Here is a 57,671-nt window from a genome sequence, read left to right as displayed (position 1 = left end):
TGATGGGTTAAAGCGTTCTCGACTCCTCGTTTTTGACTGGCATTGCAACCGAACGGATAGAGTATTTGTCTAGGGGCGTTATATGTAGCCAACTTTGTTTTATCTCCGATAAACTGAGCCAAAGGGACATTATCGCGCATTCTATCCACAATGTCGTATTGCATTTTTAGGATATTACCGATGCCTTCCATTTCGAGTCCGGTTTCCGCAGCCAGTTGGTTGAGGTATTTCCAGGTGTCGCCTCCGCATTCGTCGAGTGTCGTGCGGGAGACGTATACGTCTTTCTCGTCGTAATCCAGTTCTGCTCCGTTACTAAATACCGCATGGTAATAATAGTGGGTGTCACCGAAACGATACAGTTCCCGAATATCTTCTATACGCTTGTTTTTCAAGTAGAATCCACGGGTCTCGATGTCGATTCGTTCGACTTTCGTAAAGAATTTAATTCGTTCGTATCGGTAAGTATAGCTAATTGGGGTGGTTTCGAAAGTGATGTGCCACATTCCATCAGCGATTTCGAGATGAGCCACTTGTTTGGTAATAAACATCTTCGGCGTTCCCAGCCTCGATGTGTCGATTACCATATACTTTTTGGGATTCATGGCTCTCCGGGCAGAAATTATTCAATTTATCGCTTGGTGTACAGATAACTGTAAATACAGCCGACAAACAGGGCTCCGCCTACGATGTTGCCGAATGTGGCAGGAATGAGATTTGCCAAGATGAAATCGCTCCAACTTATCGCAGCTCCTTGCAGCATGCCTAATGGGATAAAGAACATATTAGCTATGCTGTGTTCGTAACCTATGGCGACGAAACACATGACCGGAAACCAGAGCCCCATCATTTTTCCAGCGGTGGAGTGTGCACTGAATCCAAGCCAGACAGCGAGGCACACTAACCAATTCGCTCCGATTCCTTTGAGGAAGACAACCCACCCAGACATGTTTACTTTGGCTTGTGCGATTTGGACGATGGCGCTTTTCCACGGGTCGGCATCAACGATGCCCGTACACCATACCATTATATAAACAAAGAAAATCGCTCCTATGAAATTGCCTATATAGACAATCGTCCAGTTTTTCAATATGGGCATGATTCCGTATTTCTTCTTCATAAATCCGGGAATCAGCACGGCATTGTTACCGGTGAAAAGTTCTGCCCCGGCCAAAACGACCAAGATAAGTCCCAAAGGGAACATGCAGCCCGACAACAATTTTTGTAATCCCGGATTTCCTGCTGTCCATTCGGGGAATCCGTATCCGATGAGTAGGGAGAGAAGTCCTCCCATAGCGATGTAAATACCTGCCAGCATTGCGGCGACGAGCGTTCTAGGAAAGGATAACGAGATTTTATTCAGTGCTGCCCGTTCGGCTTGGGCTACTATTTCGGCGGGTGTAGAAAATGACATGATAAATTTGTAATTACAAGGATAGGAGACGGTTCTGCATAGTCAAACCACAAACAAGATTTACCTTTTGTTATCTTTGTTATAGCAACCACAAATATTACTTTGATTGCCACATTTTTTGTTGCTGGAAATTCGTCATCAAAGGTAGACAATTAAAATAATATACGCACTACTTTATTTGTTTTTATTATAAAATATTGTTTGGGAGGTTGGCGAGGGGGATTATCGAGGAAAATACTTTGATGAGTAAAAACGGCTGTCGATTTTCTATCGGCAGCCGTTTGGGTGATTGGGTGTACCGACAAATAAGTAAATCTATTTATCGGCCAGTTAAGCATGAATTTGTTTTATGGCTACTTGACGAGTACTTTGGTAACTCCTTTTTCTGTATGGACAAGGTCGCAGCCTGTGTGCTGCATGGGAATGACTTCGTAATCCGTATGCAAAGAGGCATTCGTTATCGTTTTACCATCGAGCGAGTAAACGGTGACCTGTACTCCTTTCAATCCGGTCAATATGATGTTTCGTCCTTCGCTGTATATCGAGCTGTTGTCTGCTGTGTTATCTGCTATACCGGTACTGCCGGAAGTCAAGGTAATGTTGTCTATGGCTATGCGTGCACCGGCTTTTTCTGTTTTTCCACGGAAGCCTAACTGTATGCGTTTATTACCGGCCAGTTGGTCGAGCGGGAGGCTTACTTTGGTCCATTCGTTAGAACCGTCCGATCGAAGAGCCTCGCTTGCTGCTTCGTAGATTGTGCCGTTTACGGTGGTTTCTACTGTCAGTTCTGCGTTTTCCGTGTGCAGGTAGAATTCAAGTGTGAGTTTGTCTTGCCCGGCAATGTTGATAATAGGGGATTCAAGGCGGCTGTCATCTGCTTCCGCTTTTTTATTTACCAACATGGCGTAGCCGTTATCTTCATCTTGTGCGTCCAGAGAACCGCCGTTCTGATACATACCCCACGCATCATCTCCGCCTACGGTAGCTACCGACCATGTTTCGGTGGAAACGTTTCCTTGGGTAAACGATTCAGCGAAGGGGAATGCGAGAGGCGTACCCAACATAATGCCGAATGGGGTGTAAGCACCCTTACCTCCGGCAGACACGGCGCAGATGTATCCTTGTGTGTAAGTTTGTTTGGTAAGCCCGGCAGTTGTCATGAGATAAGAGGTTTCTTTTATGCCGGTAGCCATATCTATTATACTGCCGAAAAGGTATGTTCCATAGTTGTAAGTCAGTTCTTCGGGATTGATGAACCCTCCGTTGGCTCCTGTTTCCGCCGGGGCATCCCACGTCAATAGGGCGGCTTGGTCGTTTTCATCGTCCCAACTGGCAATGAGGTTTTGTACGTGTTGCGGGATATCCGTGCCGATGAAAACAGACTTTTCGGCATCGCGCCCGCGTCCTTGTTCATCGTACACGATGACGTTATAATGGTTCATACCTTGCACGCCATCGACCGTGAAGGAGTATTCTTTCCCTTTTTCCACTTCATTTTCAGTTAGGATAACGTTCCCTTCCTTGAGAATCTCGATTTTGGAGAGGGTGGTGAGTTCATCGCCATTGATGGCTTTGGTCGGGGCTTTGAATGTCAGAACAGCTTTCAAGACGCCGGTCGGATCGGGAATGGCGGTGAAGTCGGTTACCGAATCGGGAGCGGTGGTCGGTATGAACGGCTCGATAACGATGTCGTCTATGTAAAGCAGATACATACCTTGGCTGGTGTGGTGGAAGCCGAAGTAGTAAGTGCCTGCTTCCTGTACTTCAATGACCGATGACTTTTCGAGGTAAGTGTCACCGCTGACTGTGTAGTCGCCAAGCGCATTAAGCATACCTTCAACCGTGTTTTCGGAACCGAATGCGGTGCTGAAACTTTCTGTGTAGAATTCGCCGTATCCTTTTGTTTTGAATGACAGTTTATACAGATAATCCGTTCCCAATTCGATGGGAGGTGTGATGATCCAGTCGTCGGCGTTCTTGTCTAACTGGTCGCTTCCGGCGGCATTGTTTATCCAAGCCCAAGTCTTGCCGTCTTCGTTGGCATCGATAATGGTGAAGATGTCGAGTGCGCTGGCGTGGTCGAACGTTTCTTTGAATTCACCCTTGAACGCCGAGCCGAAGCGGATGCGGTTCGATTCGGTGGCGACTCCCACTTTTTCAGCTACCGCTGTTACCGTGTAGTAGTAATTGCCCAGCACGTCTGGCAGGTCTTCCGTGAAAACGGTCGCCGTATATTCAGCGTTTATCGTATCATTGCCGGGGTAGCGCACGAGGATATATTTCAGTAGTTCGGCGTCGAAGTGTCCGCCGTTGGCTCCATTGACAGGAGCTTCCCAGCTTACGGTGGCATGGTTGTCTTCTAGTGTGAATTGCAGATTACCTACGGCTGCGGGGCTATCTACGCCGGCGTAGATTTCGATTTTGCTTTTTACACCGTCACCTTCGGCGTTCGATACGAAGGCTTCCACTTTGTGCGTACCTTCCGTAAAGGTGTAAGGCGTGGAGAATTCGGCTCCGGCAACGACTGTTGCGTTTTCGAGTGTGAGCTTTTGGTGGTCGACGTAGATGGATACCTCCAACGAACCTTCCAGTTTGTCTCCTTCGAATGTTTTGTTTGGAGCGGTGAAGGTAATGTTGGCATCTAATCTTTCCGGCGAAGTATAGTTTACGCTCAGCTTATCGACGGCTGCGGGTGCTTGAGGGGCTGCTGCCGGTGGTACAGTGTAAAGTCCGAGCAGGACGACGGTTTCGTCATAATCGCTCACGAGTGAAGCCTTGCCGTTGTCGAGGTTGACTTCATAGAGGGCGGATTGCAATTTGTTGTTGATGGCAGCCCAATACATTTTACCTGTGTTCAGGTCGATAGTTGCGCTTTGACTGTTTGAGGGCATGATCCCAGTGGCGCCGATGGAGGCTGCCGTGCCCGTGGCGGTGTTGATAGTGTAAAGGTTGCCATCGTCGGCTATGCCGTAAAGCGTCCCTTCTTTGTCAAAAGATAGAGTGAAGTACATGCGGTCGCCAGTGCTTGCCACTTGTGTTGGTTGCCCGGTGAGTAGGTCGACCGTGCAGAGCCTCGTCGTACCTGCTTCGGACATGAATTGCCCGTAGATGGTTTTGGTCTTGCTATCGTAAGCGAGGCTGATAGGATAGTTGTCGTACGAGGCTTTGAGTGTCTGCTGTATGTCTCGCGTCCAGCCGTCCGTGTCGAAGAGGTAGTAATTGACGCCATACACGGTAGAGCCGTAGGTCGTGACTCGGTATCCGCAGAATTTCCCGTCGGCATAGACGGCTGCCGACAGATTGAAATCGGTTGCTGTTTTGACTGGCGTGAAAGTGGTTCCTTCCTCTGCGGGGAAGGAATAAATGCCGAATTCCCCATTTTCGGAAGTACTCCACTTGGAAGAGTAGGTCATACAGCCGAACAGTTCTACACTTTCTGCGAAAGCAGCGGTTTTCAGGGAATGACGGATAGCAGCAGTTTGCTTGCGGATTGTTTTCTGCGGGTTGTTTTCTATGGCGGACAGTTTCTCTAACTGTGCCACTTTGTTGTTTGATTGGGCTTTCAAGTCTCCCAAACCGTTTACAGTGCATACAAGCAGCACTGCCAAAAACAAATTTAAAACTCTTTTCATGCGATAACTAAAATTTGATGAATATACGATGGTTTTTAATACCTATTTATTATTAAAGACAAAAATAGTTGATGAAAAGAAAGCAGAAAAATATAAATCTTCTCAATTTGTCAATTTTGATAATTTGCGAAAAGATTGAGGGTATGCCGGGAAATATCGGCTGAGGCATACGACTCTGGTTGGATAAAGAGGATTAGCTGTGTTTAAAAGTGGGTTGAGAGGGATTACGAGTCCAAATGTAGTTTTTTTATTTCTTGGCGGAAACGGGAAGGAGGAACTCCCATTTCTTTTTGGAATGCTCTGTAAAAAGAAGAAAGTGAGTTGTAGCCGAGCGAATCGGAAAGCACTTTCAGAGGAATGTCATTTTCAGGCTCAGATAACAGAGCGAGCGCTTCCCGGATGCGGTATGAATTGATGTATTCGGAGAAAGAGGTGTTTTGCTCCGTAAACATGCGCGACAAGTAGGTGCGGTTGGAGTGAAGCCGTTCTACGAGCATGTCGATGGAGATACTGTTGCTGCGGTATAAGTGTTCGTCGTTCATCAGCTTTTCTACGGCTTCAAAGAGTGCTTTGTTTTTCTGGCCGGTGTTTACCAGATCGGTTTTCTCGTCCCGTTGTTCGAGCAGTTGTCTTTCCCGCTGACGGTGGGTGTCGTATAATATCACCAGTTGCCGGTACATGTGGTTCTTCCGTACATAAAGTACATATAGAGCTATGAGTATGACGGCTATGAGCCCGGTCACGAAGACTGCTAATTGAAGTTTCCGGTTTTTTTCAGACAAGAGCAGTTCTTTTCGGCTAAGTTCTTTTTCAGCTTTTTCTGTCTCGTAGTTTAGTATCATGTGGCTGAATGAACGTTCTTGTTCTATATTAAAAATGCTATCGGCGAGGGATTGATGTCTTTCCTTATGTTGGGATGCCATAGCAATATCTCCTTTTTCTTGAAATAACTCGGCCATACCTTTGTAAAATTGGAGGCGGTAATAGTAATGGTTTTGCTGTTCGGCCAGTATAAGCCCATTTTGGTAAGCTGTATTTGCTTCGTCGTAACGTCTTTCCGCTTTCAGAAAGTTGCCGTAATAAAGGTAGGCTTCGGTGAGTACGTCTATATTGGTGCGTTGTGTGTGGTTTAGTACTTTTCGGAAATATAGTTCGGCTTGTTGAGGTTTTCCAATGGCGGCAAGTATGTTCCCGTGGATAACGTCCGGTTCGTCGGTGTTGGCCATATGTGTCGCAATGGCGGTGGCTTCAGATATATAATGTAGCGCTTCGTCATAATTTTTCGAAAGATAGTACATGGTGGCAACGTTCAATGCGCCGAGAAAGCGTACATAATCATTATGTAGTTTGCTTCCTCCTTCGTATACCTCCAATGCGTATTTCATACCTGAGGGGTCGTTTCGAAGGTAGTAAATCCTCGTCATATTGCTTAAAATGATATAATAATTTGTTTTATCCTCACTTGCGTCGGCATATTGCAGAGCTTCTTGGAAGTAGGCGAGGGAGGCATTGTAATTGAGTGTCGTATTGCGTGCGTTTATTCCTAACCCGTTGGCTATAATGGTCTGTATATAGGTGTCGTGATGTTCTTCTACATAGGGAATAGCTGCATTAAAATACGTGAACATGGAGTCTGCTTGGCCGGAAAGTATATAAGCTTGTCCGATGTATGCGCCTACATAGGCTTGTGTTTTCTTGTCGTGGTTGGCAATGGCTTTACGGTAGTAGGTTTTAGCTGTGTCTATCAGTATTTCGTATTCTCCTTTACGTACGTACTCTCCCCAACTTTTGATAAGTGCGTAGGAATCTGTATGTGTTGCAGGCGTCTGTACGGTTGTGGCGTTCTTCTCCTGTTCCTTACAGCCGGAGAGAAGCAATATTATCAGAAATATGTATGATAAAATGCTGTTCATTCGAATGCTGATTAAGAGCTTAAAGTCGGGTAATCATTACCAGTTTATCACTCTTTTTGTGGTATGTGCAACCGGTAGGCCTTGTTTGTTATTTTTCAATAATGTCGTACCTTTCGACAACAAAGATAGTGCAAAGAAAAAGCACAGGCAAATTTACCGGTTCATAAAAGTGCTGTGTGATAGGGCGGAAGTACCCGCAGTGCGAGGGGAATACATTCTACAATCAAACGTTTTTTTGCAATCCCTCTCCTCTATACTGTTTCGTAAAGCTACGGAACATGGCAGGGGAGAGGCCGATGCTTGACTTTTTCTCCGTTACTGCTGGTATCTTTCGATATATCCATTGAATTAACCCCTCCGTCACTTCGTGCCACCTCCCCTATATTTTGCTATGCAAAACACCCCGCAATGCTGCGGGGCACGGCAGAGGAGGAGTTTTAGCATATCTCCGATAGTGAACGAAACAACTTGTAAAGCTGCGAGGCACGGCAGAGGAGGAGTAGCAGAAATGTGGGAAGCAGGGCTTTTTACTTTTATGGAATATTGTTTTTGATATTTTTGGAGGGAGTATACACCAATAAACTGTGTGTTTGACATTCCACCTGATTGTTTTTGATCGTTTTTTTGTGTGGATATATGCCTCTGCCCCGTATTCCACAAGAAAATGGGATACAGGGGGTTGAGATGTGTATTTGGAGAATGAAATATTTTCTTTTATTCCCGCCTATTGCTGCCGAAAGAGGCGGCATGGAATCCGGGATTCGGTTCACCGACCTGAGTTCTTACGTAGGTTTCGCACCAGATATTGCCGGAAAGAGGCGAATGGGGATTCGGCCGATATTCTGGTGTATCGATGTGATTCGTAAGGTTTTCTTCCCGGTTCCCGAATTCATTTTCTAATGATTCGGGGGTGTCACCGGGTTTTCTTTCGTATGAATCGGATTCTTTTTCTTCTCTGTTTTCGGGGGTTGATGCGGTTTCCGAGGCGGCTTTTTCGTTCTCCTCGTTTTTTCTTTCCTCTTGTTTCCTGAGCGCTTCGCGCCGGCAGGCTTCGAATCGTTCGCGTTCCTCCCGTTCCTCGGGTGTGTCGAATATCTCTTCGTGGTCGACAAGGTACTGTGTGGACTCGATGTCGTATAGCCCGGCTTTCCGAAAGAGTTGGTTTCTCTTTTGGTAGTGCCAAGCGAGTGTTCCATCGGCTTGCATTTTCTTCCGATCGCAGCGGGGACGTTTTCTCTCTTGGGAATGTCTTTCGAGCTTGTCGATACATCGAAGGACGGCGAGCAAGGTCAACCGGTCCTTTTTAGGATCGATTTCGAGGAGCATCTTGTAGTATTTGATCAGAGCTACTTGACGGTAGTTCTCGATTTCTCCTCTTAAATCTATGCTCGTGTCGAATCTTGTATCTATCATCGCTCGTTTGTTTTTTCGACAAAGGTATATTCTTGTTGTCGGCGGTTTATGGCATGATGATACTTTCGACAGAAAAAACGTTTTGTCAATCGTATTGAAAGCCTCTTTTTATCGCAAAGGTTAATCGACAGAGAGTCTTGTATCCCCAGTGTCGTTTTTTGAAAGGCTCTTTCTTGTCTACAACCTGAATACGATGGGTAGCGTATAATAGACCGATACGTTTTCCCCGTTCTGTTTGCCCGGAATCCATTTGGGCATACTTTTCAACAAACGGATCGCTTCTTTATCGCAGGCAGGATCCAAACTGCGTAATACAGTGATGTTTTCTATCGTTCCGGTTTCGGTAACTACAAAGCGAAGGATTACACGTCCTTGAATCCCGTATTCTTTGGCAGAGGCGGGGTATTGGATATTCTCCCGAATGAACTTTATCATTTCAGGTCCGCCACCGGGAAAATAGGGCATTTGCTCTACTGCTTCGTAAATATTGTTATTTTTTTGTATAGAGTCGGCCTCTATTTTGTCGAATGTTATTTCATTTGCTTCTTCATATGAATTTGAAGATAGCGCATAAAATGTGAAGGCAACAGTGAGGGTACATACTGTTAAAGGCTTTAAGAATATAAGTTTCATATCGTTTTTATTTTTGTTATTCCTGTTATGGACTTGTCAAAATTTTTGGAAAATAAATTTATAATGGAACGACTCCAATGCCGGGGCGATCCAGCAGTGTTATTTTTCCTTCGACAATTTTTACTCCATCGAATAGATCGTTGGATATAAGCAGGTTTCCGTCAAGGTCGGCCCAGTGGGCCAACGGCGACAGTTGTGCCGCGGCAGAGATGGCACAGGAGGTCTCGGTCATGCAACCGATCATCACTTTCATATCCAAAGCTCTTGCCAGTATGGCCATTCGGTAGGCTTCGCGCATACCGGTGCTTTTCATTAGTTTTATATTGATACCATCGTAGAGCCCGTATGCCCGTCGTACATCGGGCATACGTTGCAAAAATTCATCGGCGATGATAGGCAGAGGAGCGCGTTCGTGGAGCCAAGCCTGTTCGTCTATCTTTTCTTTGGGCATGGGTTGTTCCACGAACAGGCAGTTTTGTTCACTAAGCCATTGTATCATTTCGAGCGCATACTCCTTATTGTCCCAACCTTGATTGACATCGACACAGATGGGGCGGTCGGTCTCTGAACGAATGATTTTTACCAATTCTTTATCGTTGTCCAATCCCATCTTGATTTTCAATACATTGTAGGGGGATGCTTCCCGCAGTTTCTGACGGACAACTTCTGCGGTATCTATCCCGATAGTAAAGGAGGTATCGGGGCATTTTTCGGGGGAGAGTCCCCATATTTTGTACCACGGTTGTCCCATGATTTTACCGACGAGATCGTGCAAAGCTATATCTACCGATGCTTTTGCCGACCGGTTGTCGGGTGCAACGGAATCTACATAGTCGAGAATTTCTTCCATGCGGAAAGGATCGGTAAACTGCTTCAAGTCGAGTTGCCCAAGAAAGTGGCATACCGATTCTTGGGTTTCGCCCAAATAAGGCGGCATGGAGGCTTCTCCGTATCCTGTCCATTCTCCGAAACGGAGTTGTACTTGTACATCGGGGGTGTGGGTACGAGAACTTTTCGCCAAATTGAAGGCATGTTTCAATTTCAAGTCATACGGTTTGAAAGAAAGTTGCAATCTATCTGAACTTGTTCCTTTGGATGCGGAAGTTCCGCAACTATTAAAAAGAGCGGGGGATAGTGTCAATCCCAATGTGCCTATCGCACTTTTGCGCAAAAAATCTCGTCTGTCCATTTTCGGTTTATTTTTGCTCGAAGTACCACGGGTGTCGTTTTACGGCCGTGATTCCCGGAGTCCCTATCTTGTTCACGATTCTGCTGATACCGAGGAGCGGAATAGCGTAATAGTCGGTATCCCGAGCATCGATACTGTTTATTTTGACTTGTCCCGAAGAGTGTATATATTTCCCATCGTTCAGGTAGAGAGCCACGTGCGAGACTTTGCCGGGGGCGTTGCCGAAGAACAGGAGGTCTCCTGTCTGACATTCGTCCCATTGTTCTGCCGACATGATGTCGCCGGTGAGGGCTTGTTGCGAAGCATCGCGGGAGAGAATGATTCCGGCAGAAAAATAGGCTGTTTTGACAAATCCCGAACAGTCGGCGCTTTTGACCGAAGTGCCGCCCCAGAGGTAAGTCGTTCCCATCATTCCTTTGGCGGTCTGTATGATTTTATTCATGTTTACAGGGGTCGATGCCCACTCGGAGAGTTCGCGACATTCGTCGTGTTTCAAGAATCCGGTTCTTCCATCGGGGAAAGACACGGGTATGAACTTTTTTCCCGCCTTTCCTGCGGCTTGCAGAATACAGCCCGATACGATGTCGGACACGGTCTCGGCATTTTTATTTGCGGAGGCATATACATAGCCTTGCAGTCCGGTATAGACATATCGGGTGGCATTTTTCCATTCGGTCCACTCGGCAGTAGTTTTTATGGAGATCGAATTTGCGATTATCCAACTGATGTAATTATCGGGAGTTTGCACTCTGTACCAACCCTTTTGCTCTTCCAAGATGAGCAGGGGCGTACCGAGAATAGCCTGAGAGACCATCTCGGCCGAATGCCTCGGCTCGCTTCTCAAATGTGCACAGCAGACTGTGACAATACCTCTTGTCTTTTCGCCAAGACGACGGTCGGGCAGTAGCTTTATCGCATTTATATAGGAGATACCGGCCGTGTCGAGCGTTCGGAGCAATGTTTCGACGGCTTGCCGGTTGTCGCACTTTCCTTTCAGAATATGGATAGAATCGTTCAATAGCTCGCTCGATACCGTATAGACGGCTGTGCGGGAATCGGGTGCATATTGCCGCCCGATTTGTTCTATCCAAGTTTGTATATCATTGGACCGGGCATTTGCCATAATCGGGATAATCAACAGAAAACAAAGTATGGTTTTTACAGTCGATGTGTTCATGGGGGTTGTTCGAATAGTAAACAATTATAGCGAACGGTAAGAGCCGAGTAAACGGAAATCGCACTTCCGACTTGGCTATGCCGAACCGCTTCTTATCTTCGTAGCTACAAATATATTGAAAAGCCCCGATAGATCGAACTTTACGACCCGATAAATTTCATCTGTTTTTTACAATCCGGTTATCGGGGTAAAGCAATCTCGGGTAGTGTCCAAAAATGTGCTTGGGGAAAATGTTCGTTCAGATAGGTTTTCAAATATTCCTCGGTGTCTTTGTCTATCCGCTCGTCTGTTTTCGGAAAGGTATTGTAGACCATTCCGTAAAGGGGAATATTCCTATTTACCAGCGCTTCGATAGAGAGCAGCGTGTGGTTGATACTGCCCAAACGTCCGGACGTTACCAAGATAACCGGCAACTGTTGGTCGGCGATGTAATCGACCGTCAGGTATCGGCGAGTAATAGGAACCATCAAACCTCCGGCTCCTTCGAGCAGAACCACGTCGTACCTGCTTTGGAGTATTCGGGTGGACTCTGCTATTTTTTCTATGGGAATAATGCGGTTGTCTATCTCGGCTGCCAAATGCGGAGAAGCGGGGTAGGAATAGACAATGGGGAATGTGATTTGCTCCTTATCCTCCGGGGTGAACGGTATTCCCATAATTTCCCGATGCAGGTCTATGTCTTCGGAGTGGCCTACATTCCCGGTCTGTATCATTTTTTGAGTGATCGTTTTAATCCCTTTTCTGTTCCATTCACGCGCCAGCCACCCCGTGGCGTAACTTTTCCCGATGTTGGTATCTATACCGGTGATAAAAAAAGTTCCTTTCATATCTGTGTTTTTTTATGTGCGACGATGTAGACGGGGCGATAGGTGAGCGTGATCTCTTTTTTCCCGTCGAATGTCTTTCTGTATCGCTTTATAAAATCGAATCCTTTTTGCCGGGAGTGTCCCGAAATACCTGTCACGCCGGTGTTTTTGAGATGCCGGAGTAACTCGACGGGAGTGTCGAAACGAAGGGTGTATTCCTCTTGTTCGAAAAGTTCGACCCGAAAGTGTTTTTCGAACAATCGTTTTAAATCGGCAGACTCCCAATAGGGCATTTCTACGGTCATTAAAGATTGTATTTCGGGCAGATTGCCGGCTGCGAATGTGCTGACGGCGATCGTGCCCGTATCGGACAAATTGCCGGATATGCGTTTCAAGAATCCTTCCAAATCGGTGAACCATTGAATCGTCGAAGCGGAGGTAATCAAATGGTATGTTTCGTCGAAATCGATTTTTTCGGCATCGCCTTCCATGAAATTCAACTGTTTGAACGGTAGTGCGGTTATGTAGTCTTTCATTTCGGGCGACAGGTCGTTTATCGTGAATCGGGCATCGGGGAATCTGTCGATGAGACAGCGAGTCAGTTTCCCTGTTCCGCAACCTATTTCCAGTATATTGTCGATGCATTTGTTCAAACGGCTCGGAATCTTGTCGTTCAGCTGTCGGGCTATCCGGCTTTGAATAAGGCCTTCCTGTTCATAGGTGGAGGCTGCGTTTCCGAAGCTGTTTTTAATGGTCGCTTTGTCGAGCCTATTTTCCAATACAACCGGCCGGAAATGGAAAAAATGGGGTTCGTCCAGCTCTTGAACGACCGTTGTTCCTTCCCATGCTTTCACTTGGTTTCTTGCGGGAAATATGAGGTCTCTTGTCCCAATTATCGCCTTGTCCCAACGAAAACGGGGACGAGGGTGCAGAGTTATGTTCTCGCCTATGGTATGCAATTCGTCGTACAAGCTGTTCATGTCTCTTTCGGGGAAAGCCTCCTTAAAATCGTCGAGGTGTTCGCAACACATGCGCCGGTAGAACTTTTTCAAACTCGCCTCGTTCAAGTGTTCGAGGGTCGCCCGGAATATTTCGGGGGGGATGCCTTTCTCGATGTCGATTCCGTGTTCGGTCCCGTTGATGGCCGTGGCGTGCCTTATGGGTAGTCCTTTATCGGGTAAGACCGTTGCCGCCGCCCAAACGCCAAACGACCATGCATAGACTTCGATGTTTTTATAGTCGAGGAATGGGGTGGTGTCGAAGCTCAGGTCGATGTAGTCGTAGCAGACACAACAGTCGCAGCCTATGTGACTCAGACAGGCAAACGGATGCGTATCCATTCCCCAACCGGCGAAGAGGAGGATTAAGTCGTCGGTGTGTCTGCGAGAAATGAAAGTTTGTATCATAGGCCCGATGAAATCTTGGTTAACGTGTGAATGAGCCGGTCTATCTCCGTGTCGGTATGTCCGGCGCTCAGCGAAATCCTTAACCGGGAGGTTCCTTGCGGTACGGTGGGCGGGCGAACCGGCAACAGATAAAAGCCTTCGTGCTGTAATTTCAAGGCGGTTTGTACGGCGCGTTCCGTTTCGCCCAATACGAAGGGGACGATGTGGCTGCTGCTGACAATCGCTCCGTTCAACGGATTGAGCGCTTGTCTTACTTTGTGGCCGATTGCCTCCAAATGTTCCCGGCGCGATTGCATATCGACGATTTTATCGATGATGAACAGCGTCCATTCGAGATTGACAGGCGGCAATGCGGTCGTAAAAATCAACGTCCGCATTTTGTTGACCAAATACCGTTTCATTTCATCGGAGCAGATAACGAATGCTCCTACCGAGGCGGCCGCTTTTCCGAACGTGCCGACCAAGAAATCTATCTCTTTAATAGCGTCTTGCTCTTCGGCGCAGCCCAATCCGCATTGACCTCTCACGCCGAAAGCATGGGCTTCGTCGACATACAGGTAAATATTGGGGTAGTGTTTCTTCAACGCCACCAAGCGGGGCAAGTCGCTTTCGTCACCGTCCATGCTGAATATGCTTTCGGTCACGATGAATATCGCTTCGTATTGCGAGGCCGACTCGGAAACCAACCGTTCCAACTGTTCGTAATCGTTATGCCGGTAGCGTATGCAGCGGGCTTTGGAGAGTCCTATCCCGTCAACTATGCTCGCATGGACGAGTTTGTCGGCCAAAATCAAAGAGCGGTTGTCGGTCACTGCCGGCAGAATGCCGCTGTTGGCATGGTAGCCGCTGTTGAATACGAGAGAGGCTTCGGCTTTGTACAGTTCGGCGAGCCTTTTTTCCAATCGAGCGTACACGGGGAAATTGCCGGTCAACAGCCGAGAAGATGTCGAGGAAAAACGAACGTCACGGGGATTCAGGTTTTGCAAAAATTCCTTTTTCAGGTTCGTGTCATCGGCCAGTCCCAGATAATCGTTCGAGGAGAAATTCAACATGGTGTTCCCGTCACGGACGATGGACAAGCCTTGTGCATCCACGGCCGGCAAGGATCGCAAATTTCCTTGTCGAGAGAGTTGTTCCAATTGGGAAGAATAGGTATTCATTATCGCAGTGTTTTTACTACCTCCAACAGAGCCGAGGTGAGTGTGGAAAGTTGAGACTGTGTTATGATGAACGGCGGCATGATGTATACCAATTTCCCGAACGGCCTTACCCAAATGCCCCGCTCGACAAATTGTTTCTGTATGGAAGCCATATCGACCGGGTTTTTCATTTCGATGACTCCGATAGCTCCCAGTATTCTTACGTCGGAAACTTGGGGCAGTGTCGCCGCCGGACTTAACTCCCGTTTTAATTGGGCTTCGATAGCGGCGACTTTCTCTTTCCAGCCGGAAGAGAGGAGGAGAGAGACGGACGCACAGGCCACGGCACAGGCCAAAGGGTTACCCATGAAGGTGGGCCCGTGCATGAATACTCCCGGATTTCCGCTGGAAATCGTGTGGGCGACTTCGTGTGTCGTCAAAGTGGCGGCCATAGTCATGTATCCTCCGGTCAGGGCTTTGCCTATGCACATGATGTCGGGGGTGACTCCCGCATGTTCCCAAGCGAACAGTTTCCCGGTGCGGCCGAATCCGGTGGCGATTTCATCGAAAATGAGCAGCAGGTTGTATCGTTCGCATAGCTGCTTGGCTTCCCGAAGGTATTGCGGGTGATAGAACCACATGCCGCCGGCTCCTTGCACGATGGGTTCGAGGATAAGTGCCGCCAATTCTTCGTGATGGGCTTCTATGGCTTCCCGAAGAGGAGCGATACAGGCGGGATCCCATTCGTCGTCGAATCGGCAGGAGGGAGACGGGACAAAATAGCGGGTGGGGAGCGCATCCCCGAAAATGGAGTGCATACCAGTTACCGGGTCGCACACCGACATGGCATTCCAAGTGTCGCCATGATACCCCGACCGTATGGTGATGAGGTTGCATTTAGAGGCCTTTCCGCGGGCGTGCCAATATTGTATAGCCATTTTCATGGCGACTTCGACCGATACGGAACCCGAATCGCAATAAAATATGTGTTGCATGGACGGGGGAACGATTTGCAAAAGCAGTTTCCCGAGGTCGATCGCCGGTTGGTGGGTGAGCCCACCGAACATGACGTGCGACATTTTTTTTAGTTGCTCTTCCGCCGCCTTGTTGAGCGTGGGGTTGTTGTATCCGTGTACGGCCGCCCACCATGACGACATGCCGTCGATGAGCCTTTGTCCGTTTTCCAATTCTATATATACCCCTTCCGCCCTCTTGACGGGATAGCAGGGCAGGGGGGCAATGGTCGAGGTGTAGGGATGCCATAGATGTTGGGCATCAAAATTATCCATAAGCAAGCGTTTTTAGAATATGAAAAATCCGGTATAAAGCGAAACGGCTGCTGTTATCCCGGAATATATAGTTAGTAAATGTCTGTTTATTGTCGCACGAATGACCGGTGGCGCAGCTTGTCACCGGAGTATCTACGGTATTCGCTAAAATTTCGGGGAGAAAAAAACTTCCCGCCGTGTGTCCTTCTTCGGACGGTTTATCCGAACGTTCCATATTTCCCACGATAGTATCGGTGGAAGTTATGGAAAGTCCTTTTTTCAAAGACTTGTCGGCTATTTCCTTACGGACACTTCCTATGTTTACACATTTGCCTATACTGCAAAAGGTAGCATAGTTATGGCGATTCCATCGGCGGAACCATACCCTGTGAACCGATAAGGAGGTCGAAGTTTTCATATCGCAAAAGTACGAAAAAAATTAGAAACGACTTCTCTTTTTTTCTTATTGAGACCGTGCGGATAAAAAAACAGCTGACGGTGTAAGATAGTAGTTCGAGCTATAAATGTTAAATACTGCCCGATTTGCCGAAAAAAGTGCGGTGCACCGTTCGTGGTGTACGTCACTTTTTTTATATTTGTAACTACGAATATAGGATGCGGCTCGGTATAGCCAAGTCGGAAATGGGATTTCCTCTTGTCTTTGCTCTCGCCTTTCGCTATATTTGTAAACACGAATATAGGATTCGGTTCGGCATAGTCAAATCGGAAATATAATTCCCTCTTGTCTCTGCACTCACCTTTCACTATATTTGTTCACAAAGTGATATGTTTGAAAAGAACAACAGTCAAATCGGCTGATAGTATAATTTATCCAACAAATAAAATCATAGAAAATATGGACCTAACATTGAATTTGAACTCACGTTTGCAACCCATGCACAGACATGATTTGGAAGATGCACTTCAAGAAATTCTTGAAAAGGGAAAATTGGGAGAAGTAACGGGTGGAGGAACACTACAAAATCCACAAACCGGAGAAATTGTATCCTGTGATATAGAGATTCACCTAAATGATGATAAACAAGATAGTGTAAACCATTTGGTGGAGCTTATGAATATAATAGGAATCCCCAAAGGCTCAGCTTTATTATGCATAGTACCTGAAATTAAGATAGAAGTAGGGACTTTGGAGGGATTGGCTTTTTATGTCAATGGAACGGATTTACCAGATGAAATTTATGAGAGTTGCGATATCAATCACGTCATTGAGCAGATGGAATCAGCAATGAATGGCATAGGTCGTTTTTATAGTTATTGGGAAGGTAATGAATGGACAGCCTTGTATTTTTACGGGGTTTCATTTGTTGAAATGAAACAAAAAATAGAACCGTTCATTGCTTCTTATCCTTTATGTCAAAAAAGTCGAATAGAACAGATTGCATAGTTGGATAACAGGCGCCTATTCTAATGGTGGCAAACTGTACCCCGTTAGCAATCTCGAAATGACAGAAATACAATGAATAGAATTTAACACTATACATCTCATTTTTATTGTTGTGCGGTATGGTTCTCGCACAATAAATAGTAAAGGAGCGATTTGCAGACTATAATGGATAACTCGACGGTTCTTATTGTGTGGAATCGACACGGGACTGCAAGCCTTATATGTTGCTAAATCGTTGCCTCTACTTCTTAAATAATTAGATAAAAGTTTATTTTTCAATTAGTTAAGCTGATTTAATGAAAATCTAAAATAAATTTGTTTCTCTACATCGCTTCTGCTATCTTTGTAAATACGAAGATAGGATGCGGTTCGGCATAGCCAAGTCGGGAATGTGATTTTCGTTTGTCTCTGCGCTCACCTTTCGCTATCTTTGTAAATACGAAGATAGGATGCGGTTCGGCATAGCCAAATCGGGAATGCGATTTCTGTTTGTCTCTGCACTCGCCTTTCGCTATCTTTGTAAATTATACGTCTATGATTCATATAACATAGATGAATGGAAATCATCGGAATTTAATGAGATATGAGAACTGGTATAGTTTATATGGTGGCAACGGTTTTGTGTATTTTCGTAACCTCTTGTTTTACAGGAGTCGAGAGTACAAAGAAAATAACTATGCCCGATACAGGCGAAATTGCGGCACAGAGTCCCGAAGATCGTTTTATAGAGTCTTATTTCGTTCAACAAGGGTGCGATACGTGGCGCATAGGAAAGCCGTTTTATTATACCGATGAGAAACTTTCGTTCGTTTTCAGACCGGAAAAGCCTACTTTCCCGGATAGTATCTCTTTGAAGGGGAAAATTTTTACGTATGCCGGAAGTATAGAAGAAAGCCCTTTCGGCGGGGACGACAAAGTTGTTTTGTTATTCGATTGCGAAGGTCATAAGTTTCGCTATGAAACAGGGAAGACCCGGGAGGAGATCGGTCGGTTGAAATATACACCATTGATACCTCCGTTCATCGATATCGATGATTTAAATATGGCTCGCTCTCTTTTGAAAGACAGAGTTCTGTATATAAAAACGCCTATGTGGTACAATGAAAAATCGGAAGCGATAGAGGGGCGAAAGTTGATACCTGTCCGAGTTGTGGATATTCGTCCGGGAAATAACGTGTTGCCGGTCGAAGTTTGGTTCGAGGACGATAAAGGAAATCAAGCGGGAGTTTTCATGTCATTGCTTTCTTCTTCCCGCTCCCAATATATCACGTTCGACCGCTTGTTTTCTTTCGAGAATCCGCGTTTGCAATATAAGGAAATACAGGACGATGCTTGGGAGCAAATTACGTTGGGAAAAGTAAAGACGGGTATGACGAAGGCCGAATGTAAACTTTCGTTGGGCAATCCGAACGAGGTGAAGAAGATTCCCACATACAGCGGATTGAGAGAGCAATGGATATACAACTCGGGAGCGTATCTGTTTTTTGTCGATGATTTGTTGGCCGATTATAGGTTGTGATATGATTAAGATAGAGGAGAATTATTTTATAAAGGACAGGCATACATTCCACATGCCCGTTTATACCAAGTGGTTTGTAGAGTATGAAACGGTCGAAGAGTTGGTGACGTTGTTGCAGTCCGATTTATTGCGGGAACATACTTTTTTCCCGATAGGAGGGGGAAGCAATTTGCTTTTTGTAAAAGAAATGTACAATGGAGTATTGTTGCATTCTGCCATACAGGGCATGGCTGTGTCGGAGGAGACCGATACCGAGGTGCTTGTGGAAATAGGAGCGGGTGTCGTGTGGGACGACTTCGTCGCTTGGACGGTCTCTAACGGTTGGGGGGGAGCCGAGAATTTGTCGTATATACCGGGCGAAGTGGGAGCGAGCGCCATTCAAAACATAGGAGCTTACGGCGTGGAGGTGAAAGATATTATCCATGAAGTAAAAGCGGTAGATGTCGAGACTTGCGAATCCCGTACCTTTCGAAATGCAGAGTGTAGGTATGGTTACAGAAGCAGTGTTTTCAAGCACGATTGGAAGGGTAGATATATCGTTACATCGGTAGTGTACAGATTGCAAAAATCGCCCGAGCTACATTTGGATTATGGAAATCTGCGGGCTTCATTGCCCGGCGATGACATTTCTATCGCAGATGTCCGTAAAGCTGTCATAGAAATCAGGCGGTCGAAATTGCCGGAACCCGATGAATATGGCAGTGCCGGTAGTTTTTTCATGAATCCTGTAATTCCTACGGAACAATATGAGAAGCTGAAATCGTCTTATCCCGATATGCCTCATTACGTCGTAGACGATATGCATGTTAAGGTTCCTGCCGGTTGGCTTATCGATCGTTGCGGCTGGAAAGGAAAAAGTTTCGGCGGTGCGGCGGTTTATGAGAAGCAGTGCCTGGTATTGATAAATAAAAACAATGCAAAGCCCAACGATGTGGTTGCTCTCGCGGAAATGATTCGTAAATCGGTATCGGACACTTATGGTATCGTTATCAATCCTGAGGTTAATTATATTGAATGAGTATGATGCAGGTTACTTTCTTAGGGACAGGAACTTCAACCGGAATACCGCAAATCGGTTGTACGTGTCCGGTATGTACTTCTACCGATCCGAGGGATAGTCGGTTGAGAACCTCGGCCATAGTTGAGATAGAGGGTAAGAACATATTGATCGATTGTGGCCCCGATTTTCGTCAGCAAATGTTACGATTCCATATTAAACGAATCGATGCGGTATTGGTTACTCATATACATTATGACCATACCGGAGGGATAGACGATTTGCGTCCTTTCGGGGAAAACGGTACTGTTCCTATTTATTTGGAGCCTTCGGTCGCCGAGGGAATACGAAACAGGTTGCCTTATTGTTTTGCCGATCATCGTTATCCGGGAGTTCCCAATATTTGTTTGCAAGAGATAGGTCTGTCACCGTTTTTAATAGAGGGAATAGAAATTGTTCCCATAAGGGTGATGCATTATAAATTGCCTATCTTGGGGTATCGTATAGGACGGTTTGCTTATATAACGGATGCTCTTACTATTCCTGAATCGGAATATGAGAAGTTAAAAGATATAGATGTATTGGTCGTAAATGCTTTGCGGAAAAAGCCCCATCTTTCGCATCAAACGTTAGCCGATGCGTTGCGAATCATCGATAGAGTGGGGCCGCGGGAAGCCTACTTGGTTCACATGAGTCATCATATGGGATTGACTTCGGAGGTAGAAAAAGAATTGCCTGCCCATGTGCATTTCGCATACGATGGTTTGGTTATCGACAGCTTGTGATTATTTTGAACCATCTTCTTTATAGCTTGTTTTAGCTATAAGAATAAAAAACAATTTGATTATGGCAAAAACAATTCAAACTGCTATCGAAGCCGGTTCTCGTATGGCTCCCGCGAAATTCTATATAAAGATTACGCCGGACGGCCCTTATTTGCTTTATGGTAATCCTCCTATGGATCAAGAGATTATAGTTCTTAATGACGAAGGTTCTTCTTGGACCTATCGTAAGGGTAACCATTTTAGTACGACAGAGGAGCCTACGGCTTTGTGCCGATGCGGTGCATCCAAGAACAAGCCTTATTGCGATGGTTCCCATCATCACACGGACTGGGACCCGAAAGAGACGGCATCTCATAAGCCTTTATTGGAAGATGCCGAAGAATATATAGGGCCAACTATGGTACTTGCTGATAATGAAGAATATTGCGCTTTCGCTCGTTTTTGCGATGCCTACGGTAGAATTTGGAATTTGGTACAAACGGCCGAATCCCAAGAAGAACGTGACTTAGTCATTCATGAAGCCGAGCATTGTCCAGCCGGCCGTTTGGTTGTTTGGGATAAAGAAACAGGCGAGATTTTTGAACCTCCATTTGATCCGGCAATAGGATTGATCGAAGACCCTGTGATTAAAGTCAGCGGCCCCATTTGGGTAAAAGGAGGAATTCGTATAGAAAGTTCGGACGGAAGCAGTTATGAGATAAGAAACAGGGTTACCTTGTGTCGGTGCGGACAATCGCAAAACAAGCCTTTTTGCGACGGGACACATGTGTCGGCTAAATGGCATGACAAATTACCGATGGAGCAGGAAGCAGAAGTAGAATAAGACGATATATGATTTTAGGAGATTTGAGTGACACGAAGCGGGTAGAGGCTTTGCATCCCTTGCTGGGGAAACTTTTCAGTTATATTAAAGAGCATGATTTTCTTTCCGATCCGATTGGGCGTATCGAATTGGACGGTGATCGAGTTTTCATCAACAACGATTATCCGATATTACGTTCTCAATCGGAACAGGTTGTAGAGGTACATCGACGTTACCTCGATGTGCATGTCCCTCTTGATGCTCCTGAAATAGTGGGGTGGAAGCCTCTGTGCGATTTGAAGGAGGTGCAGCAAGCGTATTCCGAGGAGAAAGATTGTGCCTTTTATTCCGATAGGCCGTCGACTTATTTCACTGTGTATCCCGGTCAGTTTCTGATTGTATTTCCAGAGGACGGCCATGCTCCTATTATCGGAGAGGGTAGACTGCGCAAAATTTGTGCTAAAATAAAGTTGTGATCGGGTATCGATTGAGAATCGATAAATATTTTTATTCGTATTATTTACAAAGGCAAATATATATACGACAATACCCTAAATCTCGTGGTAACAAAATTTAGGGTATTGTCGTATATGGTTACTTTTATAAATTATCCTTTATTACTTTGCAAGGATTTCCGACTGCTATGCAATTGGCGGGTATAGATTTGGTGACGACACTTCCCGCTCCGATTATCGTACCGTCTCCTATGGTTACGCCGGGTAGGATTATACTGCCACCTCCAATCCAAACGTTTTTCCCGATGTTCACCGGTTTGGTGAGAGATTTCCAAAAACTGCTGTTTTCGCCCAAACGTTCCTGAGGTGCGGTGTGGTGGAAGACTGTATAGATATGTACACCCGGACCTATTCCCGAATAATCGCCGATAGTGATGGTATTACAATCCAAAAATACGCAGTTCATATTTATTTCCACATTTCGCCCGATATGTATATTCTCACCGTAGTCCACGAAGAAGGGAGCTGAAATCCAAACATTTTCTCCTCTTGATCCAATTAAATCGTCTAATAATGAGGATAGTTTTTCTATATCGTCAGATGGGGTATCGTTATATTCTTTTTGTAATTGCTTTGCTTTATGCCATCTGTTGATTAATTCCGTGTCACCGCAATCATAGGGCTCTCCGGCAAGCATTTTCTCTTTTTCTGTTTTCATAATCTTAAATTATTCTCATGGTCTAACAAATATACGAAAAACGGATTGAAATTTTAATATCTCAATCCGTTTTTATGATTCACATCAAGAAGTTTCTAATCTTGTTTTTTTGCTTTCATGCTCGATATGGTTAAAAAGGCAATGAGCAGCAAATACATAATCAATCCGACAGTTTGCAGAGTCGCTTCACTCAAATCGTGGGTATACTCGAATCCTGCAAACTTCATTCCCGCACTGACGACTCCCATGAGCGCACCGCCGGCAATGAATCCCGAAGCCAATAATGTGCCTTTATCCAAACGGGCTTTGTTCAGAGCGGTATCTTTTGAACGGCTGCCTACATACCAACTGATAAGTCCTCCGATGACCAAAGGTGTATTTAGTTCCAACGGAATGAACATACCCAAAGCGAACGCCAAAGCCGGGACATTCAGCCATGTCAGCAGAACGGCAAGAATAGCACCGATTCCATAGAGCATCCACGGTGCGCCTTGTCCCATCATGAGGGGCTCGATAACTGCCGCCATAGCATTGGCCTGAGGTGCTACCAAAGCGTTTTCCCCGGAGAATCCGTACGATTTGTTCAGAATGAGGATAACACCTCCTACGGTTGCGGCAGAGACGAGTGTACCGAGGAATTTCCAAGTCTCTTGTTTGCGAGGAGTAGAGCCTATCCAGTAACCTATTTTCAAGTCGGTAATGAATCCGCCGGCCATCGAGAGCGCCGTACAGACCACACCGCCGATAACCAACGCGGCAACCATTCCGCTTGTCCCTTTAAGTCCGACCGCCACAAGGATAACCGACGCTAGAATCAGTGTCATCAGTGTCATTCCCGAAACGGGGTTCGTTCCCACGATAGCGATAGCATTTGCCGCTACGGTGGTGAACAGGAATGAAATTCCGGCGACTACCAAGAAAGCGACCGTTGCTTGCATGAAATTATTGATAACTCCCAAATAGAAGAACAGGAATGTGATAATCAAGGCGAATACGGCAGCCGAGATGATGAATTTCATAGAGAGGTCTCGTTGTGTGCGGGGGGCTTGATCCTCTATCGCTCCCTTATTTTTCCCCGAAAATTCTTTTGTAGCCAGTCCTACGGCTCCTTTAATGATACCCCAAGAGCGGATAATACCTATCACTCCCGCCATAGCTATACCGCCGATACCTATGTACCGGCCGTAATCGGTAAATATCTGTTCGGGAGCAGCCGCAGCTAATTCGCTACCGGGTATGCTGCCCAGCAGAGGAATGATGACGAACCAAACGAAAAGAGAGCCGGAACAAATAATCAAGCAGTATTTCAAGCCGACAATGTATCCGAGTCCTAACACGGCTGCGCCTGTATTCACTTTAAATACCATTTTCGCTTGGTTGGCGATTTCTGTTCCCCACGGTAAAATGCGGGTGGTAAGCACTTCGCTCCACCAGCCGAACGTCGAGAGGCAAAAATCGTACAGACCACCCACCAATCCTGCCAGAATCAAAGGCTTGGCTTGATTACCGGCTTTTTCTCCCGAAACAAGTACCTGAGTCGTAGCCGTAGCTTCGGGGAAGGGATATTTCCCGTGCATATCCGAAACGAAATATTTGCGGAACGGAATGAGAAACAAGATACCCAATATACCGCCTAGCAGCGAACTCATGAATACTTCCATAAAGTTCACGGTCAGTTCGGGGTATTTGGCTTGTAAAATGTATAGAGCCGGCAAAGTGAAGATAGCACCGGCGACAATCACTCCTGAACAGGCTCCGATGGACTGGATAATTACATTCTCGCCCAATGCGTTTTTCCGTTTAGCGGCTCCCGATAGTCCTACGGCTATTATGGCGATAGGTATGGCGGCCTCGAATACTTGGCCGACTTTCAAACCTAAAAATGCTGCAGCGGCCGAGAAGATAACAGCCATGACAATACCCCACGAGACTGACCATGCATTGACTTCAGGATAGACTTTTTCGGGCGAAAGAATGGGTTTGTACTCTTCGCCCGGTTTTAATTCCCGAAATGCGTTTTCGGGCAAATCGACAGGTTGTTTTTCGTTTGTTTCCATATTATATTTTTATTTTTTGTGTATTGCTTTTTCTTAAAAACGTGGCAAGTTAATAAAAAATGCAAATATAGCCGATAACTTAGGCGGCGTTTTTGATAATTATATTACAAAATGAAAATTTATGCGAGGAAGAAAGTAAAAAAACTTGTACATTTGTTACGGTATAAACACTGAGAAGATGAAAGAAATATTGGATTATTTGTCCCGATTGAGAGAAAACAACAATAGAGAATGGTTTCAAGCTCATAAGGAAGAGTATGATCGGTTGCGTCCTTTGTTTGTTGAGAAAATCCAAGAACTTATACAGCAAATATCGCAGTTCGACGAAGATATCGTGGGGTTGGAGGCTAAGAACTGTATGTATCGCATTTATCGTGATATTCGTTTCTCGCCGGATAAAACTCCGTATAAATCGTATATGTCCGCTTATATAGCGAAGGGTGGCCGTAAAAGTTTGCGTGCCGGGTATTATTTCCATTTCGAACCGGGGAATTGTCTGTTGAGCGGGGGCATTTGGTGTCCGGAACCCAAATTGTTGAAAGCTCTGCGCCAAGCGGTTTACGATAATTATGACGAGCTGAAAGATATTGTGGAAAACAAAGAGTTTAAATCGTTGTATCGGGACTGGGTGGGGGAAACTTTGAAAATCGTTCCCCGACCGTTTCCACGGGATTGCGAACAAGCCGCATGGCTTAAACGAAAAGATTATGTGGTGGTGAATGTGAAGCCTGATGATTTTTTCGGTTCGCCCGATTGGATCGAAAAAGCGGCTCATGATTTTCACATCATGAAACCGCTGAACGATTTTCTCAATTATACGGTCGATGAAGTTTACGATTTATAGGAAATAGGAAGGGGAGAGGAATTGCCTGACTAAGAAGTTGTTTTAAATTTATTGAGAAATAATATTATCATTGCAAGCAGGTATGTTCCGGCCATATTGCGCCCCTGTCTCGGAATAAATTTAAAACAGCTTCTAAGGTGGCTCGCTCCTCCTTTTTTCAGTTTAGTTCCACGACCGTAATACCGGCTCCTCCCAACTGGACGTGTTCGTCTTGGAAGTGGGAGACTCCCGGTACAGTTTTGAGGTATTGTCTGATGACTTGTCGAAGAACGCCAGTTCCAGTGCCATGCAGAATGCGTACGCGAGTACAACCTACTTGTATGGCATCGTCTATGAAATAGGTAACAGCTTGTAACGCTTCGTCGGCCCGCATGCCTCTCACATCGATTTCTTGCTTGAAATTCAGTTGCTTTTCCCTCATATCGTCGGTTGTTTGCGAACTGATAAAAGTGGCTTTCGAATTTTCTTTTTTGATTTGGTTTTTGCTGACCTTTTCCAAGCGGTCGGCTTTGACGGTCGATTTCAGCAGTCCGAAAGCGACGGTAATTTCATTACCGTTGACGGAAAGGACTTCACCCACAGAATTTTGGCCTTTCAAGCGAACGGAGTCGCCTTTCATTAAAACGGTGTGAGCGGTAGGTTGTAGATTGCTTTCTTCTCTTTTTTGTTGTTTCCGTTTTTTCCGGTCGTTGATCTGTTTGAGTTTTTTGCTGATTTTGTCGTCGACGGTCGGGGTTTCTTCCAATTCGGTTTTGAATTGTTCAAATTTCTGCCGGGCTATGCGGGTTTTTTCTTTCTCTGCTTGCGCCTCTTTAATTTCCCGTATCGTGTTTTCGATACGTGCATTGGCTTCTGCGAGAAGTTGGGCCGCATCTCCTTTCGCTTGTTTCAACAGTTCCTTGCGTTGTTTTTCCAAAGCGATCAAATCGGCTTCATACCGGGCGGTTAGTTCTTCGAGCTTTTTCTCCCGTTGGCGTATGTTCTGCCGTTTACTTTCCCAGTAGCGTTTGTCCCGAACGATGTCTTGCAAATATTTATCCATATTTATGTATGCCGAACCTACTTTTTCTGATGCGGCAGCGATTACTTCTTCGGGAAGTCCTATCTTACGGGCGATTTCAATGGCGAACGAACTCCCCGGATTGCCAATGGATAGTTTGAACAAGGGTTGCATCAGATGGCGGTCATAAAGCATGGCTCCGTTTATGATTCCTTCTGAATCTTCGGCAAAGTGTTTCAAGTTTTGATAGTGGGTCGTGATGATTCCATAGGCATGTTTTTGGTTGAATCGGTCCAATAATGCTTCTGCTATGGCTCCTCCGATTTGCGGTTCGGTTCCCCCGCCGAATTCGTCGATAAGTAAAAGGCTGTTCTCATTCGCATTACGTACGAAATACTTCATGTGTGTGAGGTGCGAACTATATGTACTTAAATCGTCTTCGATGGATTGCTCGTCGCCGATGTCGATAAATATATCCTTGAATATGCCGGTTCGGGAATTGTCGTGCATGGGAACCAACAGTCCGCATTGCAACATATATTGTAAAAGCCCGACGGTTTTGAGACAGACCGATTTTCCCCCGGCATTCGGGCCGGAGATGAGCAGTATTCTGTTCTTTTCGTCTAACGTCAAATCGAGTGGTACGATTGTTTTCCCTTGCCGTTTCAACGATAGGTAAAGCAAGGGGTGTACGGCGTGAAACCATTCGATTTGCCGAGTATTTCCAAAAGTGGGTAAGACTCCGCCTATTTCCTCGGCAAAGAGGGCTTTCGCCCGAATAAAGTCGATTTCGGCGAGGAATTCATAGGAGTAGATGATTTCATCGATAGCCGGACGAAGTTCGTCGGTAAACGATGTTAAAATACGTGTGATTTCTCGACGTTCTTCGTTTTCGAGTTCCCTAACTCGATTGTTCGCTTCCACAACTTCGGCAGGTTCGATGAATATGGTCTTTCCGCTAGCCGATTCGTCGTGTACGATACCCCTGATTTTTCGTTTGTACGAAGGTGCTACCGGTATGACCAAGCGTCCGTCTCGCATAGTGGGGCTGACTTCTTTATCTACGAATCCTTCGCTCTGGGCAGTCCTCAGTATTGCATTCAGACTTCGGGATATACCAGATAACGTGGAGGATATATTACTGCGAATGTGAGCCAGTTGGGGGGAGGCATTGTCTTTGATATGTCCGAACTTATCGAGAATGAGATCGATTCGTTTGATTAAATCGGGAAAAGAACTTATCTCTTTCGACAGTTTATATAGATAAGGGTATTTGATTTCTTCCTCTTCTCCGGGATATAAAAATCGGATAATGCGTTGTATGGTGTCGAGCGACCTCCGCAGGTCGAATAATTCGGCTTCTTCCAAAGAGGTTCCTTCTATACGAACTCGTTTTATCGACGGTCGTACATCGAAAAAGAAATCGGCGGGAAAGTCATCGGCATTTTCAAGAATGCGTACAAATTCCCATGTTTGATTCAGTTGTTCCCGTATAGATTCGTAACCGGTAGAAAACGTCATTCTATCGGTATAATCGATACCCAATGTGCTGAGACATTTTTCTTTAATGAGCGATCGAATTTGGTCGAATCCTATTTTTTGTTCGAAATTTTGTGGATATATCACGCTTTATGATTTATAAAACGTTGCAAATGTAATAAAAAGACAGATGATATACATTATTTATCGTTGAACAATACATGTGATTCGGGTGTATTATGAATAACTAAAATAAAAATTATGGAAGCTGTGAATAGTGTTTATAAAGAAGTGAAGAAAATGTTTCAGACGGCGGTTCCACCGTATGTCGCTACCGTTAATGACGATTATCATTATGAAGTTTGGGCTATAAAGAAGCAGGCAGGGGAATCCCAAGTTTCGGAAGAATTATTGGGGTATGTAGCCAAGCATGAAGACAGTGTCACTGTGGGATTTAACAATAAGCTCGGTGAAAAGATAAGAAAAGAGGCCTTTTCGTCGCTTTTATTGGCTAAAATGAATATTCATGGAAGAATCCGTATTCATTGTATGACGCATCAGTTACACATCGATTTACAGAATGCGATAGATAATTTAATGCGATATTATACAGAGATGAACTGGATTTGATGAAGGACTATGGTTATTTCACTTTTCTTGTATGTTGCCATATCGTTTCCATTTTTTTGAATAGAAGTTTCGTGTATGGGAAAAGTAAAATGGACGGTTGGGTTTGGTATGAAAAATACTCGTTCATTTTGTCCTTCTCTTAGCTTTTCGTATATTTGCGCACTTATAAATAATGCGCATTTATGACACAGATTGAAACTAACAATGAGATAGAAGACAAGAAAAGTCTTAATTTCATAGAACAGATAGTTGAAGCCGATTTGAAAGCCGGAAAGAATGGCGGCCGTTTGAATACGCGTTTCCCGCCAGAGCCTAACGGTTATCTGCATATAGGGCATGCGAAAGCGATCTGTATGGATTTCGGAATTGCCGAAAAGTTCGGAGGTACATGTAATTTGCGGTTTGACGATACCAATCCGGTGAAGGAGGACGTAGAATATGTAGACTCCATAATGGAAGATATTCATTGGTTGGGGTTCGATTGGGGAGACCGGTTGTATTATGCATCCGATTACTTTCCCAAGTTATGGGACTTGGCCATTCGTTTAATCAAGGAGGGTAAAGCCTATGTCGACGAACAATCTTCGGAAGAGATAGCCCGCCAAAAGGGTACTCCTACACAGCCGGGAATAGAAAGCCCTTATCGGAATAGAAGCGTAGAGGAAAATCTCGATTTGTTCGAGCGAATGAATAAGGGCGAATTCGAGGAAGGCCGTTTTGTCTTGCGCGCGAAGATAGACATGGCTTCTCCCAATATGCACTTCCGCGATCCTATCATGTACCGTATCATCAAGCATCCTCATCATCGTACCGGAACGAAATGGAATGTATATCCCATGTATGATTTCGCACATGGGCAATCGGATTATTTCGAAGGGGTGACTCATTCGATTTGTACCTTGGAGTTCGAGGTACATCGTCCTTTATATGAGTATTTTGTAAAGGAATTGGCCGACGATAGTTATTGCCCTCGCCAGATAGAGTTCAACCGTTTGAATTTGACCTATACGGTGATGAGTAAACGGAAACTTTTACAGTTGGTAAAAGAGGGTCTGGTTGCCGGCTGGGACGATCCTCGTATGCCGACGATTTGCGGATTGCGCCGTCGTGGATATACGCCTGAATCCATAAAGAATTTTATACAGAAAATAGGTTATACAAAATACGACGGAATCATCAGTGTTTCTTTACTCGAACATAGTATCCGGGAAGATCTGAATAAAACAGCGATCCGTGTATCGGCAGTTCTTAATCCTGTTAAATTGATTATTACCAATTATCCGGAAAATAAAGTGGAATATTTGGAAACCGAAAATAATCCCGAAGACCCGGAGGCAGGAACCCATCAAATACCTTTCACCCGAGAGCTATACATAGAGAGGGACGATTTTATGGAAAATCCTCCCAAAAAATTCTTCCGTTTAGCTCCCGATCAGGAAGTGAGATTGAAGTCGGCATATATAATCAAGTGCACCGGAATTAAAAAAGATTCCGATGGAAACGTAGAAGAAATTTATTGTGAATACGATCCCGATACACGAAGCGGTATGCCGGGAAGTATGCGCAAAGTGAAAGGTACGTTACATTGGGTATCGGCAGAATATAGTTCGACGGCAGAAGTCAGGTTGTATGACCGGCTATTCAATGTAGAAAATCCGGCAGAGGAGAAAGATATAGATTTCAGAGAATTATTAAATCCCGATTCTCTAAAAATCGTCGATAATTGCCGTATCGAGCCTTACTTGGCCGAGAATGCCAAGCCCGGCAATCGATATCAATTCCAGCGTACAGGATATTTTTGTGTGGATCCGGATTCGACCGATGGACATTTGGTGTTCAATAGGACCGTATCTTTGAAAGACAGCTGGGAAAAATTAAAATCGAAGTAAAGTATAAATTTATTTTCTATACTGTCGGGTTCCTTATGTATAAGGGATTCGACAGTTTTTATCTGAATCTGCGATGTCAGTTAAAAAGCCGAATGAACTCATAGACCGCTACGAAGAAATGTTGCGCGGGACAGTTAGTTGTTATTTCGATACCGACGAGATAGATGAAATCTCGGATTATTATGAGTCCAAAGGGCAGTTGTCCAAAGCGTTGCACGCTATTGAGTTCGGGTTGAATCTTCACCCCGACAATGTGGATTTGAAGCTCAAAGAGGCTCGTTATATGCTTTATCTCGATAGAGCAGATGAAGCGAAAAGAATTATGTCCGAACTGGCCGATTATAGTCTTGATGCCACACTTATTCGGGCTGAGCTGTTATTTATCGACGGTTATATGAAAGATGGCCATGCGTTGTTGCTTGCTATGTTGGATAACGACGATATTCGGGAGGATTTTTGTTTCGATGCCGTGGATATATATACCGATTACGATTGTTTCGATGAATTGGTGGAGTTCGTGGAGAAAGCGGGAAAGGTGTTACCCGATAGCCGGGAGCTGTTTCGAGAAATGGCGGCTATCTGCGAAGAGCGTTCGGAGTATGAGCGATCTGTCATTATTTATAATAAATTGATAGACAAAGACCCTTATTCGTTGCAGGATTGGTTTTCTTTGGCCAAAGTCGAGGCTTTGTTAAAACATTATGATAAAGCGGTAGAGGCTTGTGATTTTGCTTTGGCGGTGAAGGAAAATGAAGAGTCGATAATCTCGTTTAAAGGATATTGTTATTACGACTCTGGACAATATGAGAAGGCCATAGAACAGTTTCTTGAATATGAGTCTATCACAAAGGAAAAATCGGTTGCTTATGAATTGATCGGGGAGTGCTATGTGAAATTGGACGATAACAACAATGCGTTGAAGTTTTTTCACAAGGCTCTCGATATAGAGCCTTCGAACTCGAATATATGTTATCAGTTGGCTACTTGTTATTATGAATTGGGAGATATACAGAAAGCCGTTGTTTATTTGAGAGATACTTTAAGCCTTGATAGTAGGGACGATGAGGCTCATTCGTTTTTAGGTGAAATTCTTTTGCAGGAAGGAGACTACGAAGAGGCCTATTATCATTTGTCCAAGTCGTTGGAGTTGAATGAAGACGATATGGAAACTATGAAACTCAAAGGCGAGGCGTGCCTTCATCTCGAATATTATGAAGAGGCTGTTTCTGTGTTTGAAACAGTGCTTCGGGAAGATTCGTACGACCTGCATTGCAGGCTTAAATTAGCCCTCGCTTATGCGAAGATGGGCGATGACACGAATGCTGAGCGCCAGATACAAATTATAGACCAAATGAGCCAGTCTGCCAATTTTAGCGGTTTACCGAATGAGAAGTCTCAACAGTGGAAAAATGTGCATGGAGCCATTCAATCGTTAAAGCGCTTTTTATTGAATCATATAGATGATTCGGAAAATAAAGAATCCCTTTCATAAAAAGGGATTCTCGATTTGTTCGATACCGATCTCTGTTTCCGGTCCGTGACCGGGATATACAATTGTTTCTTTCGGTAAAGTGAGTAATCTTGTTCGTATAGATTCGACCAACTGATGATGATTTCCTCCCGGCAAATCGGTCCTTCCAATGCTCATTTGGAAAAGCGCATCGCCCGACAGTACAAACCCTGAATCGGGGGCATAAAAAGCCATACTTCCCGGAGAGTGCCCGGGTATGGCAATCGTTTTTAATTTTTCATGACCGAGGTCAAACGTGTCTTTATCGGAAATATAATGCCCAATCGGCTGTATTTCTCCTCGAAACGGAATACCGAAAGATTCGCATTGGCGTACCATATTTTGTAAGAGAAATTCGTCGGCTTCCGCCGCACATAATATAACTCCATATTTTTTTGCCACGAAAGAATTACCGAAACAGTGATCGAAGTGCAGATGCGTAGCTAACGAATATTTTACGGTCAGCTTATTATCGTCAATGAATTCGGCGAGAGTTTCTTCTTCTTTCGGATAATAGCATCCGGCATCAACGATGGCGCATTCCCTACTGGCCGTGTCCCATAAAACATAGGTATTTACCGGGAGCATGTTGAATTGAAATCGGGCAATTCTCATTTGAACCTATTTTTTTACAATTTGCACATAGACGACTTTTTTCGTGTCGAAATAATCTTCTTTGAAGTAGTCTTTCAGGTCGAATACGATCGATGTCTTTTTCACTGTAACGAGTTCGTTTTGTAATTCACCGCCTTTTAGACAGAGAAGTCCGTTGGGAAGTGCGTTTCGTTGTTCTTTTTTTATGTTTTTCCGTATCAGTTTCAATAGATCGGGTAGGGGCATAACCGCCCGGCTTACCACGAAATCGTATTCGGACTTGTTTTCTTCTACGCTTCCGTGCTGGAAAGTCACATTTTCCAAATCAATGGATTCGGCGACGTTCGCGGCGACTTTTATTTTTTTTCCGATGCGGTCTATCAGATGGAATTTACATTCCGGGAAAAGTATGGCGAGGGGAATACCGGGAAACCCTCCTCCGGTTCCCACGTCGAGAATCTCGGAACCATCTGCGAAATTTATCGTTTTGGCAATTCCCAAAGAGTGCAGGATATGGTGGAGGTACAAGTTCTCTATGTCTTTGCGAGAGATAACATTGATCTTTGCATTCCAGTCGGTATATAACTGTCCCAAAGCCATAAATTGATTTTCCTGCTTCGGTGTCAGATTCGGGAAATACGTTTTTATATATTGCATGGTTTGCTGTTTATTTGATTAAACGACGAACGGGGCTGTCGGGTAAAATATAGCTGTCGATCTCTTTGAACGGTATTTCTATACTGGTTTGCCCTGTCGCATAACAAGCTATTTCGTAAGGGTTATATACCCAACAGATACCGGTATCGGTCAGATAGAAGTTTTCGGTAGCCATGATATCTTCCGTGTCGAAATAGCCTAATTCCAGTAGGGAGTCGGGTGACGATACATTCAGTTGTTTCATCAGCCGGTTTAATAAGATAGAACTAAGTGTATCCGATGAATCGGGCTGGAAAATATCGTCTAAACCGATTCTTTTCCAGTTGGAGAGGTCTATCGTGTAATAACGATTCGAATACATGCCATGGGCTCCGCCCGTATATTCGGACGAGGATATTCCGTAACAGAAGAAATCATTGCGATTGTAAACGGGAGAAAGGGTGTAATCGAAGTCCCATTCGAAAGAATAAGCCTCTCCGCTTTTCGCCAGTTCTTTTTCGAATTCGGGTTCTATTTCTTTATAGGCGTTCACATGAGACTCTACGACCTTTTGTGCGGCTTGTTTCAAGGAGTCTCCCGTATATTCGTCTCCAAAGGTTAGAGGAGAAAGTATTTTTTGCAAATGAAGGTAATCGCTGTCTTGTTTGTATTTTACAGGAATTTCCATTGTCAAGACAACTTTACAAGCAGGCTTTGCGGTATCTCCGGAGAGATGGTAGGTGTCTGCGATGACTAATTTTTCCACCACAACAGAATCGGCATTCGTTTCATTTGAATGATTATTCTTGAAATTACAAGAGTACAGACAGCTTATCAATGCTATTATACTCAATAACGATACTTTTTTCATATAAATAAGTTTTTTACAAAAATACACCTTTTGTCGTGTTTGGCAAGGGAAAAGAAGCAAAAAAGGAATAGTATTATGCGAGCACCCGGTTTTCGGGATTTTTATAATTTCTGTTGAAAGATTTGTGTACATTTGCATAAGCGCGAAGATGGGCTACATTCGGCATAACCAAATGATTTTTCTGCCCCTCGTTTGTACTATCTTTGCAAAAATGCGAGAATAGGCTGCACTCGGCATAACCAAATAAATTTGTTTCTGCCCTCGTTTGCACTATCTTTGCAAAAATGCGAGAATAGGCTGCACTCGGCATAACCAAATAAATTTGTTTCTGCCCTCGTTTGCACTATCTTTGCAATAAGATTCGTGTAAAATAAACCTATATGTTACAAGTCGGAAAATTCAATAAGCTCAAAGTTGTTAAAACGGTCGATTTCGGCGTTTACCTCGACGGGGGAGAGAAGGGAGAAATTTTATTACCACGGAAGTTCGTTCCGGAACAATCATGCAGTGAAGGCGGAGAGATAGATGTCTTCGTTTATTATGATTCGGAAGACCGGCTTATTGCAACGACACAAAAACCGTATGCACAAGTAGGTGAATTTGCGTGGTTACAGGTAAAGTCGGTGAATAGAATCGGCGCATTTTTGGATTGGGGAGTAGAGGCGAAAGATTTGTTGGTCCCGTTTCGGGAACAAAATACGGATATGCAGCAAGGCGAGTTTTATATTGTATATGTATATCTCGACTTTGCTACCGGCCGAATAGTCGCTTCCGCAAAATTGGATAAATTTTTAGACAATGTCCCTCCTGAATATGAGGCGAATCAACCTGTCGAAATCATAGTAACTCAAAGGACTCCGCTCGGATACAAGGTTATTATCGATAATTTGCATTGGGGGGTGATTTATCACAACGAGATTTTCAGACCTATAACCATTGGGGAGCACTTGCGTGCTTATGTAAAACAAGTGAGGGAAGATGATAAGATAGATGTGATGTTACAGCTTCCGGGATATGAAAAAATAGACCCGTTGTGTGAATCGATTTTACAGAAGTTGAATGAAGCGGGAGGGGTGTTACGGCTTTCGGATAAATCGCCCGCCGAGGAGATTGCACATTATTTCCAGTGTAGCAAGAAGAGCTTTAAAAAAGCGATAGGCGCTTTGTATAAAGCTCGACGCATTGTTATCGAAGAGAACTCTATTCGTAAGTCATAATAACGGTTCGGTAGAAAATCCGAGGGGGTAGGCCGGAATTTTAACGAATGCGATGGATTGCATCCTCTGTGTTGCGGTAGCAATAGGGGAGATACCGACGGAACGGTAGTTTTGAGGAGAGGGATTGGAAAGATTTCATAAGTTTTTTTAGCAGTGGGGGTTAACCCCTCCGTCCTTGCGGACACCTCCCCTATTGCTTCGCCACACCCCGCAATGCTACGGGGCACGGCAGGGGAGGTGTTTTAAAATATCTCTGATAGTAAAAATTGAAACACCCCGTAAGGCTATGGGATACGGCAAGGGAGAAGGTCTAAAAAGTCTCTACGAATATTCTTTTTCCTCTCTATCTGCGAGTACAAGAGTTAAAAAACAATCTCCACTAATTATTGACTGAACCATAATAACCGTTATCTTTTCGCAAGTTAAAAGAACTTTTTTCTACAACTGTTGTTTAAGAGTTGTAAAGTTTCTGTTTTGGAAACCGAATAACTTTTAACAGGTACTAAATAATAAAAACAGTTATGAAAAGAGTCTTCATTATGTTAGCCATTGTGCTGGGAAGCGCAGGGTTATTGTTCGCTCAAAAAAGCAATCAAAAAGAGGTAAAACAGTTGCAAAGTTTTTTGCAGCAAAAATCGGCTAAGGGAGATGCCAATTATATTCGTTTGGGAATTACCGACATTAAGAATCCTGCAATGTGGAAGGGGGTAGTATGGAGCGATGGCCGTGCTATTTCTATCGATTGGAAGGATAAGGAATTGGCCGGAGAATTGGATTTGAATGGGTTTACGGCTTTGCAAAAAGTCGATTGTTCACGCAATCAGTTGACGGAGATTAATGTGTCTAACTGTACTGCGCTCAATACATTGAATGTCAGCAGGAACAAGCTGTCGGAGTTGAATATAGACAATTGTCCGGCATTGATTAAGCTCGATTGTTATAAAAATCGCTTGACCGATTTGTCTCTCTCCGGGCTTCCCGGTTTGAAAAATCTGAATTGTTCCAATAATTTGTTCGTGGAACTTAATGTAAACGGAGCTCAGCAATTACAGAGCTTGAATGTTCAGGGCTGTCATCTTGAATCGTTGAGTGTCGATAGTTGTGAAAATCTTAAAAATCTATATTGCGGTTATAATAAATTGACCAGTTTGAATCTGTTCGGGACGGTCAGTCTGTCTAATTTGAATATCGACGATAACGAAATATCGAATATGCTTTTGTCCAAATTACCGTCTCTTACGTCTCTTATTTGCAGTGACAACAATATGAAGACATTGGGTGTACTCGATTGTACGTCGTTGGCCGATTTGGTGTGTTCGTATAACGATTTAACTTCTTTGAACCTCGACGGGACTACTAATCTGTATTTTGTCGATTGCTCGTACAACGACCTTTCGACACTCGATTTGAGCAATAGAACCATGTTACAACGATTGATTTGCAGTAATAACCAGTTGAATGTCCTCGATGTATCGTTTTGTCCGAATTTGGTTTATATCAATTGCCGGTATAATCAATTAACCGATTTGCGCACTATCGGGGATAATAACTTGCGTATGATCGCTTGCCAATGGAATTATTGATGAACCCGAATGAATTGTAACGAAGGTGGGATAATGCCCGAAACGACATTATCCCACTTTTATTTTTAGGCTATTTTATTCAACAATACATTTTCTCTCTTTGTTTGATTTCACAAATATCCCCGATTTCAATCTTCTGTGTTCCCATGAGTCTAATAGTTTAGTCGTCGAAATAAGGCGTACTTATGTAATATAGATAAAAATCTACCGGGATATTCAGTTTGGCGATTCTTTTCCACATGTCGGGCCGTATTCTGAACTGGAAGTTATAATGTCCCATACTGCAATGGAGTATCAGTCCGCTGTTTTTGAAACGGCGGAAAACTTTTCGAAACGACTCTAAACGGCTTTCTATCAAGTCCAATATTTCGTTGGATTGATATACCAGATCGAAGTATTTCGATGATTTTCGGTTGTCGAACGTATCGTAGAACCAGACGTTTTTCTCATCGAAGACCTGGTGAGTGCCGAGCTCGGTGTAGGGTATGTCGGGGTATCCTTTCCGTTTGATACGGGTGGGGGATATTCTGGTCAGCTCGGTAACGATACCCGGGTCATTCTTTCCGGTCTCGATATAGAGTGTACAGCCCATTTCAGTTCCGGCCTTGATTCGGTTAATGTTATTTTTCTTGCTGTTACTGAACAGGTACAGGTCGAAGTCGACCAACAATCCGTACGGTGTGATACGTCTCCACAGTTCCGGTGGAATACGGAATTGAAGTTTATGTCGGTTGACATAGCAGAAATGAAGGAGGCATTTGTATTTGTAGTTCCTGAAAATCTTTTGGAAAGAGCTTTTCTGTTTCTCGATCATTTCGATCATATCGATCGATTTGAAAGGTATCAGATGGTCGTCTTTTTCAAAATAGGCAGTACCGGATAATTCCCACAGGTTTTGTTTAAAGAACTTTCCGGGTATTTCTTTGTGTGATCTTGTTCTGAATATTTCGCCTTTTGTTGTAGCCCACGAGGGTTGTATACCGGTCATACGGGTTACGACCGAGGGAGCATCTTCTTCGGTATCGATCCAAAAATCGCATCCCATTTCTATTATTTTATCGTTAAATTCTGCCATTTAATTCTATTATTTTTTTAATCCATTTCTATTCTACAAGTTATGGAAATACATTTTCTTTGTTTGATTTCACAAATATCCCCGATTTCAATCTTCTGTGTTCCCATGAGTCTAATAGTTTAGTCGTCGAAATAAGGCGTACTTATGTAATATAGATAAAAATCTACCGGGATATTCAGTTTGGCGATTCTTTTCCACATGTCGGGCCGTATTCTGAACTGGAAGTTATAATGTCCCATACTGCAATGGAGTATCAGTCCGCTGTTTTTGAAACGGCGGAAAACTTTTCGAAACGACTCTGAACGGCTTTCTATCAAGTCCAATATTTCGTTGGATTGATATACCAGATCGAAATAATTCGATGCTTTTCGGTTGTCGAACGTGTCGTAGAACCAGACGTTTTTCTCATCGAAGACCGGGTGAGTGCCGGGCTCGGTGTAGGGTATGTCGGGGTATCCTTTCCGTTTGATACGGGTGGGGGATATTCCGGTCAGCTCGGTAACGATACCCGGGTCATTCTTTCCGGTCTCGATATAGAGTGTACAGCCCATCTCGGTTCCGGTCTTGATTCGGTTAATGTTATTTTTCTTGCTTTTACTGAGTAGGTACAGGTCGAAGTCGACCAACAATCCGTACGGTGCGATACGTCTCCACAGTTCCGGTGGAATGCGGAATTGAAGTTTATGCCGGTTGACATAGCAGAAATGAAGGAGGCATTTGTATTTGTAGTTCCTAAAAATCTTTTGGAAAGAACTTTTCTGTTTCTCGATCATTTCGATCATATCGATCGATTTGAAAGGTATCAGATGGTCGTCTTTTTCAAAATAGGTAGTGCCGGATAATTTCCACAGATTTTGTTTAAAGAATTTTCCGGGTATTTCCCTGCTTGGCATTATTTCATTAGGTATGGTCCTAAATATTTCGCCTTTTGTTGTAGCCCACGAGGGTTGTATACTGGTCATACGGGTTACGACCGAGGGAGCATCTTCTTCGGTATCGATCCAAAAATCGCATCCCATTCTAATTTTTTTATTGTCGAATGTAATCATTACTTTTAATTTTCCTTTATTCTATGAGTTATGGGAATAATAGCATGTAATTTTAATGCTTTTTCCGTAGTAATTTATCATCAATCTATGGAGGCGAAAAGATTCTCATATTTACTTAGTGAGGTGAGATAATTGTTCTTATATTCGATAAGACGTATTTTGGAGAAAGGGATTCTTTGTGATTGTATAAAGTTCGTCTGTTCATCTATTTTATTGAGAACAATGGATTTTCGGTTGAGCTTGGAAATTTTTCCGACAAGGATATAATCGTCCGATTCCAATCCTATCGCTATGTTTTCTTTTTTCTCCATGAAGGTACTGAAAATGTGCATGGTATTTGTACAATCTATACCCTTTCCTTCATATTTCCACATAGGTGAATAGTTTAGAGAAAGGATTTTTGCCGAAATTCTATCTGTTGAAACTATATTTTTTTGTTTAATGAAATTTTTATTGATAAATAAATATCCGTCGAAATTAAAATCTCTCTGACTTTGGTGAAGAATAATCCATTCTTCATTTTCTTGAATGACCACACCTTTATATATTTCATTGTGGTTATTAACCTTGATTTCCCAGATTTCCAATTGGGGGATTTTTGTGGAGTCTGTCGTTATATATTTTTGATAAGCGCACGAGTAACGAGTGTTCACTCGAAAAAAGCGAATCTTCTGTAAAGGAAATTTTTTATATTCAATCCATTGTGCTTGTTTATCTAAAATCCTCATTGTTATGTATTGTTCGTTGATATTTTTTATTTCTCCAAGCCAAAATTTATGAGCTTTGTGTTGCCATATTTCAACGAGTTTCTCTTTATCTTTATCAAATAAAGCGGGAGGAAATAGAAGCGTAGAATTTATGAGCTCCCATTTTGAGTTGGAAAATATATAGTCTGCTATTCTGTCTGTTTCGATATGAAAATGGTCTATCCACTCTCGATTGATGAATGTATATCCATCGAGGACATAGTCATATGTATTTTCCAAAACAGCGACCCAATTGTTATCATGATTCACGTAAAGGCCAGTGATAGGCTCTTTTCGTTGTTTTATTTTTATGGTAACAAGATTCTTATTTGTAACGTTTTCTCCTTTTATCTCCTTTTTCATCTTCTGTTTATGATTCTTGTTCTGTATATTCGTCTTCCCAAGTTTCCGGGTTCCAGTTTTTTTCAATACGGTCTATTAAAAATTCTATACCCCAGATTCCGCTGGGTGGATATTCTTTTTGCTTTTTTGTTAGTTTTTTTACCAATCTCCATTCATTATTTTGAATATTGGTAATTTCCCACCCCTTGAACACTCCGCAAACTTTTTCTACATCTTTGAAATATTTAGGGACTTTGAACTTTTTGACTTCGGAAAAGCCGACTTTGCGAATGTATTTTCTTCGTAAAGCTATTCCCAACGGAACGAAACAGATATATCGTTCTTTTTGTTGTGCTAATTTTTCCAAATCGACAGGTTCATGGTATACCCCCGGAAGCAAGCGTATCAATGTCGTTTGGTCTACTTCGGCCATGTATTGGATATATGCATTTCCTATTGCCGTAGGGACTTCAAAAATATCCCCGATTTCAATCTTCTGTATTCCCATGTGTCTGATAGTTTAGTCGTCGAAGTAAGGCGTACTTATGTAGTATAGATAAAAATCTACTGGGATATTCAGTTTGGCGATTCTTTTCCACATGTCGGGCCGTATTCTGAACTGGAAGTTATAATGTCCCATACTGCAATGGAGTATCAGTCCGCTGTTTTTGAAACGGCGGAAAACTTTTCGAAACGACTCTGAACGGCTTTCTACCAAGTCCAATATTTCGTTGGATTGATATACCAGATCGAAGTATTTCGATGCTTTTCGGTTGTCGAACGTATCGTAGAACCAGACGTTTTTCTCATCGAAGACCGGGTGAGTGCCGAGCTCGGTGTAGGGTATGTCGGGGTATCCTTTCCGTTTGATACGGGTGGGGGATATTCCGGTCAGCTCGGTAACGATACCCGGGTCATTCTTTCCGGTCTCGATATAGAGTGTACAGCCCATCTCGGTTCCGGCCTTGATTCGGTTAATGTTATTTTTTTTGCTTTTACTGAGCAGGTACAGGTCGAAGTCGACCAACAATCCGTACGGTGCGATACGCTTCCACAGTTCAGGCGGAATGCGGAATTGAAGTTTATGCCGGTTGGTATAGCAGAAATGAAGGAGGCATTTGTATTTGTAGTTCCTAAAAATCTTTTGGAAAGAGCTTTTCTGTTTCTCGATCATTTCGAGCATATCGATCGATTTGAAAGGTATCAGATGGTCGTCTTTTTCAAAATAGGCAGTACCGGATAATTTCCACAGGTTTTGTTTAAAGAACTTTCCGGGTATTTCTTTGTGGTATCTTGTTTTGAATATTTCGCCTTTTGTTGTGGCCCACGATGGTTGTATACTGGTCATACGGGTTACGACCGAGGGAGCATCTTCTTCGGTATCGATCCAAAAATCGCATCCCATTTTAATTATTCTATTTTTTAATAAGCCCATAATAATTATATTATTTAATATTTGAAAGTAGGGCTACTTATCATCTCCAAATGGCATTGATTGTGCAATGGAACTTTTTGAGAACCCTAATAATGCACAAAATATCAGCATGGTATTTCGATAGAATTTCATAGTACGCAAATTGGGGTGTTTCTTTTCTCAAAGAAAGGGAATATTTATTAAAAAACAAAATATTCTCAAAAAAAATAAAAGGCGATTGACTTTAATGAGTTAATCGCCTACAAAAAATATATACTTATACTCATTCATCGGCCGATTCGTGTTTGCGGTATTCTTCGATCATATAGCCTTTTACTTCCTTGAATAAGCGAGTCGCAAAGACAAAGTCGTTCAGAGCTTCGTTAGATGATGTGAATATTTTGGTACGATTTCCTACCCACTCTCTGTGTCCTTTATTAATAAAGACAATATTTTCACCGATTCCTATTACAGAGTTCATATCGTGGGTATTGATGATTGTCGTTATATTGTATTCGTGTGTAATATCGCTTAATAATTCATCGATAAGGATAGAGGTTTTCGGATCGAGTCCCGAGTTAGGCTCGTCACAAAATAAGTATTTGGGATTCAATGCGATGGCACGAGCTATCGCCACGCGTTTTTGCATGCCTCCGCTGATCTCCGACGGATACAAATCGTTAACTCCTTTTAGATTAACACGTTCTAAACAAAATTCCGCTCTTTTTTTACAAGAGGCATAGGTGTCTCGTGTGAACATTCTTAGCGGAAACATGACATTGCCCAATACCGTCTCTGAATCGAATAGGGCCGAGCCTTGAAATAGCATGCCTATTTCGTTCCGAAGTTCTTTAATTTGTGAAGCCGACATCGAAGTGATGTCTCTACCGTCATAAATAACTTGTCCTTTATCGGGTTGCATGAGACCAACGATACATTTCATCAATACCGTTTTGCCCGATCCACTTTGCCCGATAATTAAGTTTGTCTTTCCAGAGTAGAATTTGGCGGAGACATTGTGTAGAATGACTTTCCCGTCGAATGATTTGGATATATTATTAACTTCTATCATCAAAATAAAATTTGAGTGAGAACCACGTCGAGAAGTAGAACGATAACGCTGCTTACAACGACAGAGTCGGTACTGGCTTGCCCGACTTCGAGTGCTCCGCCTTTCACTTTGTATCCATAGTACGAGGCTACGCTACTGATGACAAAGGCGAAGAAGAGTGCTTTGAATATGGCTTGCCAAATGTAATATTCATTAAAAAAACTTTGTAGTCCATAGATGTATTTTGACACGGAAATTATGTCGGTGAATTGGGCTATCAGGAATCCGCCTGTAATACCACTCGCCATACTGAACACGACTAACACCGGAATGAAAGAGACCATTGCCGCGATTTTGGGTAATATCAACAGGTTGGCAGAGTTGACGCCCATAATTTCAAGTGCGTCTATTTGCTCGGTTACCCGCATGGTGCCTATTTCGGAGGCTATGTTTGACCCAACTTTACCGGCCAAGATCAGACATAATATGGAAGAGGAAAATTCCAATAAGATGACATCTCGGGTAGCCAATCCTACGGCGTAGGCCGGTATCATGGGCGATACCACATTCTTTTGCATTTGTATGGCAATCACGGCTCCGATGAAAACGGAAATAGTAATGACGATGGGAATAGAGTCTATTCCTAATTTGTATATTTCGGAAATATATCTTTTGAAAAACTCTCTCCATCGGTCCGGTATTGTAAATACGCGTCTCATTAACAAGACGTAATCTCCGAACTTTTTTAATGAATCTTGTATAATCATATCCGCTAATTGGATTATTGAAGAACAAAAGTAATGAAAAAGAATCGATGAGCCATTATCTTTTATAGTAGAATTAAGTTCTCAATCATTTTATTTCGTTAAAACGGCTGATGGGATTGTCTATTTTCAATATCTTTGTCTCTGTGAAGATAGAATGCGGTTTGGCATAGTCAAGTCGAAAATGCAATTTTCGCTTGCCTCTGCGCTCACCTTTCACTATTTTTGCAGATAATTTTAAAGGTAGAAATATGTTTTCCAAATTTTTTAAGCATCAACCGGTGGCTGCCAATACCGAAGAGAAGGTTCATGTGAATGTTCAATCGGATTTGGAATCTTCGGAAAATAATATGGTGCTGCGAACCGAAGATTTGGTAAAGAAATATCGTCAGCGGACGGTTGTGAACCATGTGTCGATAGATGTTACACAGGGGGAAATCGTGGGATTGTTGGGCCCGAATGGCGCAGGAAAGACAACGACTTTCTATATGACGACCGGATTGATAACCCCCAATCAGGGGCATATTTATCTGAATGATCTCGACATTACAGATTATCCGGTTTATAAACGGGCGCAAATCGGTATCGGGTATTTGGCGCAAGAGGCTTCGGTGTTTCGCAAGTTGTCGGTGGAAGATAATATCCGGTGTGTCTTGGAAATGACTCATACCACCAAAGAGTATCAGCGGGATAAACTGGAAAGTTTAATCGCTGAGTTTCGATTACAGAAAGTACGTAAAAATTTGGGAGACCAACTATCGGGAGGTGAAAGGCGTAGAACCGAAATAGCACGCTGTTTGGCTATTAGTCCTAAATTTATTATGCTCGATGAGCCTTTTGCAGGAGTCGATCCTATTGCCGTGGAAGATATCCAGTCTATTGTATATAAGCTGAAAGAAAAAAATATCGGCATTTTGATAACCGACCATAATGCGCCTGAAACACTGAGTATTACCGACCGTGCTTATTTATTATTCGAGGGTAAAATACTTTTTCAGGGCACATCGGAGGAACTGGCAGAAAATCCCATTGTCCGGGAAAAATATTTAGGGCGTAATTTTATCTTCCATCGGAAAAAATTCCTTTGATTTCGAGACAAAAACTTTTTTATAAAGCACGTATAATAAAATTACCGTACCGATAAGGCTCGCTCCTGCCAGCCAGCTCGTAGGAGAACCGCTCGTGCCGATCGTCTCTATCAGATTATAGGGGGATTTGTCATTTGTAAAATAGGAAATGCTCGCGACCGTGCTGTTATTGAACAGGTGGGCGAATATCGGTAGCCATAGATTTTTGCTCCATACCAATAGATATCCGAAGAATGCGCCTAATAATAATCGAGGTATAAAACCATAGAATTGTAAATGTATGGCACTGAACAGGAATGCACAAATCCACACGGCTACATGTGCCCGGTGATTTTTGTCTTGTACGATTCGTTGAAGAACACCTCTGAAAATCATTTCTTCGCCAATTCCGGTGAGGATTCCAATCCCGAAAATGACGGCTAAGAAATGAGAAAATGAATTTACTTGCAGAATTTGTTCGGTTATCTTTGTCGCAGCATTTTCTTGTTGACGCATCCATTGTTCAATATTATACAGCGCTTCGGGCAGGTGCATGGCTTCATTCCATTCTACGATTCTGTTAAGAGCCGGAGTCGCAACGATGAATAAAGCGATTATCCCTAACAATTCTATGATACGCGGGGCTTTATTCAAATAAAGGGATTTTCCTGCATTTCCCCAAAACAGAGTCGCAGCGATCCATGCCGGGAGAATGAACATGCCTATGTTTTGTAAATACATGGCTATCAACAATGCATTGGAGCCTTTTACAAAAAACATGGGAATGGCAACGATTAGAGCTCCCCATAAAATTAAAAGTAGCAGAATGATAAGTTTTATTCCTGGCGATGAGTTATGGCAATATCCCGAGATTCTCATGTATTCATTGTTTTTTCGTGTACAAATATAACGCAGATGTCATTAAAATATGCGGTTGTGTGGCTCCGCTGTTTCATATTTTACGCAAAGGTAACAAAAATAAATATAAGGATAGTTTGTCAAAAGAGAAAGAATATAAGCAATATGTGCGTGTTTTGTCAATATAATTTTTGAAAATGTAGATAAATATTTATATTTGCAAATATAAATGTGGCAATTTTATAATTTATGAAAGTCTCTATCATAAAATATAATGCCGGAAATGTATATTCGGTCGAATGTGCGTTACGCCGATTGGGTGTAACGCCGGTTGTTAGCGATTCTCCCGACGTGTTGTCGCAATCCGACAAGGTTCTTTTTCCCGGAGTGGGAGAGGCTTCTTCGGCGATGAAATATTTGCAAGAACACGGGTTAGACAGGGTTATCGTCGATCTCGCGCAGCCGGTGTTGGCTATTTGCATCGGATTGCAGCTTTTATGCAAACACTCCGAAGAAGGAGATGTTGACACGTTGGGTATATTCGATACGGCAGTCCGTCGGTTTGTTCCCGAAGATACCGAACAGAAGATACCTCACATGGGGTGGAATGCGTTGACTTGTTTGAAAGGCCCTTTGTTCACCGGTATTCCCGAAGGTAGCCATGCCTATTTTGTACATAGTTATTATGCTCCTGTATCGGAGTTTTCTGTGGCGGAGTGTAACTATGTAGTTCCATTTAGTGCGGCTTTAAATAAAGGTAATTTTTATGCGACCCAGTTCCATGTGGAAAAGAGCGGTACAGTGGGTATGCGAATTCTTGAAAATTTTCTTTCGTTATGATCGAGCTGATTCCTGCCATAGATATAATGAACGGTCGATGTGTCCGGTTGTCGCGAGGGGATTACTCTTGTCGAAAGGTATATGATGAAAATCCGTTGGAAGTGGCGAAAGCGTTTCAAGACAATGGATTGAACAGGCTACATTTGGTCGATTTGGACGGTGCGAAAGCCGATCATGTCGTAAATTATAGGACGCTTGAACAAATAGCTACTCATACGTCTCTTTCCGTCGACTTTGGCGGAGGAATAAAAAGTGACGAGGACTTGCGTATCGCATTTGAGTGCGGCGCCGATATGGTGACGGGAGGAAGTATCGCTGTGAGGAATCGTAGTTTGTTTCTTCAATGGCTCGATCGGTATGGCAAAGAGCATATAATTTTGGGTGCAGATGCCCGAGACGGGAAAATATCAATAAACGGGTGGCTCGAAGAATCGGAGTGGGAATTGATTCCGTATGTCCGCGAATATGCTCAGGCGGGTGTTTATAAAGTAATAACGACAGATATAAGCCGAGATGGTATGTTGGAGGGCTGTGCCGTGAATTTGTATGAATCCATGCTGTCGGAGATTCCCGAAATTTACCTAATTGCGAGTGGGGGAGTCGCTTCGTGGAACGACATAGAGTCGTTGCAATCCATAGGTGTTCCTGCCGTAATATTGGGAAAATCGATTTACGAGGGGAAAATATTACTGTCGGAAATATCCCGGTTTGTCGCTAAAAATCAAAGTTATGTTGGCTAAACGTATTATACCGTGTCTCGACGTGAAAGACGGAAAGACCGTGAAGGGAACGAAGTTTGTGGATTTCAAAGAGGCCGGCGACCCGGTTTTATTGGGCGAGATATACAGTAAAGAGGGAGCCGATGAACTTGTTTATCTCGATATAACTGCATCGAGCGAGGGTCGTAGCACGTTCACAGATTTGGTGAAACGGGTGGCTTCCCGTATCGACATACCTTTTACTGTCGGAGGCGGTATCAACTCTTTGCAAGATATAGACCGTTTATTGAATGTAGGGGCGGATAAAGTGTCGTTGAATTCTTCGGCTCTGAAAAATCCGAAAATTATAGACGATGTGGCAAAAAAATTCGGTTCACAGGTTTGTGTTATCGCAATAGATGCTAACTTTGAAAATGGAAACTGGGTTTGTTATTTGAATGGTGGAAAAGTCGCTACCCAACGAACGCTTTTTGAATGGGCTTTGGAAGCAGCTGAAAGGGGAGCGGGTGAGATACTCTTTACAAGCATGACTCATGATGGCACTCGAAGCGGATATGCCCATGAAGCGTTATTGGAACTTCACCGACTATTACCTATCCCAATCATAGCTTCGGGAGGAGCGGGTACGAAGGCGCATTTTAAAGACGCGTTTCTCCGTGGCAAGGCCGATGCCGCATTGGCTGCGGGCGTATTTCATTTTGGCGAGATAACGATTCCTGAGTTGAAAAAATATTTATCGGAAAGTGGTATTCCTGTGAGGAGGTAAGTTTATGGAAAAAGAAACGATACAGTTGGATTTCGAAAAAATGGGTGGGCTTGTTCCAGCCGTTGTTCAAGACGATGTTACTCAAAAAGTACTTATGGTAGGGTTTATGAATGAAGCTGCTTTTCATAAAACCTTAGATACGAATCGAGTGACATTTTTCAGTCGGACGAAAGGTCGATTGTGGACCAAAGGAGAACAAAGCGGAAATTTCTTAGAGGTGAAATCCATTCTACCGGACTGTGATAACGATACGCTTTTGATTAAAGCAACTCCGTGTGGTCCTGTATGTCATACCGGGACGGATACTTGTTTTGGAGAAAAAAATGAAGATGCACTTTCATTCATCGGGTATTTGCAAGATTTCATAGAACGGAGAAAACAAGAGATGCCCCAAGGCTCATATACAACCTCGCTTTTTCAGTCGGGGATAAACCGTATGGCACAGAAAGTGGGAGAGGAGGCTGTGGAGACAGTCATCGAAGCTACGAATGGGACCGATGACCGTCTTATTTATGAAGCCTCGGATTTGTTGTACCATTTGATTGTGTTGCTTACTTCGAAAGGGCATCGCATAGAAGATTTAGTTCGAGAGTTACAGAAAAGACATCAATAAAAAGCTATGGAAAAGAAGTTGCTTGTCAAATATACCGATGTGCAGATTTGCCGGGAGGAACTGACTATATTGAAACACATCAATTTTGAGTTATACAGCGGTGAATTTGTCTATTTCATCGGACGTGTGGGTAGTGGAAAAAGTAGTCTGCTGAAAACGATGTATGCCGATTTGCCTATTTATGAAGGAGAGGCAATCGTGCTTGATTTCGATGTTCGCCACCTCAAAAATAAAGAGATACCCAATTTGAGACGAAAACTGGGTATCGTGTTTCAAGATTTTCAGTTATTGACCGATCGTTCGGTATACGAGAACCTTGCTTTTGTTTTGAGGGCTACCGGTTGGAAAGATAGAGAAGAGATAGACACCCGTGTGTCGGAAGTTTTGGATCAAGTGGGCATGCGCAAAAAATCTTACAAAATGCCTCATGAGCTATCGGGGGGTGAACAGCAGCGAATCGTCATAGCCAGAGCTTTATTGAATTCGCCTAAAATCATCTTGGCCGATGAGCCTACCGGAAATCTCGATCCTCAAACCGGGCAACAAATCGTGTCGTTACTTCATCACATCTGCGAAACAGGAACCGCCGTTATCATGACGACTCACAATTTGAATTTGGTAGAAGAATTCCCGGGAAGAATCTTGAAATGCGAAGATAAAAGTTTGGTAGAAGTTTAATGGCGAATAGTTGATAATCCCGCAAAAAAGACATATTTTTGCGAAGAAATAAGAACCGTTTTGTTATATTAAAAACAAGTAAATAAAAAATGAAAGTACTCAAATTTGGTGGAACTTCCGTCGGCAGTGCTCAATGCATGAAAGATGTTGCCAAATTAATTTGTGATGGGAATCGGAAAATCGTAGTGTTATCGGCTATGGCCGGAACAACGAATACCTTAGTGGAAATATCTGATTATTTGTATAAGAAAAATACAGATGGCGCTAGGGAAACGATCGGAAATCTCGAAAGGAAATATAATAAAGTCATAGACGAATTGTATAGTACCGACGAGTATAAGCAAAAGACACTCGAAGTAATTAAAGGGTGTTTCGACCATATTCGTTCCTTTACAAAAGATTTGTTCACTTTATTTGAGGAAAAAGTTATTTTGGCTCAGGGCGAGTTGATGTCGACTGCGATGATGAATAACTATTTATTGGAGCAAGGAGTGAAATCGGTTATTATCCCTGCTCTTGATTATATGCGCACAGACAAGAATTCGGAGCCTGACAACCAATTTATTAAAAATAAATTGCTTTCATTGCTTCAAGAAAGTCCAGATGCCGAAATTTACATTACTCAGGGATATATATGCAGGAATGCTTATGGAGAAATAGATAACCTTCAAAGAGGAGGTAGCGATTATTCAGCGTCGTTGATAGGTGCGGCAATCAATTCAGAAGAGATACAAATATGGACCGATATCGATGGTATGCACAATAACGACCCTCGGTTTGTAGAGAACACGAAGCCTGTTCGTTTCCTGCAATTTGAGGAGGCCGCAGAATTGGCCTATTTCGGTGCGAAGATATTGCATCCTACATGTGTATTGCCGGCCAAGTTGAATAACATTCCGGTGAGACTTCTCAATACGATGCAGCCCGAAGCTCCGGGTACTCTGGTTTACGATCATTCATCAGATGGGCAAATTAAAGCGATTGCCGCTAAGGAGAATATTACAGCCATAAAAATAAAATCGGGGAGAATGTTATTGGCGTATGGTTTCTTGCGGAAGGTATTCGAAATATTTGAAAGTTATCAGACTTCTATCGATATGGTGACGACATCGGAAGTGGGAGTTTCTCTTACGATAGACAATACCAAACACCTGCAAGAAATTCTCGACGATTTGCGTAAATTCGGAACCGTGACTGTCGATGAGGATATGGTGATCATTTGCGTTGTCGGGGATTTGGAATGGAATAATGTCGGATTTGAGTCCGAAGCTGTTCAAGCCATGAAAGATATTCCTGTGCGAATGATATCTTATGGAGGAAGTAATTACAATATTTCTTTCTTGGTTCGCCGGGAGGATAAGGTAAAGGCTCTTCGGTCTTTAAGTCATTATCTTTTTGAGAATAAATAATATATTGTCATGTAGAAATATCTCTACATGACATTTAAATTTTTGTGTGTATAATGTTTCCCATCAGCCATTTCAATATAACGAGGACTCCTTTTTATTATTATGATAAAACATTGCTGAGTAACACATTAGCAAAACTGATTCGCTTGGCAGGAGAACGGAATTATCATATTCATTATGCTGTAAAAGCCAATGCTAATCCAGAAATATTGAAACTTATCGCGGCTTCGGGAATAGGAGCCGATTGTGTGAGCGGAGGGGAAATAAAAGCTGCTTTGGAGGCAGGGTTTCCTGCAAAAAAAATTGTATTTGCCGGGGTTGGAAAGGCCGACTGGGAAATAGAATATGCCCTTGAAAAGAAGATATTTTGCTTTAATGTGGAATCGGCAGAGGAGTTGTCGGTTATAGAAGAACTTGCCAAGAAAAAGGAGAATATAGCTTCGATTGCATTGCGTATTAATCCGAATATCGATGCTCATACTCATGAGTATATTACGACAGGACTTAGTGAAAATAAATTCGGTATTCCTATCGAAATGTTGGATTCGATATTTTCGCAAATACAACGTTCCCCGCATGTCCAGCTCGTGGGATTTCATTTTCACATAGGTTCTCAAATATTGAATTTAGAAACATTTCACGTTCTTTGCGAGCGAATCAATCAACTACAAGACGATTTGTCGAAGCGCAATATTCAAGTAAAACATATTAATGTAGGTGGTGGATTGGGAGTCGATTACGAAAATCCCGATAAAAATCCTATTCCCGATTTCGGTCGTTATTTCGATATTTTTCAGCATAATCTGAATTTGAGAGGGGGCCAACAGTTGCATTTCGAGTTGGGACGTTCTATCGTTTGTCAATGCGGATCGTTGATAACCAGAGTACTATATGTCAAGAAGGGTATCGAAAAACAGTTTGTTATCGTAGATGCCGGTATGACCGATTTGATTCGTCCGGCACTTTATCAGGCACATCATTGCATCGAGAATATCACTTCGGATATGGAGAAGTGTCGATATGATGTCGTTGGACCTATTTGTGAATCTTCGGATTGTTTCGGGAAAGATGTAATGCTCAACGAGACAAAAAGAGGTGATTTGATTGCCATTCGATCGGCTGGCGCTTATGGGGAGGCTATGGCTTCCCAGTATAATTGTAGGACATTACCCGGATATTTGATAGAATAATAAAATTATTAACAATAATTTTATTATTCGTATTTAGAAATATATTATTTTTGCCATTACAAAATTGTAATCATTACAAATAAAGAAAGATGAAAGAATCGGCACAAAATAGATTACGACGATATAATATAAAGCCTTCGGTGCAACGCATGGCCGTGTTGGATTATTTGATGACACACCATACACACCCCACAGCCGATACGATATTCAATGCTTTATATCCATCTATTCCGACGTTGTCCAAAGCTACCGTTTATAACACTTTAAATTTATTAACAGAACACGGTGTTATACAGATGATTACGATCGATGAGAAAAATGCCCGTTTTGATGCCCGGGAGACTCCGCATTTGCATTTTAAATGTGCTTCTTGCGGAGAGATATTCGATTTTGATTTACCCCCTTTACAAATAGAATCTTTGAAGGATTATGATATTTCTGATATTCAAGTTTATTGTAAGGGAACGTGCCCGTCTTGCCAGAAGAAAACTCAACATTAAATAACTAACTAAAATAACCAATCATGAAAAAATTTATTTGTACAGTATGCGGTTACGTATACGAAGGTGATGAAGCTCCTGAATTTTGCCCGCAATGTAAACAACCTCGTTCAAAATTCAAAGAAGTTGTTGAATCAGATGAACTTGATTTTGTAACGGAACATCATATCGGTGACGGTGTAGTAGAGGATGCCGAAGTTATGGAGGGTCTTAAAGCTCATTTCATGGGTGAATGTACCGAAGTAGGTATGTATCTTGCTATGAGCCGTCAGGCAGATCGTGAAGGTTATCCCGAAGTGGCAGAAGCCTTTAAACGTTATGCTTGGGAAGAGGCTGAACATGCATCTAAGTTTGCAGAACTTTTGGGAGAAATCGTTTGGAATACAGAGAAAAATCTAAAAGCTCGTATGGAAGCTGAAAGTGGAGCTTGTGCAGACAAAATGCGTATTGCAAAACGTGCCAAAGAACTTGGCTATGATGCTATACATGACACTGTACATGAAATGGCTAAGGACGAAGCTCGCCACGGTAAAGGCTTCGAAGGTTTATACAATCGTTATTTCAAGAAATAAAATTGTATTTATATTTGTAAGAGGGGTAGCTCATCTTGTGAGCTACCCCTTTTTGTCTATTGCCCATTATTGTAAAAATCGTTATCTTTGCGCACACTATCAGATTAATTTCAATGAAAAATATACGCAATTTTTGTATTATTGCACATATAGACCACGGAAAAAGTACCCTGGCCGATCGCTTGTTGGAGTATACCAAAACCATTGCAGACAAAGATTTACAGGATCAAGTTCTCGACAATATGGATTTGGAACGAGAACGGGGAATTACGATCAAAAGTCATGCAATACAGATGGAATATATTTACAAGGGTGAGAAGTATATTCTGAATCTTATAGACACTCCGGGGCACGTGGATTTCTCTTATGAAGTTTCTCGGTCTATTGCCGCATGTGAAGGTGCATTGCTTATCGTCGATGCCTCTCAGGGAATACAAGCACAGACTATTTCCAATCTGTATATGGCGATTGAACATGACTTGGAAATCATACCGGTTGTCAATAAAGTAGATTTGGATAGCGCTCGTCCCGATGAAGTAGAAGACCAAATTATAGATTTGCTGGGGTGTAAACGGGAAGAAATTATACGTGCCAGCGGAAAAACAGGACAGGGGGTCGAAGATATTCTTTCGGCTATTATAGAACGGGTAAATCCTCCTCAGGGAGATGTGGATGCACCGTTACAGTGCCTTATTTTCGATTCTGTATTTAACTCATTCAGAGGAATTATCGCTTATTTCAAAATTTGTAACGGACGAATAAAAACCGGCGATAAGGTAAAATTCGTTGCGACCGGAAAAGAGTATGAGGCCGATGAGATAGGTGTTTTGAAATTGGATATGGTTCCTCGAAAAGAGTTGTCGGCCGGCGATGTAGGATACATTATTTCCGGAATAAAAACGTCCAGAGAGGTGAAAGTGGGAGATACGATTACCCATATAGAGCGACCGTGTTCTTCGGCAATCGATGGATTCGAAGAAGTTAAGCCTATGGTCTTTGCCGGAGTGTATCCCATCGAAACAGAAGATTTTGAGAACCTGAGAGCTTCATTGGAAAAGCTGCAATTAAACGATGCATCCTTGACTTTTCAACCTGAATCATCTGCGGCTTTGGGCTTTGGTTTCCGATGTGGCTTTTTGGGGCTGCTCCATATGGAAATTATTCAGGAAAGATTGGATAGAGAATTCAATATGGACGTTATTACCACGGTTCCGAATGTTTCTTATAAGGTTTACGATAAGAAAGGTGCAATGGTGGAGGTTCATAATCCTTCTGGATTGCCAGATCCTACGTTGATAGATCACATCGAAGAACCTTATATACGGGCATCGGTCATTACTTCGACCGACTACATCGGACCTATTATGACTTTGTGTCTGGGGAAGCGTGGAGAGCTGGTCAAGCAGGAATATATATCGGGGAATAGAGTAGAGATTATCTACGATATGCCGTTAGGAGAAATTGTCATTGATTTCTATGATAAACTTAAAAGTATATCGAAAGGGTATGCTTCTTTCGATTATCATATTCATGATTTCAGGGAGTCTAAATTGGTCAAACTCGATATTCTTTTAAACGGGGAGTCGGTGGATGCTTTGTCGACGTTGACGCACGTAGACAATGCGGTAACTTTTGGACGAAGAATGTGTGAAAAGTTGAAAGAGCTTATTCCTCGCCAGCAATTCGAGATCGCTATTCAGGCCGCAATCGGGGCTAAAATTATAGCCAGAGAAACGATCAAACCAGTGCGTAAAGATGTTACGGCAAAATGTTATGGCGGTGATATCAGCCGGAAACGAAAACTGTTGGAAAAACAGAAAAAAGGGAAAAAGCGTATGAAACAAATCGGTTCGGTAGAAGTGCCTCAAAAAGCATTTCTAGCGGTATTGAAACTCGATTAGGGTAAATCGGTTTCTTTTTTTCGTCATTGGAAAACCGTAAAAGGCTTTCTTTGTTTAAATTACAAATACGGAATGTTATATGGATAGCTTATATGCCATAAAAAAGTCGATTAAAAATTATGCCAGCGGAGGTAATGTTTTGATAGTGGCGACATTGTTGGCTTTTATCATCGCTAATTCTCCGATTGCCGATATGTATTTTTCTTGGTGGGCACAACCTATATCTTTACAGTTGGGGGATTTCAACTTATTTAGCCATAATGGGCATCCTATGACCGTAATGGAATTTATCAACGATGCATTGATGGCGATTTTCTTTTTTTCTATCGGACTGGAAATAAAGAGAGAGGTGTTGGTTGGAGAATTGACCTCCATAAAGCAAGCATTATTACCGATCGTTGCCGCTATTGGTGGAATGGTTATTCCTGTTTTATTATTTATGTATATTGGCAGAGGCAGTGATTTCCTGAGAGGGAGTGCCATTCCTATGGCGACAGATATTGCTTTTTCGTTGGGCGTTTTGGCTATGTTGGGAAAAAGAGTCCCCATTTCCTTGAAAATATTCCTAACAACATTGGCGGTGGTCGATGACATAGGAGGTATATTGGTTATTGCGATTTTCTATTCCAGTCATATATCGGTTACTTACTTGTTTTATGCTGCCGGCATATTTTTGATTTTATGGTTGGGCGGACGTGCCGGAATCAATAGTAAAATGTTCTATTTCATACTTGGCGGTGTAGTTTGGTTTTTATTCTTAAATTCAGGTATTCACCCTACGATAGCCGGTGTATTAGTGGCTTTCTGTATTCCCGCTAAACCGGTATTGGCGACTACTCGTTTTATCAGTACGATTCGAGATGAAATAGCTAATTTCCCGCAGGAACAGTTTCATGGGGACAGCGATAGCTCGATAATGCTCTCCAAAGATCAAATAAACTGTTTGAAGAGTATAGAATCTGCATCCGATAAAGTGATAAGCCCGTTACAAGACCTTGAAGATACATTGCATCCCGTGATCAACTATCTTATTATCCCTTTATTCGCTTTTGCCAATGCAGGGATTGTTTTGTCGGGAATAGAATTGTCTTCGTTATTTACGGGTATTAGTTTGGCCGTTTTTGTCGGGTTGTTGTTCGGAAAATTTGTGGGTATCTTTTTCTCTTCTTGGTTAATCATTAAACTGAAAATTGTTCCGATGCCGACACACTCTACATGGAAGTCGTTAGCGGCAGTATCTGTGTTGGGTGGTATTGGTTTTACAGTATCTTTGTTTATTGCAAATCTTTCTTTTGGTAATATGGGGCCAGAAGGAATAGAATTGTTGGAACATGCGAAACTCGGTATTGTAATGGGGTCTCTCGTATCCGGTATTTTAGGATATATCTTACTTAACCTATTTTTACCGAAGCAACAAGAAATCGAGTAGGGCGCTTATTCGAATTTTATAGATTTGGCCGGGCGAATAAGCGCAACCAAATAGGAAGGTGCGATCAGCATCAAAACCGATACAAGCATGCAGCCGATGTTCAACCATAAAACGTACCAAAAATTTATTTCGATAGGAACATAAGGTACGTAATATGCTTCGGGATTGAGTGTTACAATGTGAAAGTGTCGTTGAATCAGGCATAGGACGACACCAATAATATTCCCCCATATCATACCTTTCCCGACAAGGAAAACCGATACGTATAAAAATATTTTCCGAATAGAGGTATTGTTTGCTCCTAATGCTTTCAATATGCCAATCATATTCGCGCGTTCCAATATAATAATGAGTAATCCTGAAATCATGGTAAAGCCCGATACGGCGGCCATGAGAATAAGTATGATCCAGACGTTCATATCGAGTAAATCGAGCCAGCCGAAAAAGACCGGATTCAATGTGCGAATGGATTGAGGATAATAATGTGTCCCATAATCATCGGGACGGTCTATTAATTGTGTATATAGTTCATATGCTATGTCGTCGGCTCTATCGAAATCTTTTATCATCAGTTCTATTTCGCTATACTGGTCGGGATTCCAATCGTTAAGGCGTTGAACATGTCTTACATCTCCGATAATCAACAGTTTGTCATAATCCGAAAAATCGGTCTGATATATTCCTGAAATAGAAAATCGTCGGGCTCTTACTTGCTCTTGGACAAAGTAGCAGTATATTTTATCCCCGATATGCAGATCCAATTTATCAGCTATGGTTTTGGAAACGAGGACTTCGTTGGATATTATTGAGTCTTGAATTTTAGGTAAACAGCCATCGACCAGATATTTCTTGAAAAAAGACCAGTTATAGTCGGGGGTAACTCCTTTCAGAACCGTTCCCATAAAATCGGTATCGGTCTTTATCATACCCAGTTTTGTCCCGATAGGGTCTATTTTTGTGATGTCATCGCATTCTGACAATATTTCACGCAGACTATCGGTATATTGAATCGGCTGCTTTTCGTAAGTCATGTTATTATCGAATGACGTTATCTGAATGTGAGCGCCGAATCCTACAACTTTGCTTCGGATTTCTTTTTTGAAACCGATGACAATCGCAACCGACAGTATCATTATGGCTAATCCTAGCGCAACACCGGCCACAGCTACACGTACGGCCGGTGGGGTAGCTTTTTTTCGATGCTGTTTGTCGAAATGTATACGATTAGCAATATATAATTTCCAATTATTCATTGATGGTACGACCGGGGTATGTTTCTAATGCTTTTTGTAAAACGATTAGAGCTTTTGATAGTTCTTCTTTTTCCAGTACATAGGCTAAACGAACTTCGTTCTTCCCCAATCCGGGAGTGGTGTAGAACCCTGAGGCGGGAGCCATAAATATGGTTTGTCCTTCGTACTCGAATTCAGATAAACACCATTCACAGAATTTATCGGCATTATCTACCGGTAATCGAGCTACGGTGTAGAATGCTCCCATAGGGATAGGGGAGTAACACCCCGGAATTCGGTTTAAACCGTCAATTAGGTGTTTACGCCGTTCTACATACTCGTTATAGGTAGAAAGCATATAACTTTCGGGAGCATCGATAGAGGCTTCGGCTACGATTTGTCCTAAAAGAGGTGGACTGAGTCGGGCCTGACAGAATTTCATAACACTCTTTTTTAATTCTTTATGTCGAGTGATCAG

General features: G+C 43.0%; 51 protein-coding genes and 2 pseudogenes (2 of these 53 cut by a window edge). 24 read left to right on the top strand and 29 right to left on the bottom strand.

Annotated features, from left to right (window positions below; genetic code table 11):
* From NBH06_RS03675 to NBH06_RS03615, 13 genes and pseudogenes are all read right to left on the bottom strand, one after another.
* On the bottom strand, positions 1–602 hold the 5' end (the start) of the coding sequence (locus tag NBH06_RS03675) for an AAA domain-containing protein (protein WP_250792820.1). The gene continues 2,122 nt to the left of window position 1, outside the view; 602 of the gene's 2,724 nt are visible here — the first part of the coding sequence; the start codon lies at positions 600–602; its stop codon lies beyond the left edge, outside the window.
* A 26-nt stretch (positions 603–628) separates the two neighbouring features.
* Positions 629–1,411, bottom strand: a complete 783-nt coding sequence (locus tag NBH06_RS03670; protein WP_250792819.1) for a formate/nitrite transporter family protein — start codon at positions 1,409–1,411, stop codon at positions 629–631.
* A gap of 353 nt (positions 1,412–1,764) precedes the next feature.
* Positions 1,765–5,043: a choice-of-anchor J domain-containing protein gene (locus NBH06_RS03665; protein WP_250792818.1), complete on the bottom strand. Its 3,279-nt coding sequence runs from the start codon at positions 5,041–5,043 to the stop codon at positions 1,765–1,767.
* Positions 5,044–5,267: 224 nt separating this feature from the next.
* Entirely contained in the window at positions 5,268–6,956 is a 1,689-nt protein-coding gene (locus NBH06_RS03660) for a helix-turn-helix transcriptional regulator (protein WP_195491551.1), read from the bottom strand.
* Positions 6,957–7,670: 714 nt separating this feature from the next.
* On the bottom strand, positions 7,671–8,369 hold the full coding sequence (locus NBH06_RS03655; RefSeq protein ID WP_250792817.1) for a hypothetical protein: 699 nt from the start codon (positions 8,367–8,369) through the stop codon (positions 7,671–7,673).
* 177 nt (positions 8,370–8,546) lie between these two features.
* Positions 8,547–8,852: pseudogene (locus NBH06_RS03650) on the bottom strand (energy transducer TonB); the annotation flags it as partial.
* 208 nt (positions 8,853–9,060) lie between these two features.
* Positions 9,061–10,191, bottom strand: coding sequence for a dipeptide epimerase (locus NBH06_RS03645; protein ID WP_250792816.1), 1,131 nt, complete (start codon positions 10,189–10,191; stop codon positions 9,061–9,063).
* Positions 10,192–10,198: 7 nt separating this feature from the next.
* Positions 10,199–11,368, bottom strand: coding sequence for a C40 family peptidase (locus NBH06_RS03640; protein WP_250792815.1), 1,170 nt, complete (start codon positions 11,366–11,368; stop codon positions 10,199–10,201).
* Positions 11,369–11,547: 179 nt separating this feature from the next.
* On the bottom strand, positions 11,548–12,195 hold the full coding sequence (gene bioD, locus NBH06_RS03635; RefSeq protein WP_250792814.1) for a dethiobiotin synthase: 648 nt from the start codon (positions 12,193–12,195) through the stop codon (positions 11,548–11,550).
* Positions 12,192–13,580: a malonyl-ACP O-methyltransferase BioC gene (gene bioC, locus NBH06_RS03630; RefSeq protein WP_250792813.1), complete on the bottom strand. Its 1,389-nt coding sequence runs from the start codon at positions 13,578–13,580 to the stop codon at positions 12,192–12,194. The genes bioD and bioC overlap by 4 nt, the downstream gene beginning before the upstream one ends.
* Positions 13,577–14,740 carry an 8-amino-7-oxononanoate synthase gene (locus tag NBH06_RS03625; RefSeq protein ID WP_250792811.1) on the bottom strand — a complete coding sequence of 388 codons (1,164 nt, stop codon included), beginning with the start codon at positions 14,738–14,740 and terminating at the stop codon, positions 13,577–13,579. Before NBH06_RS03625 ends, bioC begins: the two co-directional genes overlap by 4 nt.
* A pseudogene (gene bioA / locus NBH06_RS03620) lies at positions 14,740–15,999 on the bottom strand (adenosylmethionine--8-amino-7-oxononanoate transaminase); the annotation flags it as partial. The gene NBH06_RS03625 and the pseudogene bioA, both read right to left, overlap by 1 nt.
* 1 nt (position 16,000) lies before the next feature.
* The gene (locus NBH06_RS03615; RefSeq protein ID WP_250792808.1) at positions 16,001–16,405 is read right to left on the bottom strand and encodes a hypothetical protein; all 405 of its coding nucleotides are present in this window, start codon (positions 16,403–16,405) and stop codon (positions 16,001–16,003) included.
* Positions 16,406–16,777: 372 nt separating this feature from the next.
* Here NBH06_RS03615 and NBH06_RS03610 point away from each other — a divergent pair, with 372 nt between their 5' ends.
* From NBH06_RS03610 to NBH06_RS03585, 6 genes are all read left to right on the top strand, one after another.
* Entirely contained in the window at positions 16,778–17,392 is a 615-nt protein-coding gene (locus NBH06_RS03610; protein WP_250792806.1) for a hypothetical protein, read from the top strand.
* Between the two features lie 583 nt (positions 17,393–17,975).
* On the top strand, positions 17,976–18,911 hold the full coding sequence (locus tag NBH06_RS03605) for a hypothetical protein (protein ID WP_008862000.1): 936 nt from the start codon (positions 17,976–17,978) through the stop codon (positions 18,909–18,911).
* A gap of 4 nt (positions 18,912–18,915) precedes the next feature.
* Complete coding sequence (murB, locus tag NBH06_RS03600) at positions 18,916–19,929, top strand: UDP-N-acetylmuramate dehydrogenase (protein WP_195632842.1); 1,014 nt, start codon at positions 18,916–18,918, stop codon at positions 19,927–19,929.
* 5 nt (positions 19,930–19,934) lie between these two features.
* Positions 19,935–20,693 carry an MBL fold metallo-hydrolase gene (locus tag NBH06_RS03595; protein WP_195632836.1) on the top strand — a complete coding sequence of 253 codons (759 nt, stop codon included), beginning with the start codon at positions 19,935–19,937 and terminating at the stop codon, positions 20,691–20,693.
* Between the two features lie 61 nt (positions 20,694–20,754).
* Positions 20,755–21,516: a CDGSH iron-sulfur domain-containing protein gene (locus NBH06_RS03590; protein WP_250792804.1), complete on the top strand. Its 762-nt coding sequence runs from the start codon at positions 20,755–20,757 to the stop codon at positions 21,514–21,516.
* An 8-nt stretch (positions 21,517–21,524) separates the two neighbouring features.
* Complete coding sequence (locus tag NBH06_RS03585) at positions 21,525–21,971, top strand: NanQ anomerase/TabA/YiaL family protein (RefSeq protein ID WP_250792802.1); 447 nt, start codon at positions 21,525–21,527, stop codon at positions 21,969–21,971.
* Positions 21,972–22,095: 124 nt separating this feature from the next.
* Here the strand turns inward: NBH06_RS03585 and NBH06_RS03580 are convergent, their stop codons facing one another.
* Together NBH06_RS03580 and NBH06_RS03575 are read right to left on the bottom strand one after the other, a co-directional pair.
* Positions 22,096–22,668, bottom strand: a complete 573-nt coding sequence (locus NBH06_RS03580) for a sugar O-acetyltransferase (RefSeq protein ID WP_250792801.1) — start codon at positions 22,666–22,668, stop codon at positions 22,096–22,098.
* A gap of 95 nt (positions 22,669–22,763) precedes the next feature.
* Positions 22,764–24,725, bottom strand: a complete 1,962-nt coding sequence (locus NBH06_RS03575; RefSeq protein WP_046415874.1) for an OPT family oligopeptide transporter — start codon at positions 24,723–24,725, stop codon at positions 22,764–22,766.
* Positions 24,726–24,903: 178 nt separating this feature from the next.
* Between NBH06_RS03575 and NBH06_RS03570 the strand changes: the two genes are divergently transcribed.
* Positions 24,904–25,569 carry a DUF2461 domain-containing protein gene (locus NBH06_RS03570; RefSeq protein ID WP_195632194.1) on the top strand — a complete coding sequence of 222 codons (666 nt, stop codon included), beginning with the start codon at positions 24,904–24,906 and terminating at the stop codon, positions 25,567–25,569.
* Between the two features lie 157 nt (positions 25,570–25,726).
* On the opposite strand, the gene NBH06_RS03565 is transcribed toward NBH06_RS03570, so the two are convergent.
* Positions 25,727–28,195, bottom strand: coding sequence for an endonuclease MutS2 (locus NBH06_RS03565; RefSeq protein WP_250792799.1), 2,469 nt, complete (start codon positions 28,193–28,195; stop codon positions 25,727–25,729).
* 114 nt (positions 28,196–28,309) lie between these two features.
* Here NBH06_RS03565 and NBH06_RS03560 point away from each other — a divergent pair, with 114 nt between their 5' ends.
* From NBH06_RS03560 to NBH06_RS03550, 3 genes are all read left to right on the top strand, one after another.
* Complete coding sequence (locus NBH06_RS03560) at positions 28,310–28,678, top strand: hypothetical protein (protein ID WP_250792797.1); 369 nt, start codon at positions 28,310–28,312, stop codon at positions 28,676–28,678.
* A gap of 182 nt (positions 28,679–28,860) precedes the next feature.
* Positions 28,861–30,567 carry a glutamine--tRNA ligase/YqeY domain fusion protein gene (locus tag NBH06_RS03555; protein ID WP_250792796.1) on the top strand — a complete coding sequence of 569 codons (1,707 nt, stop codon included), beginning with the start codon at positions 28,861–28,863 and terminating at the stop codon, positions 30,565–30,567.
* A gap of 73 nt (positions 30,568–30,640) precedes the next feature.
* Positions 30,641–32,059: a tetratricopeptide repeat protein gene (locus NBH06_RS03550; RefSeq protein ID WP_250792795.1), complete on the top strand. Its 1,419-nt coding sequence runs from the start codon at positions 30,641–30,643 to the stop codon at positions 32,057–32,059.
* Here NBH06_RS03550 and NBH06_RS03545 read toward each other — a convergent pair.
* The 3 genes from NBH06_RS03545 to NBH06_RS03535 are packed head-to-tail and all read right to left on the bottom strand — an operon-like array spanning position 32,054 to position 34,178.
* Positions 32,054–32,692, bottom strand: coding sequence for an MBL fold metallo-hydrolase (locus tag NBH06_RS03545; RefSeq protein WP_250792793.1), 639 nt, complete (start codon positions 32,690–32,692; stop codon positions 32,054–32,056). The two genes, NBH06_RS03550 and NBH06_RS03545, sit on opposite strands and share 6 nt — an antisense overlap.
* Before the next feature lie 6 nt (positions 32,693–32,698).
* Entirely contained in the window at positions 32,699–33,328 is a 630-nt protein-coding gene (rsmG, locus tag NBH06_RS03540; RefSeq protein WP_008862013.1) for a 16S rRNA (guanine(527)-N(7))-methyltransferase RsmG, read from the bottom strand.
* 10 nt (positions 33,329–33,338) lie between these two features.
* Positions 33,339–34,178 carry a DUF3298 and DUF4163 domain-containing protein gene (locus NBH06_RS03535; protein ID WP_215664683.1) on the bottom strand — a complete coding sequence of 280 codons (840 nt, stop codon included), beginning with the start codon at positions 34,176–34,178 and terminating at the stop codon, positions 33,339–33,341.
* 380 nt (positions 34,179–34,558) lie between these two features.
* Here NBH06_RS03535 and NBH06_RS03530 point away from each other — a divergent pair, with 380 nt between their 5' ends.
* Entirely contained in the window at positions 34,559–35,395 is an 837-nt protein-coding gene (locus NBH06_RS03530) for a CvfB family protein (protein ID WP_008862015.1), read from the top strand.
* Between the two features lie 521 nt (positions 35,396–35,916).
* Positions 35,917–36,978, top strand: a complete 1,062-nt coding sequence (locus NBH06_RS03525) for a leucine-rich repeat domain-containing protein (RefSeq protein ID WP_008862017.1) — start codon at positions 35,917–35,919, stop codon at positions 36,976–36,978.
* Positions 36,979–37,138: 160 nt separating this feature from the next.
* Here the strand turns inward: NBH06_RS03525 and NBH06_RS03520 are convergent, their stop codons facing one another.
* The 7 genes from NBH06_RS03520 to NBH06_RS03490 all read right to left on the bottom strand — a co-directional run bounded on the left by NBH06_RS03520 (position 37,139) and on the right by NBH06_RS03490 (position 43,416).
* Positions 37,139–38,053, bottom strand: coding sequence for a DUF4279 domain-containing protein (locus NBH06_RS03520; protein WP_250792792.1), 915 nt, complete (start codon positions 38,051–38,053; stop codon positions 37,139–37,141).
* Positions 38,054–38,172: 119 nt separating this feature from the next.
* Positions 38,173–39,072, bottom strand: coding sequence for a DUF4279 domain-containing protein (locus tag NBH06_RS03515; protein ID WP_250792791.1), 900 nt, complete (start codon positions 39,070–39,072; stop codon positions 38,173–38,175).
* Between the two features lie 110 nt (positions 39,073–39,182).
* Positions 39,183–40,211, bottom strand: coding sequence for a hypothetical protein (locus tag NBH06_RS03510; protein ID WP_250792789.1), 1,029 nt, complete (start codon positions 40,209–40,211; stop codon positions 39,183–39,185).
* Positions 40,212–40,218: 7 nt separating this feature from the next.
* On the bottom strand, positions 40,219–40,698 hold the full coding sequence (locus NBH06_RS03505) for a hypothetical protein (RefSeq protein ID WP_195555362.1): 480 nt from the start codon (positions 40,696–40,698) through the stop codon (positions 40,219–40,221).
* A 12-nt stretch (positions 40,699–40,710) separates the two neighbouring features.
* Complete coding sequence (locus NBH06_RS03500; protein ID WP_250792788.1) at positions 40,711–41,595, bottom strand: DUF4279 domain-containing protein; 885 nt, start codon at positions 41,593–41,595, stop codon at positions 40,711–40,713.
* Positions 41,596–41,887: 292 nt separating this feature from the next.
* Entirely contained in the window at positions 41,888–42,676 is a 789-nt protein-coding gene (locus NBH06_RS03495) for an ABC transporter ATP-binding protein (protein ID WP_195492922.1), read from the bottom strand.
* Positions 42,676–43,416 carry an MlaE family ABC transporter permease gene (locus tag NBH06_RS03490; protein WP_087879925.1) on the bottom strand — a complete coding sequence of 247 codons (741 nt, stop codon included), beginning with the start codon at positions 43,414–43,416 and terminating at the stop codon, positions 42,676–42,678. Before NBH06_RS03490 ends, NBH06_RS03495 begins: the two co-directional genes overlap by 1 nt.
* Positions 43,417–43,769: 353 nt before the next feature.
* Here NBH06_RS03490 and lptB point away from each other — a divergent pair, with 353 nt between their 5' ends.
* Entirely contained in the window at positions 43,770–44,507 is a 738-nt protein-coding gene (lptB, locus tag NBH06_RS03485) for an LPS export ABC transporter ATP-binding protein (RefSeq protein WP_394368602.1), read from the top strand.
* Here lptB and NBH06_RS03480 read toward each other — a convergent pair.
* The gene (locus NBH06_RS03480) at positions 44,466–45,365 is read right to left on the bottom strand and encodes a CPBP family intramembrane glutamic endopeptidase (protein ID WP_195492920.1); all 900 of its coding nucleotides are present in this window, start codon (positions 45,363–45,365) and stop codon (positions 44,466–44,468) included. The two genes, lptB and NBH06_RS03480, sit on opposite strands and share 42 nt — an antisense overlap.
* Before the next feature lie 228 nt (positions 45,366–45,593).
* On the opposite strand from NBH06_RS03480, the gene hisH reads away from it, so the two are divergent.
* From hisH to nhaA, 11 genes are all read left to right on the top strand, one after another.
* On the top strand, positions 45,594–46,184 hold the full coding sequence (hisH, locus tag NBH06_RS03475) for an imidazole glycerol phosphate synthase subunit HisH (protein ID WP_195492919.1): 591 nt from the start codon (positions 45,594–45,596) through the stop codon (positions 46,182–46,184).
* Entirely contained in the window at positions 46,181–46,924 is a 744-nt protein-coding gene (gene hisA / locus NBH06_RS03470; RefSeq protein ID WP_155012478.1) for a 1-(5-phosphoribosyl)-5-[(5-phosphoribosylamino)methylideneamino]imidazole-4-carboxamide isomerase, read from the top strand. Before hisH ends, hisA begins: the two co-directional genes overlap by 4 nt.
* Positions 46,914–47,669, top strand: coding sequence for an imidazole glycerol phosphate synthase subunit HisF (gene hisF, locus NBH06_RS03465; RefSeq protein WP_195492918.1), 756 nt, complete (start codon positions 46,914–46,916; stop codon positions 47,667–47,669). Before hisA ends, hisF begins: the two co-directional genes overlap by 11 nt.
* 19 nt (positions 47,670–47,688) lie before the next feature.
* On the top strand, positions 47,689–48,282 hold the full coding sequence (gene hisIE / locus NBH06_RS03460; protein ID WP_155012768.1) for a bifunctional phosphoribosyl-AMP cyclohydrolase/phosphoribosyl-ATP diphosphatase HisIE: 594 nt from the start codon (positions 47,689–47,691) through the stop codon (positions 48,280–48,282).
* Positions 48,283–48,288: 6 nt separating this feature from the next.
* A complete protein-coding gene (locus NBH06_RS03455; protein ID WP_008862034.1) occupies positions 48,289–48,960 on the top strand; it encodes a cell division ATP-binding protein FtsE in 672 nt (223 codons plus the stop codon).
* 89 nt (positions 48,961–49,049) lie between these two features.
* Positions 49,050–50,369: an aspartate kinase gene (locus NBH06_RS03450; protein WP_195492917.1), complete on the top strand. Its 1,320-nt coding sequence runs from the start codon at positions 49,050–49,052 to the stop codon at positions 50,367–50,369.
* 53 nt (positions 50,370–50,422) lie between these two features.
* A complete protein-coding gene (gene lysA, locus NBH06_RS03445) occupies positions 50,423–51,559 on the top strand; it encodes a diaminopimelate decarboxylase (RefSeq protein ID WP_046409878.1) in 1,137 nt (378 codons plus the stop codon).
* 89 nt (positions 51,560–51,648) lie between these two features.
* Positions 51,649–52,059, top strand: coding sequence for a Fur family transcriptional regulator (locus NBH06_RS03440; RefSeq protein ID WP_008862037.1), 411 nt, complete (start codon positions 51,649–51,651; stop codon positions 52,057–52,059).
* Between the two features lie 23 nt (positions 52,060–52,082).
* Positions 52,083–52,631 carry an NADH peroxidase gene (locus NBH06_RS03435; protein ID WP_008862038.1) on the top strand — a complete coding sequence of 183 codons (549 nt, stop codon included), beginning with the start codon at positions 52,083–52,085 and terminating at the stop codon, positions 52,629–52,631.
* 113 nt (positions 52,632–52,744) lie between these two features.
* Positions 52,745–54,532: a translation elongation factor 4 gene (lepA, locus tag NBH06_RS03430; RefSeq protein ID WP_008862039.1), complete on the top strand. Its 1,788-nt coding sequence runs from the start codon at positions 52,745–52,747 to the stop codon at positions 54,530–54,532.
* Positions 54,533–54,611: 79 nt separating this feature from the next.
* Positions 54,612–55,961, top strand: a complete 1,350-nt coding sequence (gene nhaA / locus NBH06_RS03425) for a Na+/H+ antiporter NhaA (RefSeq protein ID WP_155012475.1) — start codon at positions 54,612–54,614, stop codon at positions 55,959–55,961.
* Positions 55,962–55,966: 5 nt separating this feature from the next.
* Here nhaA and NBH06_RS03420 read toward each other — a convergent pair whose 3' ends face one another.
* Together NBH06_RS03420 and NBH06_RS03415 are read right to left on the bottom strand one after the other, a co-directional pair.
* On the bottom strand, positions 55,967–57,214 hold the full coding sequence (locus NBH06_RS03420; protein WP_155012474.1) for an ABC transporter permease: 1,248 nt from the start codon (positions 57,212–57,214) through the stop codon (positions 55,967–55,969).
* Positions 57,207–57,671, bottom strand: the 3' portion of a protein-coding gene (locus tag NBH06_RS03415; protein ID WP_008862042.1) for a pyridoxal phosphate-dependent aminotransferase. It continues 741 nt past the right edge of the window; 465 of the gene's 1,206 nt are visible here — the last part of the coding sequence; its start codon lies beyond the right edge, outside the window; it ends in the stop codon at positions 57,207–57,209. Before NBH06_RS03415 ends, NBH06_RS03420 begins: the two co-directional genes overlap by 8 nt.

It is taken from the genome of Barnesiella sp. B2-R-119, assembly GCF_023656675.1.
In the GTDB taxonomy this organism is placed as follows: Bacteria; Bacteroidota; Bacteroidia; order Bacteroidales; family Barnesiellaceae; genus Barnesiella; species Barnesiella intestinihominis.
Note: the sequence above shows the minus strand (reverse complement) of the source record. Positions and strands in the feature narration are given on the sequence as shown.

Bases quoted from the DNA above. Each gene is read 5' to 3' on its own strand.
- NBH06_RS03670 (WP_250792819.1), bottom strand. From the start codon at position 1,411: ATGTCATTTTCTACACCCGCCGAAATAGTAGCCCAAGCCGAACGGGCA.
- NBH06_RS03665 (WP_250792818.1), bottom strand. From the start codon at position 5,043: ATGAAAAGAGTTTTAAATTTGTTTTTGGCAGTGCTGCTTGTATGCACT.
- NBH06_RS03660 (WP_195491551.1), bottom strand. From the start codon at position 6,956: ATGAACAGCATTTTATCATACATATTTCTGATAATATTGCTTCTCTCC.
- NBH06_RS03655 (WP_250792817.1), bottom strand. From the start codon at position 8,369: ATGATAGATACAAGATTCGACACGAGCATAGATTTAAGAGGAGAAATC.
- NBH06_RS03645 (WP_250792816.1), bottom strand. From the start codon at position 10,191: ATGGACAGACGAGATTTTTTGCGCAAAAGTGCGATAGGCACATTGGGA.
- NBH06_RS03640 (WP_250792815.1), bottom strand. From the start codon at position 11,368: ATGAACACATCGACTGTAAAAACCATACTTTGTTTTCTGTTGATTATC.
- bioD (WP_250792814.1), bottom strand. From the start codon at position 12,195: ATGAAAGGAACTTTTTTTATCACCGGTATAGATACCAACATCGGGAAA.
- bioC (WP_250792813.1), bottom strand. From the start codon at position 13,580: ATGATACAAACTTTCATTTCTCGCAGACACACCGACGACTTAATCCTC.
- NBH06_RS03625 (WP_250792811.1), bottom strand. From the start codon at position 14,740: ATGAATACCTATTCTTCCCAATTGGAACAACTCTCTCGACAAGGAAAT.
- NBH06_RS03615 (WP_250792808.1), bottom strand. From the start codon at position 16,405: ATGAAAACTTCGACCTCCTTATCGGTTCACAGGGTATGGTTCCGCCGA.
- NBH06_RS03605 (WP_008862000.1), top strand. From the start codon at position 17,976: ATGAGAACTGGTATAGTTTATATGGTGGCAACGGTTTTGTGTATTTTC.
- NBH06_RS03595 (WP_195632836.1), top strand. From the start codon at position 19,935: ATGCAGGTTACTTTCTTAGGGACAGGAACTTCAACCGGAATACCGCAA.
- NBH06_RS03590 (WP_250792804.1), top strand. From the start codon at position 20,755: ATGGCAAAAACAATTCAAACTGCTATCGAAGCCGGTTCTCGTATGGCT.
- NBH06_RS03585 (WP_250792802.1), top strand. From the start codon at position 21,525: ATGATTTTAGGAGATTTGAGTGACACGAAGCGGGTAGAGGCTTTGCAT.
- NBH06_RS03580 (WP_250792801.1), bottom strand. From the start codon at position 22,668: ATGAAAACAGAAAAAGAGAAAATGCTTGCCGGAGAGCCCTATGATTGC.
- NBH06_RS03575 (WP_046415874.1), bottom strand. From the start codon at position 24,725: ATGGAAACAAACGAAAAACAACCTGTCGATTTGCCCGAAAACGCATTT.
- NBH06_RS03570 (WP_195632194.1), top strand. From the start codon at position 24,904: ATGAAAGAAATATTGGATTATTTGTCCCGATTGAGAGAAAACAACAAT.
- NBH06_RS03560 (WP_250792797.1), top strand. From the start codon at position 28,310: ATGGAAGCTGTGAATAGTGTTTATAAAGAAGTGAAGAAAATGTTTCAG.
- NBH06_RS03555 (WP_250792796.1), top strand. From the start codon at position 28,861: ATGACACAGATTGAAACTAACAATGAGATAGAAGACAAGAAAAGTCTT.
- NBH06_RS03550 (WP_250792795.1), top strand. From the start codon at position 30,641: ATGTCAGTTAAAAAGCCGAATGAACTCATAGACCGCTACGAAGAAATG.
- NBH06_RS03545 (WP_250792793.1), bottom strand. From the start codon at position 32,692: ATGAGAATTGCCCGATTTCAATTCAACATGCTCCCGGTAAATACCTAT.
- rsmG (WP_008862013.1), bottom strand. From the start codon at position 33,328: ATGCAATATATAAAAACGTATTTCCCGAATCTGACACCGAAGCAGGAA.
- NBH06_RS03535 (WP_215664683.1), bottom strand. From the start codon at position 34,178: ATGAAAAAAGTATCGTTATTGAGTATAATAGCATTGATAAGCTGTCTG.
- NBH06_RS03530 (WP_008862015.1), top strand. From the start codon at position 34,559: ATGTTACAAGTCGGAAAATTCAATAAGCTCAAAGTTGTTAAAACGGTC.
- NBH06_RS03525 (WP_008862017.1), top strand. From the start codon at position 35,917: ATGAAAAGAGTCTTCATTATGTTAGCCATTGTGCTGGGAAGCGCAGGG.
- NBH06_RS03520 (WP_250792792.1), bottom strand. From the start codon at position 38,053: ATGGCAGAATTTAACGATAAAATAATAGAAATGGGATGCGATTTTTGG.
- NBH06_RS03515 (WP_250792791.1), bottom strand. From the start codon at position 39,072: ATGGGATGCGATTTTTGGATCGATACCGAAGAAGATGCTCCCTCGGTC.
- NBH06_RS03510 (WP_250792789.1), bottom strand. From the start codon at position 40,211: ATGAAAAAGGAGATAAAAGGAGAAAACGTTACAAATAAGAATCTTGTT.
- NBH06_RS03505 (WP_195555362.1), bottom strand. From the start codon at position 40,698: ATGGGAATACAGAAGATTGAAATCGGGGATATTTTTGAAGTCCCTACG.
- NBH06_RS03500 (WP_250792788.1), bottom strand. From the start codon at position 41,595: ATGGGATGCGATTTTTGGATCGATACCGAAGAAGATGCTCCCTCGGTC.
- NBH06_RS03495 (WP_195492922.1), bottom strand. From the start codon at position 42,676: ATGATAGAAGTTAATAATATATCCAAATCATTCGACGGGAAAGTCATT.
- lptB (WP_394368602.1), top strand. From the start codon at position 43,770: ATGGTGCTGCGAACCGAAGATTTGGTAAAGAAATATCGTCAGCGGACG.
- NBH06_RS03480 (WP_195492920.1), bottom strand. From the start codon at position 45,365: ATGAGAATCTCGGGATATTGCCATAACTCATCGCCAGGAATAAAACTT.
- hisH (WP_195492919.1), top strand. From the start codon at position 45,594: ATGAAAGTCTCTATCATAAAATATAATGCCGGAAATGTATATTCGGTC.
- hisA (WP_155012478.1), top strand. From the start codon at position 46,181: ATGATCGAGCTGATTCCTGCCATAGATATAATGAACGGTCGATGTGTC.
- hisF (WP_195492918.1), top strand. From the start codon at position 46,914: ATGTTGGCTAAACGTATTATACCGTGTCTCGACGTGAAAGACGGAAAG.
- NBH06_RS03455 (WP_008862034.1), top strand. From the start codon at position 48,289: ATGGAAAAGAAGTTGCTTGTCAAATATACCGATGTGCAGATTTGCCGG.
- NBH06_RS03450 (WP_195492917.1), top strand. From the start codon at position 49,050: ATGAAAGTACTCAAATTTGGTGGAACTTCCGTCGGCAGTGCTCAATGC.
- lysA (WP_046409878.1), top strand. From the start codon at position 50,423: ATGTTTCCCATCAGCCATTTCAATATAACGAGGACTCCTTTTTATTAT.
- NBH06_RS03440 (WP_008862037.1), top strand. From the start codon at position 51,649: ATGAAAGAATCGGCACAAAATAGATTACGACGATATAATATAAAGCCT.
- NBH06_RS03435 (WP_008862038.1), top strand. From the start codon at position 52,083: ATGAAAAAATTTATTTGTACAGTATGCGGTTACGTATACGAAGGTGAT.
- lepA (WP_008862039.1), top strand. From the start codon at position 52,745: ATGAAAAATATACGCAATTTTTGTATTATTGCACATATAGACCACGGA.
- nhaA (WP_155012475.1), top strand. From the start codon at position 54,612: ATGGATAGCTTATATGCCATAAAAAAGTCGATTAAAAATTATGCCAGC.
- NBH06_RS03420 (WP_155012474.1), bottom strand. From the start codon at position 57,214: ATGAATAATTGGAAATTATATATTGCTAATCGTATACATTTCGACAAA.